This window comes from Streptomyces sp. NPDC088124, assembly GCF_040685895.1.
Lineage (GTDB): Bacteria > Actinomycetota > Actinomycetes > Streptomycetales > Streptomycetaceae > Streptomyces.
Genome location: NZ_JBFBJB010000018.1, coordinates 112,163 through 162,740, shown reverse-complemented (window position 1 = coordinate 162,740; position 50,578 = coordinate 112,163). Strand labels below are relative to the sequence as shown.

50 protein-coding genes and 5 pseudogenes (1 of these 55 only partly in view) are annotated in these 50,578 nt (G+C 70.1%); 30 read left to right on the top strand and 25 right to left on the bottom strand.

Annotated features, from left to right (window positions below; translation table 11 throughout):
- The 4 genes and pseudogenes from AB0P17_RS17380 to AB0P17_RS17365 all read right to left on the bottom strand — a co-directional run.
- Positions 1 to 106: pseudogene (locus tag AB0P17_RS17380) on the bottom strand (transposase); the annotation flags it as partial.
- A gap of 67 nt (positions 107 to 173) precedes the next feature.
- Positions 174 to 2,024, bottom strand: coding sequence for an FG-GAP-like repeat-containing protein (locus AB0P17_RS17375; RefSeq protein ID WP_365811785.1), 1,851 nt, complete (start codon positions 2,022 to 2,024; stop codon positions 174 to 176).
- A gap of 268 nt (positions 2,025 to 2,292) precedes the next feature.
- Positions 2,293 to 2,565: pseudogene (locus AB0P17_RS17370) on the bottom strand (esterase); the annotation flags it as partial.
- Positions 2,566 to 2,599: 34 nt separating this feature from the next.
- Complete coding sequence (locus AB0P17_RS17365) at positions 2,600 to 3,157, bottom strand: hypothetical protein (protein WP_365811783.1); 558 nt, start codon at positions 3,155 to 3,157, stop codon at positions 2,600 to 2,602.
- Between the two features lie 551 nt (positions 3,158 to 3,708).
- On the opposite strand from AB0P17_RS17365, the gene AB0P17_RS17360 reads away from it, so the two are divergent.
- From AB0P17_RS17360 to AB0P17_RS17350, 3 genes are all read left to right on the top strand, one after another.
- Positions 3,709 to 7,086: a hypothetical protein gene (locus AB0P17_RS17360; RefSeq protein WP_365811781.1), complete on the top strand. Its 3,378-nt coding sequence runs from the start codon at positions 3,709 to 3,711 to the stop codon at positions 7,084 to 7,086.
- An 89-nt stretch (positions 7,087 to 7,175) separates the two neighbouring features.
- Positions 7,176 to 7,559: a hypothetical protein gene (locus AB0P17_RS17355; protein ID WP_365811779.1), complete on the top strand. Its 384-nt coding sequence runs from the start codon at positions 7,176 to 7,178 to the stop codon at positions 7,557 to 7,559.
- 531 nt (positions 7,560 to 8,090) lie between these two features.
- Positions 8,091 to 8,672 carry a hypothetical protein gene (locus AB0P17_RS17350; protein ID WP_365811777.1) on the top strand — a complete coding sequence of 194 codons (582 nt, stop codon included), beginning with the start codon at positions 8,091 to 8,093 and terminating at the stop codon, positions 8,670 to 8,672.
- Positions 8,673 to 8,739: 67 nt separating this feature from the next.
- Here the strand turns inward: AB0P17_RS17350 and AB0P17_RS17345 are convergent, their stop codons facing one another.
- Positions 8,740 to 8,991: a hypothetical protein gene (locus AB0P17_RS17345; protein ID WP_365811775.1), complete on the bottom strand. Its 252-nt coding sequence runs from the start codon at positions 8,989 to 8,991 to the stop codon at positions 8,740 to 8,742.
- Positions 8,992 to 9,125: 134 nt separating this feature from the next.
- Here AB0P17_RS17345 and AB0P17_RS17340 point away from each other — a divergent pair.
- The 3 genes and pseudogenes from AB0P17_RS17340 to AB0P17_RS17330 form a co-directional block, all read left to right on the top strand.
- Positions 9,126 to 9,284: pseudogene (locus AB0P17_RS17340) on the top strand (MFS transporter); the annotation flags it as partial.
- Positions 9,285 to 9,333: 49 nt separating this feature from the next.
- Positions 9,334 to 9,831 carry an FBP domain-containing protein gene (locus AB0P17_RS17335; RefSeq protein WP_365811774.1) on the top strand — a complete coding sequence of 166 codons (498 nt, stop codon included), beginning with the start codon at positions 9,334 to 9,336 and terminating at the stop codon, positions 9,829 to 9,831.
- 61 nt (positions 9,832 to 9,892) lie between these two features.
- The gene (locus AB0P17_RS17330; RefSeq protein ID WP_365811772.1) at positions 9,893 to 10,018 is read left to right on the top strand and encodes a hypothetical protein; all 126 of its coding nucleotides are present in this window, start codon (positions 9,893 to 9,895) and stop codon (positions 10,016 to 10,018) included.
- 71 nt (positions 10,019 to 10,089) lie between these two features.
- Here AB0P17_RS17330 and AB0P17_RS17325 read toward each other — a convergent pair whose 3' ends face one another.
- Both AB0P17_RS17325 and AB0P17_RS17320 read right to left on the bottom strand, forming a co-directional pair.
- Complete coding sequence (locus AB0P17_RS17325) at positions 10,090 to 10,767, bottom strand: HAD-IA family hydrolase (RefSeq protein ID WP_365811771.1); 678 nt, start codon at positions 10,765 to 10,767, stop codon at positions 10,090 to 10,092.
- Between the two features lie 223 nt (positions 10,768 to 10,990).
- Entirely contained in the window at positions 10,991 to 11,698 is a 708-nt protein-coding gene (locus tag AB0P17_RS17320; protein WP_365811769.1) for an SDR family NAD(P)-dependent oxidoreductase, read from the bottom strand.
- A gap of 102 nt (positions 11,699 to 11,800) precedes the next feature.
- Between AB0P17_RS17320 and AB0P17_RS17315 the strand changes: the two genes are divergently transcribed.
- Positions 11,801 to 12,649 (top strand): helix-turn-helix transcriptional regulator, encoded by an 849-nt coding sequence (locus tag AB0P17_RS17315; RefSeq protein WP_365811767.1) that lies wholly within the window; start codon positions 11,801 to 11,803, stop codon positions 12,647 to 12,649.
- A gap of 173 nt (positions 12,650 to 12,822) precedes the next feature.
- Here AB0P17_RS17315 and AB0P17_RS17310 read toward each other — a convergent pair whose 3' ends face one another.
- Positions 12,823 to 13,401 (bottom strand): TetR/AcrR family transcriptional regulator, encoded by a 579-nt coding sequence (locus AB0P17_RS17310; protein WP_365811765.1) that lies wholly within the window; start codon positions 13,399 to 13,401, stop codon positions 12,823 to 12,825.
- Positions 13,402 to 13,491: 90 nt separating this feature from the next.
- Between AB0P17_RS17310 and AB0P17_RS17305 the strand changes: the two genes are divergently transcribed.
- From AB0P17_RS17305 to AB0P17_RS17275, 7 genes and pseudogenes are all read left to right on the top strand, one after another.
- On the top strand, positions 13,492 to 13,938 hold the full coding sequence (locus tag AB0P17_RS17305) for a DUF1772 domain-containing protein (RefSeq protein WP_365811763.1): 447 nt from the start codon (positions 13,492 to 13,494) through the stop codon (positions 13,936 to 13,938).
- 251 nt (positions 13,939 to 14,189) lie between these two features.
- On the top strand, positions 14,190 to 14,822 hold the full coding sequence (locus AB0P17_RS17300) for a hypothetical protein (protein ID WP_365811795.1): 633 nt from the start codon (positions 14,190 to 14,192) through the stop codon (positions 14,820 to 14,822).
- Positions 14,819 to 15,181, top strand: coding sequence for a nuclear transport factor 2 family protein (locus AB0P17_RS17295; RefSeq protein ID WP_365811761.1), 363 nt, complete (start codon positions 14,819 to 14,821; stop codon positions 15,179 to 15,181). Before AB0P17_RS17300 ends, AB0P17_RS17295 begins: the two co-directional genes overlap by 4 nt.
- Positions 15,181 to 15,459 (top strand): hypothetical protein, encoded by a 279-nt coding sequence (locus AB0P17_RS17290; RefSeq protein WP_365811759.1) that lies wholly within the window; start codon positions 15,181 to 15,183, stop codon positions 15,457 to 15,459. The genes AB0P17_RS17295 and AB0P17_RS17290 overlap by 1 nt, the downstream gene beginning before the upstream one ends.
- Before the next feature lie 116 nt (positions 15,460 to 15,575).
- Positions 15,576 to 16,244: a response regulator transcription factor gene (locus AB0P17_RS17285; RefSeq protein WP_365811757.1), complete on the top strand. Its 669-nt coding sequence runs from the start codon at positions 15,576 to 15,578 to the stop codon at positions 16,242 to 16,244.
- 125 nt (positions 16,245 to 16,369) lie between these two features.
- Positions 16,370 to 17,062, top strand: a pseudogene (locus AB0P17_RS17280) (alpha/beta fold hydrolase); the annotation flags it as partial.
- Complete coding sequence (locus AB0P17_RS17275) at positions 17,049 to 17,636, top strand: alpha/beta hydrolase (RefSeq protein ID WP_365811794.1); 588 nt, start codon at positions 17,049 to 17,051, stop codon at positions 17,634 to 17,636. The pseudogene AB0P17_RS17280 and the gene AB0P17_RS17275, both read left to right, overlap by 14 nt.
- 104 nt (positions 17,637 to 17,740) lie before the next feature.
- On the opposite strand, the gene AB0P17_RS17270 is transcribed toward AB0P17_RS17275, so the two are convergent.
- Positions 17,741 to 17,944, bottom strand: coding sequence for a hypothetical protein (locus AB0P17_RS17270; RefSeq protein ID WP_365811793.1), 204 nt, complete (start codon positions 17,942 to 17,944; stop codon positions 17,741 to 17,743).
- A gap of 240 nt (positions 17,945 to 18,184) precedes the next feature.
- Here AB0P17_RS17270 and AB0P17_RS17265 point away from each other — a divergent pair, with 240 nt between their 5' ends.
- Entirely contained in the window at positions 18,185 to 18,358 is a 174-nt protein-coding gene (locus AB0P17_RS17265) for a hypothetical protein (protein ID WP_365811792.1), read from the top strand.
- A 49-nt stretch (positions 18,359 to 18,407) separates the two neighbouring features.
- On the opposite strand, the gene AB0P17_RS17260 is transcribed toward AB0P17_RS17265, so the two are convergent.
- Entirely contained in the window at positions 18,408 to 19,094 is a 687-nt protein-coding gene (locus AB0P17_RS17260) for a response regulator transcription factor (protein ID WP_365811755.1), read from the bottom strand.
- Positions 19,091 to 20,377 carry a histidine kinase gene (locus AB0P17_RS17255; RefSeq protein ID WP_365811753.1) on the bottom strand — a complete coding sequence of 429 codons (1,287 nt, stop codon included), beginning with the start codon at positions 20,375 to 20,377 and terminating at the stop codon, positions 19,091 to 19,093. The genes AB0P17_RS17260 and AB0P17_RS17255 overlap by 4 nt, the downstream gene beginning before the upstream one ends.
- 132 nt (positions 20,378 to 20,509) lie before the next feature.
- Between AB0P17_RS17255 and AB0P17_RS17250 the strand changes: the two genes are divergently transcribed.
- From AB0P17_RS17250 to AB0P17_RS17240, 3 genes are all read left to right on the top strand, one after another.
- On the top strand, positions 20,510 to 21,076 hold the full coding sequence (locus AB0P17_RS17250; protein WP_365811751.1) for a methyltransferase domain-containing protein: 567 nt from the start codon (positions 20,510 to 20,512) through the stop codon (positions 21,074 to 21,076).
- A gap of 764 nt (positions 21,077 to 21,840) precedes the next feature.
- A complete protein-coding gene (locus AB0P17_RS17245) occupies positions 21,841 to 22,047 on the top strand; it encodes a hypothetical protein (protein WP_365811748.1) in 207 nt (68 codons plus the stop codon).
- On the top strand, positions 22,044 to 22,427 hold the full coding sequence (locus AB0P17_RS17240) for a hypothetical protein (RefSeq protein WP_365811746.1): 384 nt from the start codon (positions 22,044 to 22,046) through the stop codon (positions 22,425 to 22,427). The genes AB0P17_RS17245 and AB0P17_RS17240 overlap by 4 nt, the downstream gene beginning before the upstream one ends.
- Before the next feature lie 452 nt (positions 22,428 to 22,879).
- Here the strand turns inward: AB0P17_RS17240 and AB0P17_RS17235 are convergent.
- The 4 genes and pseudogenes from AB0P17_RS17235 to AB0P17_RS17220 form a co-directional block, all read right to left on the bottom strand.
- Positions 22,880 to 22,990 (bottom strand): annotated as a pseudogene (locus AB0P17_RS17235) (IS5/IS1182 family transposase); the annotation flags it as partial.
- Positions 22,991 to 23,211: 221 nt separating this feature from the next.
- Positions 23,212 to 23,544: a hypothetical protein gene (locus AB0P17_RS17230; protein ID WP_365811744.1), complete on the bottom strand. Its 333-nt coding sequence runs from the start codon at positions 23,542 to 23,544 to the stop codon at positions 23,212 to 23,214.
- Positions 23,541 to 23,732, bottom strand: coding sequence for a hypothetical protein (locus tag AB0P17_RS17225; protein WP_365811742.1), 192 nt, complete (start codon positions 23,730 to 23,732; stop codon positions 23,541 to 23,543). The genes AB0P17_RS17230 and AB0P17_RS17225 overlap by 4 nt, the downstream gene beginning before the upstream one ends.
- Before the next feature lie 301 nt (positions 23,733 to 24,033).
- Positions 24,034 to 24,528: a hypothetical protein gene (locus tag AB0P17_RS17220; RefSeq protein WP_365811740.1), complete on the bottom strand. Its 495-nt coding sequence runs from the start codon at positions 24,526 to 24,528 to the stop codon at positions 24,034 to 24,036.
- A gap of 155 nt (positions 24,529 to 24,683) precedes the next feature.
- Between AB0P17_RS17220 and AB0P17_RS17215 the strand changes: the two genes are divergently transcribed.
- Positions 24,684 to 24,911, top strand: a complete 228-nt coding sequence (locus tag AB0P17_RS17215; RefSeq protein ID WP_365811739.1) for a hypothetical protein — start codon at positions 24,684 to 24,686, stop codon at positions 24,909 to 24,911.
- Between the two features lie 163 nt (positions 24,912 to 25,074).
- Here the strand turns inward: AB0P17_RS17215 and AB0P17_RS17210 are convergent, their stop codons facing one another.
- From AB0P17_RS17210 to AB0P17_RS17195, 4 genes are read right to left on the bottom strand one after another with little or no spacing between them, the layout of a single operon-like run.
- Positions 25,075 to 25,911 carry an ABC transporter permease gene (locus tag AB0P17_RS17210; protein ID WP_365811738.1) on the bottom strand — a complete coding sequence of 279 codons (837 nt, stop codon included), beginning with the start codon at positions 25,909 to 25,911 and terminating at the stop codon, positions 25,075 to 25,077.
- Positions 25,908 to 26,729 carry an ABC transporter ATP-binding protein gene (locus AB0P17_RS17205; RefSeq protein ID WP_365811736.1) on the bottom strand — a complete coding sequence of 274 codons (822 nt, stop codon included), beginning with the start codon at positions 26,727 to 26,729 and terminating at the stop codon, positions 25,908 to 25,910. The genes AB0P17_RS17210 and AB0P17_RS17205 overlap by 4 nt, the downstream gene beginning before the upstream one ends.
- Before the next feature lie 32 nt (positions 26,730 to 26,761).
- Entirely contained in the window at positions 26,762 to 27,226 is a 465-nt protein-coding gene (locus tag AB0P17_RS17200; protein ID WP_365811734.1) for a Clp protease N-terminal domain-containing protein, read from the bottom strand.
- Positions 27,223 to 27,438 carry a hypothetical protein gene (locus AB0P17_RS17195; protein WP_365811733.1) on the bottom strand — a complete coding sequence of 72 codons (216 nt, stop codon included), beginning with the start codon at positions 27,436 to 27,438 and terminating at the stop codon, positions 27,223 to 27,225. The genes AB0P17_RS17200 and AB0P17_RS17195 overlap by 4 nt, the downstream gene beginning before the upstream one ends.
- A 287-nt stretch (positions 27,439 to 27,725) precedes the next feature.
- Here AB0P17_RS17195 and AB0P17_RS17190 point away from each other — a divergent pair, with 287 nt between their 5' ends.
- Entirely contained in the window at positions 27,726 to 29,039 is a 1,314-nt protein-coding gene (locus AB0P17_RS17190) for a DUF6348 family protein (RefSeq protein WP_365811731.1), read from the top strand.
- A gap of 65 nt (positions 29,040 to 29,104) precedes the next feature.
- On the opposite strand, the gene AB0P17_RS17185 is transcribed toward AB0P17_RS17190, so the two are convergent.
- Entirely contained in the window at positions 29,105 to 29,953 is an 849-nt protein-coding gene (locus tag AB0P17_RS17185; protein ID WP_365811729.1) for a methyltransferase domain-containing protein, read from the bottom strand.
- A 148-nt stretch (positions 29,954 to 30,101) separates the two neighbouring features.
- Here AB0P17_RS17185 and AB0P17_RS17180 point away from each other — a divergent pair, with 148 nt between their 5' ends.
- The 3 genes from AB0P17_RS17180 (at position 30,102) to AB0P17_RS17170 (ending at position 32,954) form a co-directional block, all read left to right on the top strand.
- Positions 30,102 to 30,686, top strand: coding sequence for a TetR/AcrR family transcriptional regulator (locus AB0P17_RS17180; protein ID WP_365811727.1), 585 nt, complete (start codon positions 30,102 to 30,104; stop codon positions 30,684 to 30,686).
- Between the two features lie 142 nt (positions 30,687 to 30,828).
- A complete protein-coding gene (locus AB0P17_RS17175) occupies positions 30,829 to 31,173 on the top strand; it encodes a VOC family protein (RefSeq protein ID WP_365811725.1) in 345 nt (114 codons plus the stop codon).
- A 470-nt stretch (positions 31,174 to 31,643) separates the two neighbouring features.
- Positions 31,644 to 32,954 carry a glycoside hydrolase family 30 beta sandwich domain-containing protein gene (locus tag AB0P17_RS17170; RefSeq protein ID WP_365811791.1) on the top strand — a complete coding sequence of 437 codons (1,311 nt, stop codon included), beginning with the start codon at positions 31,644 to 31,646 and terminating at the stop codon, positions 32,952 to 32,954.
- 208 nt (positions 32,955 to 33,162) lie between these two features.
- Here AB0P17_RS17170 and AB0P17_RS17165 read toward each other — a convergent pair whose 3' ends face one another.
- Together AB0P17_RS17165 and AB0P17_RS17160 are read right to left on the bottom strand one after the other, a co-directional pair.
- Entirely contained in the window at positions 33,163 to 35,517 is a 2,355-nt protein-coding gene (locus tag AB0P17_RS17165) for an FtsX-like permease family protein (protein WP_365811723.1), read from the bottom strand.
- The gene (locus tag AB0P17_RS17160) at positions 35,514 to 36,221 is read right to left on the bottom strand and encodes an ABC transporter ATP-binding protein (protein ID WP_365811722.1); all 708 of its coding nucleotides are present in this window, start codon (positions 36,219 to 36,221) and stop codon (positions 35,514 to 35,516) included. The genes AB0P17_RS17165 and AB0P17_RS17160 overlap by 4 nt, the downstream gene beginning before the upstream one ends.
- A gap of 229 nt (positions 36,222 to 36,450) precedes the next feature.
- On the opposite strand from AB0P17_RS17160, the gene AB0P17_RS17155 reads away from it, so the two are divergent.
- The 3 genes from AB0P17_RS17155 (at position 36,451) to AB0P17_RS17145 (ending at position 39,669) form a co-directional block, all read left to right on the top strand.
- Positions 36,451 to 37,740 carry a histidine kinase gene (locus AB0P17_RS17155; protein ID WP_365811789.1) on the top strand — a complete coding sequence of 430 codons (1,290 nt, stop codon included), beginning with the start codon at positions 36,451 to 36,453 and terminating at the stop codon, positions 37,738 to 37,740.
- Positions 37,737 to 38,435: a response regulator transcription factor gene (locus tag AB0P17_RS17150; RefSeq protein ID WP_365811720.1), complete on the top strand. Its 699-nt coding sequence runs from the start codon at positions 37,737 to 37,739 to the stop codon at positions 38,433 to 38,435. Before AB0P17_RS17155 ends, AB0P17_RS17150 begins: the two co-directional genes overlap by 4 nt.
- A 469-nt stretch (positions 38,436 to 38,904) precedes the next feature.
- A complete protein-coding gene (locus tag AB0P17_RS17145) occupies positions 38,905 to 39,669 on the top strand; it encodes a class I SAM-dependent methyltransferase (RefSeq protein ID WP_365811718.1) in 765 nt (254 codons plus the stop codon).
- A gap of 149 nt (positions 39,670 to 39,818) precedes the next feature.
- Here the strand turns inward: AB0P17_RS17145 and AB0P17_RS17140 are convergent, their stop codons facing one another.
- The gene (locus AB0P17_RS17140) at positions 39,819 to 42,692 is read right to left on the bottom strand and encodes a BTAD domain-containing putative transcriptional regulator (protein ID WP_365811717.1); all 2,874 of its coding nucleotides are present in this window, start codon (positions 42,690 to 42,692) and stop codon (positions 39,819 to 39,821) included.
- Between the two features lie 215 nt (positions 42,693 to 42,907).
- Between AB0P17_RS17140 and AB0P17_RS17135 the strand changes: the two genes are divergently transcribed.
- Positions 42,908 to 43,399 (top strand): ricin-type beta-trefoil lectin domain protein, encoded by a 492-nt coding sequence (locus AB0P17_RS17135; RefSeq protein ID WP_365811715.1) that lies wholly within the window; start codon positions 42,908 to 42,910, stop codon positions 43,397 to 43,399.
- 178 nt (positions 43,400 to 43,577) lie between these two features.
- On the opposite strand, the gene AB0P17_RS17130 is transcribed toward AB0P17_RS17135, so the two are convergent.
- Together AB0P17_RS17130 and AB0P17_RS17125 are read right to left on the bottom strand one after the other, a co-directional pair.
- Positions 43,578 to 47,735, bottom strand: a complete 4,158-nt coding sequence (locus tag AB0P17_RS17130) for a trypsin-like peptidase domain-containing protein (RefSeq protein ID WP_365811713.1) — start codon at positions 47,733 to 47,735, stop codon at positions 43,578 to 43,580.
- Complete coding sequence (locus tag AB0P17_RS17125; RefSeq protein ID WP_365811711.1) at positions 47,699 to 48,043, bottom strand: CU044_2847 family protein; 345 nt, start codon at positions 48,041 to 48,043, stop codon at positions 47,699 to 47,701. Before AB0P17_RS17125 ends, AB0P17_RS17130 begins: the two co-directional genes overlap by 37 nt.
- A 226-nt stretch (positions 48,044 to 48,269) precedes the next feature.
- On the opposite strand from AB0P17_RS17125, the gene AB0P17_RS17120 reads away from it, so the two are divergent.
- The 3 genes from AB0P17_RS17120 to AB0P17_RS17110 all read left to right on the top strand — a co-directional run.
- The gene (locus AB0P17_RS17120; protein WP_365811710.1) at positions 48,270 to 48,806 is read left to right on the top strand and encodes a hypothetical protein; all 537 of its coding nucleotides are present in this window, start codon (positions 48,270 to 48,272) and stop codon (positions 48,804 to 48,806) included.
- Positions 48,807 to 48,931: 125 nt separating this feature from the next.
- Positions 48,932 to 49,495 carry a dihydrofolate reductase family protein gene (locus AB0P17_RS17115; RefSeq protein WP_365811709.1) on the top strand — a complete coding sequence of 188 codons (564 nt, stop codon included), beginning with the start codon at positions 48,932 to 48,934 and terminating at the stop codon, positions 49,493 to 49,495.
- Between the two features lie 153 nt (positions 49,496 to 49,648).
- On the top strand, positions 49,649 to 50,578 hold the 5' portion of the coding sequence (locus AB0P17_RS17110) for a cytochrome P450 (RefSeq protein ID WP_365811707.1). 333 nt of this gene lie beyond the right edge of the window; the window shows 930 of its 1,263 coding nt (coding positions 1-930); the start codon lies at positions 49,649 to 49,651; its stop codon lies beyond the right edge, outside the window.

Here is a 50,578-nt window from a genome sequence, read left to right as displayed (position 1 = left end):
GCCGCAGGAGGGACCAGATCCCTTCGACGGGATTGAGGTCGGGTGCGTAGGGCGGCAGGTAGTAGATAGTCAGCCAGTCCCGGGATGCCGCGAACAGGACAGCTGCGATCACCGGTGGAGCTGCCGCCGGCGGCGAGGATCCAGGGGGTGTCGATGCGCACAGCTCCCGGAAGTCAGATGATGCTGCCGTTCCAGTGCCTGACGGGCGCTTGAACGCCGGTTCCCGTGCTCGTGAAGGTGAACAGGGAGTCGACGCGGCGGCCGTCGGTGGTCGTGCCGGCTCGGTAGAGGACGCCGATGTCCTTCCTGCCATCGTTGTTGAAGTCGCCGCTTACGGGTTGGCTTGCAGTCCAGTTGAAGGAGCCGGTACTGGTCCAGACCTCGCGGGGTGCGGCGAAGTCGGTGCCGTCACCGATGAAGGTGAAGAGTGCAGACTGGTGGACGCCCTCCGCCGTGGTGCCCCGGTTGTAGAGGATGCCGATGTCGCCCCTGCCATCTCCGTTGTAGTCGCCGGAGGTCAGTTTGGCGGCGCTCCAATTGAAGGACCCGCTGCTGGTCCAGGTCTTGCGCGGGTTGTTGAACGCGGCGCCGGTGCTGGTGAAGGTGTACAGCGAGGAGATGAACTTGCCGTCGGCGGACTTGCCTCCGTTGTAGAAGACCGCGACGTCGTCCTTGCCGTCCTTGTCGTAGTCGCCCGAGGTGATCTGGCCGGCGGACCAGGTGAAGCCACCGGTTGTGGTCCAGGTCTTGCGCGGGTTGTTGAAGGCGGTGCCGGTGCTGGTGAAGGTGTAGAGCGAGGAGATGGCGCCGCTGTCCGAGGATCCTCCGTCGTAGAAGACCGCGACATCGTCCTTGCCGTCACCGTCGTAGTCACCCGACGTCACCTTGCTCCGCTCCCAGGTGAAGCCACCAGGCGTGGTCCATGTCTTTCGGGGGTTGGCGAAGCCGGTGCCGGTGCTGGTGAAGGTGTAGAGCGAGGAGATGGCGCCGCTGTCCGAGGATCCTCCGTCGTAGAAGACCGCGACATCGTCCTTGCCGTCACCGTCGTAGTCACCCGACGTCACCTTGCTCCGCTCCCAGGTGAAGCCACCGGGCGTGCTCCATACTTTCTTGGGGGCGGTGAAGCCGGTGGCGGTGCTGTAGAAGACGAACAGCGACGACCGGTTCTTACCCTCGGGGGACGTGCCGTTGTCGTAGAAGGCGGCGACGTCTTCCCTGCCGTCGCCGTTGAAGTCACCGGAAGCGACCTGGGACTCACCGGGCAGGGCGCGGACCTGCGTGACCCACTCGGTGATGTCGTCGAGGCGGGTTTCCACAGCGCCGGCGCGCGTCTCGTCGGAGCCAAGGCAGCCAGCCTGCCAGGACGCGCTGTGCACGGCGACGAGTTCGGTCCTGCCGTTCGTCTCACGTAGTGCGGGCCCGCCGGCGTCGCCCTTGCAGATGGTGCCGCCGTCCCGGGTGAGGGTGACGGTGGTGGCGTCGGCCTCGCTCACGGTGAACGCGCCGGCATGCGGGCGGTTGGGCACCCAGGTGTCCGCGGTACGGCCGTAGCCCACGGCCCGCAGTGTCTCACCGGCGGCGGGCGCGGTGGTGGCGAGGACAACGGGGGCGATGTCGGTGACCGGATTGGCGAGTTTGGCCATCACGAGGTCCCGGTCGGCCCGGGGGACCAACTCGGTGATCTCGACGACCTTCCCACCGGTGCCCGTCAGGTCCGTACGCCCGATGGTCGCCGTGGCCTTCTCGGTCGGCGTGCCGGCGGCTATCGGGAACGCCGGCTGACCGGGGGCGGCGAAGCAGCTGCTGGCGGTGAGGACGTACTGGGCGTCGACGAGGGAGCCGGTGCACGCTCGGCTCGTGTCGCCGTCACCGATCTGGATGTGCGCGGTGAAGGTGTAGGTGTTGTCGGCGACCGTGTCACCGATGACAGCCTGGGCCGGGGCGGTGAGGGCGAGTGCCCCGCCTGCGGTCGCGGCTACCAGTAGCGCGACGAACCGTGCTCGGCGGGAAGGTCTGATGTGCACGATGCTCTTCAACTCCCTGATGGACAATTGGGAAAATTGGACTGTCGAGAGGGCGGGACGGCACCCGAGAGCGACTCGGCGGTGCACCGGAAATGCCTTGTTTCGGGGCGCCCGATGCCAGGACTCCTGGGTCCAGTCCACCCTGCCCCCGAGCCCCTTACGACCTCACCGTCGCCCGAAGCCACGGAATTGTGGATGCTCTCACCGTGGTGTTGATCTGCCGGGCGGACACCGCCTGCCTCAGCGCTGACGACTCCTGAAATCCCAGCGCGGGCGGCCCGGCTGGGATGTCGAGGCCGGCGTTCGGGTCCGCGGCGAAGCAGCCGGGCGCGGTGAGCAGCCATTCGGCGTCGACCAGAACGCCGGAACAGCCGCGGTCATGGTCGCCGACGATCAACTGGGCGGCGTACGCATGAGTGGTGTCGCCGGACGGGGACTCGGGCCCCGCCACGGCGGCGGAGGGCGTCGCGACACCGCGAACTCCCCCGGCCGCCGAGGCCGCGCCGAGCGCGGCGAGGCGAATGCCTCTGGTGGAGTGCATGAAGGCCGTGTCCTCTGTTCCTTCTGTCTGACGGCTACTTGGCGGAGCGGATTTCCACGAGCACGTGCTCACGGCCCTGTTCGTCACCGCTCTCACCGACCGCAGTCCAGGTGTTCTTGTCCAGGTCGAAAGACCTCTCCTCGGCACCCGCGGTCATGTCGACCTCGGTGGTGTAGTCGTTGCCCTTCATCGAGTAGACCGCAGGGATCTCCAGGGTCAGCCAGCCGGAGTTGCCCACAACCTCGAAGCACACCTTGCCGGAGTGCCGCCGCGCCAGGACCTCGATGAAGCCCGTGCCGCTGGCGCAGTCCACCAGCGTGATGTGCCCGTCACCGCGCTTGAGCACGATGTTCCGCTCGGCCAGGATCTTGTCCGCGTTGGGGTAATTGAAGTCCTCGACCGCGTAGCCGGGCGCGCCGTCGGCGACTGTCGACGTGGCAGGAGTCTGGGAGGAAGCGACGCCGGTGAGCGCGCCCGACAGGGCCGCCCACGCCAGGGCGCCGGCCGCCGTCGCGACGGCGAGGGTACGTACGAGGAATCTCTTCGTCTGCTTTGTATCCGTGAATTCCGAAGATTCAGCAGGGGCCTTCATCGTGCTCCAATTGTCGTCGGTTCCGTCTCCCGGCTGGAACACTTCATAAAAGTGGGGACGGTGCTGTGATGACACGTCAGACCGGAGGAAACCCGCGGCGACCAAACCGCGCGACGAGGGTCTCCATTTCGCCGTGACACGCAAAGGAAGGGCAGCTTTGAGCACTTTTACGAGCCGCTCACTGCTCCATGAAATCCGTCCCTCGATGACCTGTCCATACCCTCAACTACCTCAAACCGGACGCAAATTGCCCAAGGATTGTGACCCCCGTCACGCTTCCGGAAGGTTGTGTTGCCACATATGGAGAACCTGTATCGATTCACCGATCAGTTCGCATGATGCGAATGTCCACCTGATGGGGATCCGGGAGGAATTCAAGGGAAAGCTGAGCGTCGCCTCGGCAGGCGACCAAAGGGGGCTCCGGGTGCCCGTTTAACCTTCCTCTGTCCAGAACAATTGACGGTCCCCAAGAAATATGAATTGCTAGGCGATCGGGTCACGACTGATTTCCGTCGAATGCCACACGGCACTTACCTGGAGGAAGACTTCCTATGGAGACAGTGTTCTGGAGCCGGCGACGCCTGCTCGGCACCCTCGCCGCCGTCACAGCCGCCGCCGCCACGCCCATGGCTCTGGCCCCGCCGGCCCGCGCCACGACAGCGGCGACGGACGAACCGCCCAACCCCTTCGAACTGCCGGACACCGAACGGGCGAAGGTGGTCAAGGCATGGCTGACGGGCGGCAAGGCGACCAAGGCCGCCGCGGAGTACGCGCTGTACGGCACGGACACGGACATCCAGACGTTCCTCACCACGACGCTCCCGACGGTGACGGCCGAGGACAATCGCGTAGCGGTCGCCACCTATCTCGCCAGATCCGGTGTGGGACTGCGGCGTGAGGCGTCCGCAGCCCTGGACGGCGGGGACAGCACGGTGGCCGCCTTCCTCGACGGCGGCTTCAGACCCGCCCTGCTGGAAGACCTGCAGGTGGCCACGTCCACGGTCTCGGCCACCGGCGGCAAGGGGGTCAAGCGTGAGGCGTCCGCGGCCCTGGACGTCAGCACCGAACAGGCCCTCGCGGCCTTCCTGTCCGAGGGCCGGTTCTCCGCCCGCGAGGAGGACCAGCGGGTGGAGACCTCTGCCATGCTGATGTCCGCCGGCCCAGAGGTGCAGAAGTACGCGGACCGCGCACTCAACGGCGGTCGTCAAGAGGTGGAGTGGTTCCTCAGCACCGGGCAGCACATCGCGCGCGCCCGCGACCAGGAAGCCGCGACGATCGAGGAACTGGTCGCCGTCGTGGAGCACGAGGGCAAGCGCGCACAGGCAGAGACCGACCTCGCCGTCGAGGCCTCCGAGCGAGCCAAGACCGCCGCGGAGAAGGCGAAGAAGGCGGCCGAGAAGGCCGCGGCGGAGGCCGAGGCGGCCAAGGGCGACGTGGCGAAGTCCGGTGCGGCGGCCCGCAAGGCCGCGAGCGCCGCCCAGGGGGCCGCCAAGGCCGCCCGCAATGCCATAGGCGCCTCCCAGTCCGCGGTCGCGGCCTCGCGCCGCGCCTCGTTCGCCGCGACCGCCGCCTCGCAGGCAGCCGCCACCGCGGGCAACGCCGCGTCTCACGCCTACAACGCGGCGATCGCCGCCTCCAAGGACGCTTCCAAGGCCAACGCGGCGAAGAACGCCGCCGTCGCGGCGCGCAACGGCGCCGCGCGTGCCCGTACGGCGGCCAAGGCTGCGGACTACGCGGCCACCGCGGCCTCACAGGCGGCCGGTGCCGGTTCCGCCGCCGCGTCCGCCGCCCGCAACGCGGCCGCCGCCGCCAACGCCTCGGCGCAGGCGGCCACCGCGGCGGGCGTCGCCCAGTCCGAGGCCGCGGAGGCCCAGCGCCAGGCCGCGATCGCGAACAGCGCCGCGAACCGCGCCACCAACGCCGCCTCCACCGCACAAGCCCTCGCCAACCAGGCCGCGGCCGCCGCGCGCACCGCCCGCGACGCCGCCAACTCCGCAGCCGCGCATGCCGACAAGGCAGCCGACGCGGCCGAAGAAGCGGTCAAGTACGCGGGCCAGGCCATCGACTATGCCAACAAGTCCACCGCCCATGCGGCCGAGGCGATCAAGGCCGCCAACACCGCCACCCAGGCCGTCGAGGATGCCAGGGCAGTGGAGCAGGCGGCCCGGGACGCGGAGTCGGTGCGTCTGGAGGAGGACAGGCAGGACGGCTTGGCGGAAGCCAGGCTGCTCGCCCAGATGGAAGAGGAGGAGCGGGCCGCACTGGCGAACCTGCGCACGCAGGAGCAGCAGACCGCGCAAGCACTCAAGGACCAGATCGCGAGCGCCGAGAAGGCGCTGGCGGACGGTGACCTCGCGCTGGCCGCCACACTGGGCCGCAAAGCGGGCCTGGGCATGGCGGCCTCGAAGGGCTCCTGGGCGCGGGAGGCCGCCCAGTTCGCGCTGGCCGGCGCGGATGCGGACGTCCACGCCTGGATCGACACCGACCGGGCCCTCGCCGCGGACCAGGACGACCGGGAGACGGCCCTTCACATCGCGGAGGTGGCGTCCGCCAACGTCGGAAACGCCGTTCACGCGGCGCTGACAAGCGAGGCCGCCGGCGCCGTCAAAGCCTTCCTGACCGACGGGCTGATCGAGGCCGTGGCCGAGGACAACCGCGTCAGCATCGCCAGCATCCTCTCCACAAGTCCCGGCCCGGCCGTCACGGCCGCCGCCAACGCCGCGCTCGACGCGAACACCCCTCAGGCGCTGCGGGACTTCTTCGACCGCACCTACCCCGAGGCGGTACGAGACGACGACGGGGTCGCCACCGCCGCGCTGCTCAACTCCGTGGGCATCTACACCAAGGCGTACGCGGAAGTCGCCATGGAGGGCCCGACGTGGATGCGCCGGAACTTCATCAGCCTCGTGCAGTACAAGGCGGCTCAGCTCGACCACGACTCGGCCTCGCACATCGCCGCGATCCGTGGTGCGATCGCCGCGGCCGCGAAGATCGCCTACAAGGCGCAGGAGAACGCACAACTCGCGTCGAAGGCGGCCGCGGAGGCACGCAACGCGGCGGACCAGGCCAAGGAATGGGCGGACAAGGCGCTCGCCTCGGCGAAGCAGGCCGACACGTACGCCGCACAGGCCAGGCAGAACGCCGACGACGCGGATAAGTCCGCCCAGTCCGCCCAGGCATCTGCAAACCGGGCGAAGTCCGCGGCGGACACGGCCCGCAAGGCGAGTCGTGCGGCCAACTACTCGGCGAACCGGGCCATCGACTCCGCCCGCAGCGCCCTGCGCTCCTCCTACAGCGCCCAGGCCTCCGCGAACAGCGCGCGCCAGTCCGCAATCGCCGCGGGTCAGGACGCGAAGACGGCCGCAGCGGCAGCCACCGACGCCCGCCGTATCGTCTCGGAGAAGCGCAAGGCGGAGGCGGCGGACGCCGCACGCAAAGCCGCCGAGGCGGCGCGGCGGGCAAAGGAGGAGGGGAGGAACCCGGCCGACAGCCCGACGCACGACAAGACCAACTCGGGTGGCAGCGGGGGCGACAAGGACGAGTGGTGGAACGACGCCCAGTTCTACGCCGACGCGTTCAACTGGATCAGCATCGGCTCCGGATTCCTCGCCGCGGGACTTGCCTTCGCCGCCCCGTGGACCGGCCCGTTCGCACCGTTGGTCGCCGGCGCGGCGGGGATCTCCGGCTGGATCTCCGTGGGGTCGGCCGGGCTCAGCACACTGTTCACGGGCATTGAGCACGGCTTCGACAGCGCCGAGTTCGCGGGCTCCCTCGTCGGAACCAGCCTGGGGCTGCTCACGTTCGGCCAGTCCAAGTGGATCGGGGCCACACTGGACGGCGTGGTGTCGCCCGTCGCCAGGCGGGTCACGCAGCTCGGCAGCGACATCATCTCGCCCATCACCGGTACGCTGACTTCCCTTTTCGGATGATCAGCCAATGACCGCCGACCGTTAATCCAGCCGGCGGGGGGGACCGACACACGAGGCCGGTCCCCCCGTCCTGGCGCAGAGGGGTCCCGATGCTCACATCCCTGCCGATCGGATGGCTGTGGCTGCTGGCCGCAGCGTCCACTGCCCTGTCCAGCTGCCTCTTGGGCAGCTGGATTCCGCTCCGGAAGTTCCGTATCGCCTACCCGGTGACCATGGTCGTCTGCGGTGGGGCCCTGGTCGGCGTCTGCCGGTTGACCGGCATTGACCTGACCGGGGCACTCGTCATGTACTCGTGCGCCCACATCGGCCTGACACTTGGCCTGCTCCCTCAGCGGAAGCTGTTCAAAGAGGTGCTCGAGCGCTGGCGCAGAGGTGAGCCCACGGACAACATCAAGGTCCCGCGCCGGCACCAGGTCTTCTTCGCCGTCTGCGTGGTCGCCGTCTTGCTCGCCGGCTTCGCGCTGACCCGCTGAACCCCGTTCGGGCTGCGGGCGGGGATGGCTGCTCCGGGGTCGGCTTCGTCCTGATCGGGCTGCTCGCCGGACAGTCGCCCTCGCTTCGACTGGTCGCGTGGCTCTGGCGGGCTCGTTCTCTCCCTCGTTGCCCTGGTCCTGGTCAGCACCACGCGCTGGCGCTGGGAGCGTCCAAGGTCGGGCAAACCGCATAGGGACGAGGGCGGAACACCGCATGCGCACGGCCTGCCATATCGCGTCGATCAACCACGGGTCGTCCGCACCCCGCTCCCCCGGAGGAAGTCGACCGCGCTTTCGACTACCTCCTCGCTCTGCAGATGAGCGGCGGGAACTACGCCCCCGCCACTCCCGAGCCGGCCTTCCTCTTGCTGCGGCTCTCCGAGAACATCGCCTTCCCCGTCACGGAGGTCCTGGGCGACGGGGAGCCGCACGCGGACTCCTTCGCCCTGGACGAGGTCGGTTGCATCCTGCTGTCCGCCCTGCGGGACCAGCGCACACAGCACCACCGGCAGTTCAGCCACCCTGTCCGGCATGCTCGGAGGGATATCACTCACCTGCGTCCGTGGCATCGACGCGGACGAGTTCCTCATCGCGCTGGGAGCCGACCTCGACGAGCTCGCCGAGCGTACCTCCTGCAAGGACCTCGTCGCGCCGGCAAGACGACCGGGCGACCGGGCGCCTCATGTGAATCGCGCGATGTACGGGACATGCGGGGACTGGGTATACGTGCTGGAGGACTGGGGCATGGCGACGTGGGCCACCGGCTACCGAACGGTGGACTCGATGCGGCCCGCACCGGACGAGGAGATCGTCTGCGTAACGATGAACTCGTGGAGCCCGCCGCAGAGGATCATCCATGCGCCGGGGGACGGGGGCGCCTGGCAGGCCGAGTTCGGACAGGACACCGGGCAGGGCTCGGCCCTGGACGCGGCGCTCCGCGCGGCCGACGCGGTGTTGCCGTCCATCGGGGAGTTGGGTGAAGCCGCTGTGGTGACGTGCGACGAGGAACACGGCCCCGGCTGCCCGCTGCGGTGTTCACAGCCCTCGGGGATTACTGCGGCCTTTCCGTCGCCCAGGAGGCCGTCCAGGCCGGGGATCTTCCCGCCGTTCTGATTCCCCTGGTCTGACCGCCCCGGTAGGGGGCCGGCCCCCACCCGGGCTAGGGGTGGGGGCGGCACCGTTACGGGAAGGGCTGCCACTGGGCGGTCAGCTTGCAGAGGACGGGCTCGCCGTTGCCGGGCGTGCCGTACAGGCAGGTGTTCCCCGCGCTCATGCGGGTGTCCGGCCAGTACGCGTCCTGGTCCATGATCCGCATGTCGGGCATGAACGTCGCGAGGTGACTGCCCATGGACTCCTGGTTGTGCATGCCGGAGATCGCGGAACGGCCGCACACTTCCTTGAACGTCGGGTCGGTCCCGTTCAGGCTGAACAAGTGCACCGCGGTGCCGCACCGACTTGAGCAGGCCCTCGCCCTTGCGCTTCTTCTCCCGCTTGAACGAGGGCCGCAGCAGTTCGGCCCCACGCACGACCAGGTCATTCTCGAACTCCTTGGAGGCGAAGCCCGATCCGGCCCACGGCGGCACGACCCTCGACGAAGGCATGGTGCACGGCTTCTCCGTCGCCTACTGGTGCTCGGCGGGCGTCCTGCTGCTCGCCGCCCTGGTAGCGGGCCTCACCGTACGGCACAAGACGCCGAAGCACGCCGGAAACGACGCACCGGCCTAGCCGGGGCCGTGTCCCACCACCGTCCACCTCACCCCTCGAAGGGTCCTCCATGAAACCCCTGACCGAACACGACATCCGTACCTCGTTCGTCAACTGCTCGAAGGGCGAGGCCAAACGCCTCCCCCTGCCCAAGGACCTGACGGACCTCGACCACTGGGACGACCTGGACTTCCTGGGCTGGTTCGATCTGTCCGCGCCCGATCGCCGCTATCTCGTCGTCGAACGCGCCGAGGAACTCGTCGGCCTGTCCCTGCGCTCCGCTTCCGGCAACCGCGGCTTCCTGCGCCGCAGCCTGTGCTCGCTGTGCCTGACCACACATCCCGGCAGCGGCGCCTCCCTCATGACCGCCCCCAAGGCAGGCCCGGCCGGCCGAAAAGGCAACTCGGTGGGCACCTACATTTGCGCCGACCTGGACTGCTCGTTGTACGTACGGGGCAGGAAGAAGGCGGCACCGGGCGGGGGCATGGAGGAGTCCCTCACTGTCGAGCAGCAGATCGAGCGCCTGCGCGGCAACCTCGACGCGTTCGTGGAGCGAGTCTTCCACTGAGGCCGACAGGGGCTCGACGGCCATCGGCGCCGAGCCCCTGTCCACTCCTTGAACCGCCGTCATGGGCTGCCCACCGCAGTTGAGCGATGCCGAGCTGGTCACGCTCGCGGTCGCGCAGGCGCTGCAGTACCGGTCCCACGTCATCGACGGCTGCCTCACCGGCACCGGTCTGGACCTCTATGACTGACCCGGGGCCGGGGCTGCCCGCAACTCCGTCGTCGCGCTGCGGCCACGCCCAGGAAGTCGATGCCGAATGTGTCAGAAGAAATCCAGGAGTTCTGTCAGGGAAGTGATGGAGGGCACGTCCGAGACGGCCGCGTCCCGGCAAAGCGCACGTCCTGCATAGCCGAGTCGGATAGCCGCGGCGACCAGGTCCGGATCGTCATCAACGAACAGACACTGCGCAGGAGCGAGGTTCAGCGCGGCGCTGGCGTGGTGGTACATGCGCGGGTCCGGCTTGTTGCAGCCGAGGACGGCGGAGATTGCGTACGCCTCGAAGAACCGGCTGATCCCGAGTCCGGCGTGGAGGTCGGCCAAACCGGGCCAGGCATCCGACACCACGGCCATCCGCACCCCACGCCGGCTCAGCTCCTCCAGGGTCTCCTCGACGTCTGGGTACGTCTCCAGAAACACGGCCGGAGGAACTTCACGGCGCAAGTCAGCGAGGAGTTGCGAGGTCGGGTCCACACCGAGGTGGTGGAGCATCACCCGGTGGTAATCGTCGTAGTCGGGCGTCGATGACGAGGTCGCGAAGAAGTGGTCGCCCGCGCCGATAGCCGCCGCGAACTGTTCCGGCGTGATCGACCGCGCGTGGGCGAGGACGGTCTGCTCGAAGTCCGCTCGCGGGTTCCAACGGCCACCGATCGGCCGCATCAGCACTCCGCCTGAGTCGAACAGGACAGCACGGAGATGGTCGGGAGAGGCTGGTTGAGTCATCACCCGCCCAGTCTGGTGAGTAGATGCCCCGCTAGTGCTGCCGCTGCACCCCGTTCGAACTCGGCGCCCAGGACCTTGAGCTCCTCCGCCGCCGGCTCATCGTCGACCTGACCTCGCAGACTCACAGCAGACCGCCCTGCCGCAATGTGACTGAGCGCTCGGTTGGCGGATGCACAGCGTGAAGCGCTCAGTCACCCTGCTGTAATGGCCAGAGCTCAGGGGCTTACCAGGGCAAGGATCCCTGCGCGTCGACGTAGCCTCCAGTGGGGCCGTCGGGGTCTGTCTGCGCCATGCGGACGATGATCTCGGCGCCCCGTTCGACGGTCTGGATGCCGGTGTTCCCGTTGAGGTCCGTCTTGGTGTAACCGGGCTCCACCGCGTTGATGCGCATGTTCGGGAACGCCTTCGCGTACTGCACGGTGATCATGTTGAGTGCGGTCTTCGATGCCGGGTACGCGATGCCCGGGTAGGCGTGGGTCGGGGTGCCGACGGTGGTGACCCGGGTGAGGGAGGCCAGGCCGCTGCTGACGTTGACCACGACCGGGGAAGCGGACCGCTGCAACAGCGGCAGGAACGCATGGGTGACCCTCACCGTGCCGAAGACGTTGGTCTCGAACACCTGGCGCATCATGTCGGCGGTGACGTCCGCGGCGCCGATCACGTCGTTGTCCTCGTTTCTCCCCTCGATGCCGGCGTTGTTGACCAGCACGTCCAGTCCGCCGACGGCCTGGATGGTCTTGGCCGCAGCCGCGACGGAGGCGTCGTCGGTGACATCGAGCTGTACGGTCCGCGCGCCCAGTCGCTCGGCGGCCCGGCGGCCGCGATCGAGGTCCCGGCTGCCGATGTAGACGGTGTGGCCTGCGGCGATGAGGCGGCGGGCGGTCTCGAAGCCGAGGCCTTTGTTTGCTCCGGTGATCAGTGTTCTCGTCATGTCTCCACGGTGCTTCGGGACCGTTCGGTCAGCCAGTCGTCCGTTCTTCCTGGGACTCGCGGTACCAGGCGGCCGGTCGACGGGCAGTGCACACTGGCAGGCATGGCGACAACGGAATTCGGGCAGACGGTGCGTCGCTGGCGCGACCGGATCCCACCCGAGGCGGCCGGGCTGCCCGCCGGCGTGGCTCGGCGCACGGCCGGGCTGCGCCGCGAGGAGCTGGCCATGCTCGCCGGGATCTCCGTCGACTACGTCACCCGGCTGGAACAGGGCCGCGCCACCCATCCCTCGCCGCAAATCGTCGAGGCACTGGCCAGGGCGCTGCGGCTGTCGGGGGACGAGCGCGCCCACCTGTTCAGGCTGGCCGGGTTCGCGCCGCCGGGCCCGCAGACCGTGCCCGCGTTCATCACCCCGAGTGTCCACCGGCTGCTCGACAGACTGACGGGGACACCCGCGGCGGTCTATGACGCGTCCTGGACCCTCCTCATGGCCAACGCGCCGTACGCGGCCCTGATGGGCGATCCGTCCGGTTGGCGTGGCAACGAGCGCAACGCCGTGTGGCGCCACTTCCTCGGCCCGGGCACCCGGGCCCGCCACACGCCTCAGTCCCTGCGCGACTTCGAGGCCACGCTGGTCTCCGACCTGCGCGCGGCGGCCGGCCGTTACCCGGCCGACCGACAGCTTCAGCGGCTGATCGCGGAACTGCGCGCGAACCACGACCGATTCGCCGCGCTGTGGGACGCCGGCAGCGTCGGCCGCCACGAGGCCGCGCGCAAGACCATCGACCACCCACACGCCGGACCTCTGACGCTGGACTGCGACGTACTCACCGTGGCGGGCAGCGACCTTCGGATCATGATCTACACGGCCGAACCCGGCACCGAGGACGCTGAACGCCTCACCCTGCTGACCGTGCTCGGCACCCAGACGCTTGCCGGTCCCGCCAACTGACAGGCTCACCATCAGAGATCAAGATGCGCCGAGTGGTCGGCTCCCTGGTCACCGGGCAGGTCACTGCGCGACCCGTGTCCCACGGGCAGCCTGGGACGATGTGATCCGGTACGTGAGGTGAGCGGCCCGGGGACGAGCCCAGCCCCCATGTCCCCCCTGGCCCTGACGGCGTGTCAGACCATGGCGAGCCGGTCCACCAGCAGCTCCACCCTCCGCCCGGCGTCCCCCGGCGGCAGCCGTCCCGCCCGGGTCAGGGTGGCCAGCCCGTGCAGGGCCGCCCAGAACACCTCGGTGAACAGTGCCGGATGAACGCCGTCCCCGGCGACCTCACCGAGGCTCTCCAGCAGGGCGGCGAAGGCATCCTTCAGCGGCTCCGGAGTGTCCTCGTTCGCGAACGCCAGGCCGCCGTCGAGCTGGAACATGGCGTCGTAGACCGCCGGGTTGTGCTCGGCGAAGTCGAGGTAGGCGCGAGCGAGGGCGGTGACCCGGGCGCGAGGGCCGTCCGCGGCGGAGGCCGCAGCCCGCAGCGCCGCGGCCATCGCGGCGGCACCCTCAAGGGCGACGGCGCCGATGATCTCGCGCTTGCCGCGGAAATGGCTGTAGAGGACGGGCTGGCTGTATTCGATGCGCTCGGCGAGCCGACGGGTGGTGACCGCGTCCCAGCCCTGCTGCTCGGCGAGTTCGCGGGCCGTCGCCACGATGAGGCGTTCGCGGTCCGCCCGTTCGCGCTGCTTGCGTTCCTGTACCGACATGGCTCGACCCTAGCACCGCTAGACAATCGATCGGCAGCAGTACTAGCGTTGCCTCATTAGCTAGCGACACTAGATTCCAGGAGGATCGCCATGTTCAACGCACTCGAGGTCTTCACCACCGTGGTCGTCGGCCTGATGGTGGGGGTGGAGTTCTCCGTCGCCTTCGTCATCAACCCGATCCTCAACGGGCTCCCCGGCGACAACGGCCTGCGCGGCCGCGTCCACGGGGCCCGGATGCTCGGCGCCGTGATGCCGTTCTGGTACATCGGCTCGCTCGTTCTGAGCGCGGCCTGGGCCATCGCCGGACGGCATCACCACGGCGCCGGCCTCGTCGTCGCCGCCGCCGCGCTGCTGATCCTGAGCGTGATCATGTCGCTCCTGCTGCTCGTCCCGATCAACAACCGGGGTAAAACGTGGACCACCCAGAACCTGCCCGAGGACTGGAAGGAGCAGATGAACCACTGGGACCGCTTCCACTACATCCGCGTCGCCGTCATCATCGCCGCCTTCGCCCTGCTGGCCGCCGCCCTCGCCTGAGCCCACGCACCGGGTCCGCGCGGATCCAATCAGACCCGATGACGGCCGATGACAGGACGTGCTGGCAGCCAGTGCCGCATCAGAGACCCTTTGCCCGTGGTGACGTGACGCGCCGTTCGGACGCCGGTCTGGGCGGCGCGGTGTCGCCGGGCTGTCCGGGTGGCAGAACAAGCACCTGTCCGTGAGATCGATGAAGACGAGGGGCAGCGCCTGTTGCGGATCATCCGCAGAGGCACGAGGTCGGTGGTGACGTGGCAACCGACGAGGCCCGCGCCCTGTTCGTCCTGCTCTCGGGCCCCGCCCACACCGACCTTGACCTGGGCCAAGCTCTCGGCTCCGCCCTGCGCAAGGCCATGGCCGCCCTGCCCGCCCCGCACCGCCCCGACGCGGACCTGGCCGGCCGCCGCATCCTCATCGACCCCGTCCGCCGGCGCGGCACCCCGGGCCCCGACCGCCCCGCCACCGCCTTCCACCAGGCCGTCTTCACCGACCGCCGCCCGCGCCTGCGCTACCGCCACGGCCGCGACAACCAGAAGCCGCGTCGGCGTCCCGCAGTAAGCAGCCTGCAGGACGTCGTGGCGGCGCGGCTACCAGCAGCGCCGAACGAGGAAGGGCCGGTACAGCCGGCCCATCGGCATGTACGGGATCTCCCGATCAATTCGGCGGCGGTCACCACCGCTGCCCAGGGACGTCGGGCTTCCTCGGCCTGCCGAGGAGGCGACAACTACCGACGCAAGTGGACGCGTCCCAAGGCGATCGTCGTCCGGGATCGAAACCAGGCTCTTCAAGGTGCCCGCTTCCGACTGGCCCCAGCCGCCGCGATCCGAGCTCCGGTCTCGTCACCCCGCGTCGTACGAGGTGCTCGACGACCGGAAACGAGATGAGCACGATGAGTACACAGGATCCGGTCGAGCGCCTCGTAGACGCGATCAACTCACATGCCCCTCGGAAGGTCGCGGACTGCTTCACCACGGACTACCGAACCGAGGTGCCGCATCGCCCCTCGGACGGGTTCATCGGTAACGAGCAGATGCTCGCCAACTGGACCGCGATCTTCAGCCGCCTCACCGACATACAGGGCCGGGTGCTGCGCCGCGCCACCGCGGGCCCGGAACTCTGGGCAAAGTTCGAGTATGTGGGTACCGGACCGGACGGCGCGACCACTGTGCTGGGCGGGCCCGCTCCTGAGCCATCCTCAGCAACCCGGCCCTGGCCGTTTACGACAGCCCGCGCTCGTTCCTGATGTGCGTCCACAACCGTGACCGGGCCCTGTGTCACCGCCTCGACGCCGCCGACGCCCCGCGGTTGGAGCGCTGCGGGCCGTCCTGCGCGAACGCAGCCCGCGCCGCCCAACACGCCAACCACCTCCTCCAGCACGCTCAGCCCTTGGAGAAACAGGCCGCCTCCGAGGCGCTGCCCGGCCCGCTCGCCGACCGGCTTTCCCAGCGCGTCGGACAGCTGCGCGCGCCGGCCGACCGCCACGTCGACGACCGCATCAACGCCCAGGAGCCGACCGCATGAGCCCCGCCCCCGATGAACGCGACCGCATCCAGACCGCGATGGACCGCATTCTCAACGGCCGGCCGGAACACTCCAACGGAGCGCTGGCCATCGTCGCGCTCGCGGCGTAGGCACAGGTGCCCCGCAACGCGCCCACCCAGCGCCATCCGGATCTGAAAAATGCCTTCTACAACCAGGTCCGCACCCGGGTGCCGGACGCCGGACAGCGAGAAGCGGTTGCGCCGGCACGTCCGGAAGCCGACACGGCGGTCGAACTCGCGTTGTCGGCGCGGCCGGACGTCGCGCTGATGGATGTCCGCATGCCGGGGATCGGCGGGCTCGCGGCGACCGCCGCGATCACCGAACGCAGCCCCGCGACCCGTGTTCTGGTGCTCACCACCTTCGGTCTCGACGAGTACCTGTTCGCCGCGCTGCGCGGGGCCGCCGGTTTCCTGCTCAAGGACGCCGAGCCGGAGCGGGTGATCGACGCGGTACGGGTGGTCCACGGGGGCGCCGCGCTGCTCGATCCGGCGGTGACCCGCAGGCTGATCGACCGGTTCGCCGACGGGCCCGGTCCGCTCGATGCGGCCCGGCTCGACCTGCTCACCCCGCGCGAGACGGAGGTGCTGCGGCAGGTCGCGCGGGGTCTGTCCAACGCGGAGATCGCGGCGGTGCTGGGGGTGAGTCCGCCCACCGTGAAGGACCACGTCTCCGTCCTCCTCGGCAAGCTCGGCGTACGCGACCGGGTACAGACGACGATCGCCGCGTACGAGACGGGGCTGATCCGGCCCGGCAGCGGGCCGTGAGGTGAATCGATCGGCACCCCGCCGTGAGGTGGGGGGGACACCCCGCCGCAGGGCGGCCCTCGCACGCGGCGGAACCGTCCCTGAGCTGGACGGATCACCCGCGTCGGCTTCCCAGCCTCGAAGGCATGTCACGCATACTTCTCCACCGTGTCGCCGACGGTGTCCTGCTGTTCCTGGCGCTCTTGCTGACCCCTGTCGTGGCGGTGGCCGGTTTCCTCGCCGCGGCGTTCGTCACCGCGAGCGTGCCGGTCCCGGTCGTCGCCGGGCTCGTCTGCGGTGCCCTGGCCGGCGGGCTGCTGGGCCGGGCGGCGTTCGCCCTGTTCGGCCTCGGCCGGCGCCCGGCTCTGCGGGCGTCCGCGTTCCTCACGGTCGGCCTGGCCGCGGGCGTCGCCGTCCTCGCCGTCGTCACCGTCCTTGATCCGATGCCCACTACGACGGCCGCCCCCGCCCCGCCCGGCGTACGGTTCTGGGATCTGCCGACCGGTTCACGCATCGCCCACGTCCATGCCCCCGCCACCGGCAAGGCCCGACCGACCCCGGTGATCTTCCTGCACGGCGGTCCCGGCACCCCCGGCGAGGGCGTCCCCACCGGGGGCCGTGGACTCGCGGCCGACGGCTTCGACGTCTACTCCTACGACCAACTCGGCGCCGACCGCTCCACCCGGCTGCGGGACGTCACCGGATACACCGTCGCCCGCCAGGTCGCCGGCCTGGAAGCGATCCGGCGCACACTCGGCGCCGACCGGATCATCCTGGTCGGCCAGTCCTGGGGCGGATCACTCACCGCCCAGTACCTGGCCGCCCATGGCGAGCACGTCGTCAAAGCGGTCTTCACCTCGCCGGGCGCGCTGTGGGGCCCGTCAATACCCTGGCTCCAGGGCCGGGGAACCCTGGAACCGCCTCTCCCCCGCCCAGAAGGCCCGGCTCGACCGGCTGAACAGCGCACCCCGCATCATCGCGGCGAGCCTGCTCCTCCGGATCAACCCCGGCGCCGCGCACGCACTGGCCGGCGACCGCGAGGTCGAACACTGGATGCACGAAGTCGCCCTCCAGGGAAAAGACAGCACCTGGTGCGAGGACGCTCCGCCCACCACGGCGCACGACAACCCTCAGGGCTTCTTCAGCAACCAGATGACCGTCAGGGACTTCGAGCGGCTCCCCGACCCCCGGCCCCGTCTGCGCACCCTGCGCGTCCCCTCTCTGATCATGCGAGGGGAGTGCGACTTCATCAGGCCCGCCGTGACCGCCGAGCACCAACACACCCTCGCAGGCTCCGAGTTGGTGACCGTCAAGGGAGCCGGACACTCCATCTCGGGCGAACAGCCCGGCCGCTGCACCGCGCTGCTGCGGGCCTTCCTCCTGGACGAACCGCTGCCGACGGGCACCGGCTGAGTCCGGAACGGGCGGTCGAGTCGGGGGAGCTTCGTGCGAGTCGTCGGCGCCTCCGGTCTCCAGGACCTGCCGAGGTCCTGGAGACCGAAGCGGTCGTCCGGTGTTCAGCCGAGGACGATCTGGATTTCCCGGAAGCCGTGGATGACGAACGACGGCACGTGGTCGAAGGGCTGGTCCTCGACGAGGGGCAAGCGGGGGAAGCAGCCGAAGAGCGCGGGCAGGACCGTGAGCGCGTCCCCCTCCGAAACGAGGTAGCGGCTGGAAAAGGCGGAGCCGGTCTTCGTGGAGAACGCCCGCTCCGCCACCATGTCGTGACGGATGATGCGGGGGGGCAGGACGTCCGCGCGATGCTGCCGACCCGCTCCCGCCACGCCTCTGTCCGCTGCCCAGAACGGTATGCGCCGGCCCGGCGGCGCCCTCGTCGAACGCGATGCCGCCGCCCGTCGCCGCGGGTGCACCCGAACGCGTCACGGCCTCGGGCTCATCCCGTCGGCCCTCGGTACAGGTCTCGGGCACGCCCCGCTCAAGCTGCGGACGTGGATTGCCGCGTGCTTGAGGCGGATGTTCTCCGGCTGGTCGTCGGGGCCACCGAGGGTGGCGTTCGCGCCTTCGGCGAGGAGACGGTCACTCGTCCGGTGCGGCCGGAGCTGCTCCGCGGGGCGGCCGGCCGTCGGCTGCCGGACTCCGGCACAGCGCGGGAACGCGGGACCCACCGCAGGTAGTTCTGGGAACACGGCGATGCGGGCAGCCTGGCGCTGTGTCCGTCGCCGTTCAGTCGCCGGCCCGTATCAGCCCGCTTTCGTAGGCGAAGATCACCGCGTGGATACGGTCGCGGAGGCCGAGTTTGGTCAGGATGCGGCCGAGGTGGGTCTTGACGGTCGTCTCCCCGACGAAGAGGCGGCCGGCGATCTCGCCGTTGGCCAGCCCCCGGGCGACCAGCGCGAGGACTTCCCGTTCCCGCTCGGTGAGCGCGGCCAGGCGGCTGCGCTGGACGGGCACGGACGCGGGGGACTGCAGGACGAAGCGTTCGACCAGGCGCCGGGTGAGCGAGGGCGCCACCATGACCTCGCCCCGCAGCACCGCGCGGACGGTGACCAGGATCTCCTCGGCGGGGGCGTCCTTGACGAGGAAGCCGTTCGCGCCGGCCCGCAGGGCCGCGTAGGCGTACTCGTCGAGGTCGAAGGTGGTGACGACGAGGATCCGGGGCCCATGGGGCAGCGCGCAGAGGTGTTCGGTCGCGGCGAGCCCGCCCATGCCGGGCATGCGTACGTCCATCAGGACGAGGTCCGGATCCAGGGCGGCCACACCCGCGATCGCCGCGTCGCCGTCGGCGGCCTCGCCCACCACGGTGAGATCGGGCTGGCTGTCGATGACCATGCGCAGTCCCATCCGGATCAGTTCCTGGTCGTCACAGATCAGCACCCGCGACGATGACGCGGTGGGGGCCGGGCCGGTCATGGGGCCGCCGTGGTGGGCTCGGGCTCGGTGGGGCGCAGACAGGCGGTGACCCGGTAGCCCCCTTCTTGTGTGGGTCCGGCGTCGACGCTCCCGCCGTACAGGGCGGTGCGTTCGCGCATGCCGGTGAGTCCGTGCCCGCCGGCGAGCGGCCGGGCGGGGTGCTCCGGGACGGCTCCCGCTCCGGCTCCGGCCGAGTTCTCCACCCGGACGCTGACCAGCCGCCCCGGCCCCTCGGTACCCGTGTCGACCCGTACGTGGATCATGGCGTTCGGCGGCGCGTGCTTGACGACGTTGGTGAGCGCCTCCTGCACGATGCGGTACGTCTGCACGGTGAGATCCGCCGGAAGGCCGCCCGGCTCGCCGTGAAAGTCCAGCCGGGCGCGCGTGCCGGTCGTGTTGAGGCGCCCGACCAGCCGCCGCAGATCGGCCGAGAGGGACTCGCCGGCTCCAGCTCCACCGGGGCCGGGGCTGGGGGCGGGTCCGGGGTCGCCGGACGAGGCGTCCGCGTCGGAGGTGCGCAGCACCTCCAGCAGCCGGCGCAGTTCGTCCAGGGCGTCGCGGCCGGTCGCGCTGATGACGCCGAGGGTGCGGTCGACGACCGTGGGGTCGGTGTGCCGCATCAGCCTGCCGCCCTCGGCGTTCAGCACCATCACGCTCACGCTGTGTGCGAGGACGTCGTGGATCTCGCGGGCGATGCGAGCCCGCTCTTCGGAGACTGCGAACCGGGCCAGGGCGATGCGCTCCGACTCGGCGAGTGCGGCCCGTCGCTCGAACTCGGCGATATAGGCGCGCCGGGCACGGACGTACTCGCCGAACACCCAGGCCCCGGCCAGTAGGAGCCCCACGGCGAGCGGGGTGAGCCAGGCACCGCGGGCCCCCGGGCCCCCGTAGTCCCGCTGCCAGGCGGGGATCCACAGCAGTACGCAGCCGGCGGCACAGATCACCGTCGCCGCGGCGGCCCGGCGCAGGCCGCGCACCGTGAGGGTGGCCAGGACCGCGGCCAGGGCGACGGCGCCGCGTCCCGGTTCCTGTCCCCACACCTGTCCGAGGTACTGCGCCCAGAACGCGGCCGTCACCAGAGCCGCGACGAGCACCGGCCGGCGGCGGCGCCACAGCAGGGGCAGCACCAGGGCGGCGTACACGACCGCCTGTACCCAGACCGGTTGCCAGCCCGGCTGCGGGCGGATCACCGGGGGCACGGCAACCAGCACGACCAGCAGGACGTCCGTCAGCCACGGATGTCCGCGCCGCAGGCGGGGCAAGGTCTCGATCAGCCGATGCACCGCCTCACGCTACGGCCGGGACCCGCTCCCCCGCGTCGTCCTGGCGGGCGTCACAGGGTCCTCCCGCAGTCGTACGGACACCGGCCGGGGATACGACGTGCGGCCACCCCGGGCGCTTCCAGCATGGCCGCCATGTCGATCACCACCGAGTTCCTCAGACGGCCCCTCATGACCGGTGCCGTGGCGTCCAGTTCACGGCGACTGGCGTACGCGATGACCGAGGGCATCGGCCTGGAGCAGGCCCGGACCGTCGCCGAACTCGGCCCGGGAACCGGGGTGTTCACCGACGCGGTCCTCGCCAGGCTGGCCCCCGACGCACGGCTGGTCGCCGTCGAGCTCAACCCGGTGCTCGCCGCCCGGCTGTCGGCCACCCGGCGCGACCCACGGCTGACCGTGGTGCGGGGTTCGGCGGCCGAGCTGGCCGCCGCGGTCGGCGAACCGGTCGACGCGGTGGTCTCCGGGCTGCCGTGGACGGTCATGCCGCAGGACCGGCGCGGGTACATCCTGGATGCCGTGACCGAAGTCCTCGCGCCCGGCGGCCGGTTCACCACCTTCGCCTACCTGCACGCGGCCTGGACCCCGCCCGCCCGTCACTTCACCGCCGAACTGGCCTGCCGCTTCGACCGGCTGGAACGCTCGAAGACGGTCTGGGCGAACCTCCCGCCTGCCTTCGTACACCGAGCAACCCAGAGGCCATGACCGCGAGCAGACCCGCGAGAGCGAGGACCAGCGCCATGGTGAACGCGAAGAGTTGGTGCGCCTGGGCGGAGGCGGCCATACGTTCCCACATCCATAGGAGGCGGCCGGAGCCACGGCGGGGCGAGGGTACGCCGGCGGATGCGTTGGGCGAGGTCGAATGCGGAGCGGCGGGCTTCGTCGAGGATCCGGCCATGGAGCCGACCGGCGGGGAGGTCACCGGTCGCCTCTCGATCATTCCCGGCCCGGGCGGCGCGCGAGATCCGGCCGGTCAGCGCCGTCGTGCGGGCGAGGTCCACCTCGCCGGCCTCGGCCAGGACCCGGCGCAGCTGTTCCGCCTGGGGCGTGGCCCTCGGACTCGAGCAGTGCCCAGGCCCGCCCACGGATCTCGACGTCGTACCGGTAGTCGGGGGTCGCAGCGTCCACGGTGGCGCGGGCGGCCGAATCCAGCGCAGTGCCGCCGGGGCCCGGGGGGCCGCGGTGCGCACGGGGCGAGCGTTGTAAGCGGACGGGAAGCCGGCGCAGCCCCGCCCGATGGCCGGCTCGTGCCAGGCGTCCGCGGGGTCGCCGAGTAGGTCGCGGGCCGGTCAGCGGAGCGTGTGCCGCGCGCACGATCGCACCGAGCAGGTTCTCGCGCAGGGCGCCCAGGAAGGGGACCCGGTCCAGGGCGGCGAGCAGCACTGGACCGGGGCCGCTCCAGGGCAGCCCGGCCGATCAGATCAACATGGAGGTACCGTTGCAGGCACCTGTGCCGGTACCGTAGTCCCATGCCTGCACTCAATGTGGAATTCAGCGAAGACGAGATGACGCGGCTGCGTGCTCGGGCGACCCTGGCGGGCCGGAGCCTGAAGCAGCATGTGCATGACGTGACGGTGGAGGAAGCCGACCGGCTGGCGTTCGTGGAGGGGGCGGTCGCCGAAGCCGCCCGCGTCCTGCCCGGCGTGCAGGCCCGCTTCCCCGAGGGACAGCGGTGAGCCCGATCATCCGTGTCGACGTCGGCTGGGTCCTGCAGATCCAGTCGGCGATCTCCCCGCTCAACGTGCCCATCGCGGACTGGGGCGCCCTGGGGTTCATGGCCGACCGGCACCAGTTCGAGCGGGAGCGCGGCGTCCTGTACTACGAGGAGACCGCTTCTCGGGCCGCCACGTTCCTGCACACCGCACTACTGCTGCGCCCGTTCACCGACTACAACCTGGTCATCGGCTGGTCCTGTGCCAGCCAGTACATGCACGTCTCCGGCCAACCACTCGAGGCCAAGGACGACGACCTGTTCGAGCTCACCCAGTCAGTCCGCGCCCAGGAGGCCGATCTGCGCACCGTCGCGCAACGCCTGGAGTCCTGGCGCACCGCGTGACAGCGGAAAGCCGCTGTTTCCGGTGGGCGAGATACCCAAAAAGGACCTGCTCGTCGCGCGTCCGGGTGCGCGGTCTCACTATCACCCGAAGCGGATGGTGAGGGGGACGTGGGCCCGGCCGTCGTAGCCCACGTCGTTCACATGCCGCGAGGAGCGCGGCGCAGCGCCTGCCACCCCCGCAGCCAGGCGGGCCGGTCCCGTCATTTCAGGCCGTCACTCCTGCCCACGTCTCCCCCGTCCTGCCGCGTACCGCTGGGCGGGCGCACGCTGGCAGAAGGGCTCATTCGTTCCACCGCCCGTCGCACGAGGACTGCGGCAGTGTGTTCCTTCCGACTCCAAGTCAGCCCCACCAAGGCCATGGATAAGCTCATTGCTCTCGACCGCGGTCTGGAACACAGCCGCAGCGCCGGCCAGGGCGGTCCTACCGGCCCAAGGCTTGTCCCGCGACTTCCATCCGCGCCTTCGCGCCGCGGTGCCGTCACCAACTTCGCAAAGTGCCGCGGGCTCAACCCGGTGAAGGGGCCTGTCCAGGACGACTCCGACGCCGTGATCACACCAGCCACATCGAGATCATTCCACTGCTGCGGGATCTTCCTGCGAGAACGCGGTGCGGCACCGTCCCACCTGTTCGGCCACCTGCTCCCGGTCGCCGTCAGTGCGTGTACCGCTTCCGCCACGGCTGTCAACGTCGCGACTGTCATGAGCCACAGCCGTAGCCATAGCAGCCAATTCATCGCGGGAGGCCCTGGTCCCGCTTTCGCGGCGTCCCTTCCGGACATGGCTTTCATTCGCCGTCCGGGTCGGCCACCGCCAAGCGGCCGACAATCGCGTCAGCCATCAATCCTGCCTGCTCGCGGGAGGCACCCAGATCCAGAGCCTGGCGATGGACCACCTCACGGATCCGCCGCCGCTCCGCCGGTCCCAGCCGGATCGTCCGCAGAGGAAGCACGTCCTCCTCCGGCTCCGGCTCAGGCCCGTGGGACCTCCGCCACCGTCCGAAGAGGCGACGGAACCTCTCCTTCACCAGTTCTGAGATGTCCTCCCGCGCCGCTTCCCCCAACTGCGCCGCCAGAAAGGCCACGGCGGCCTGCGCCGCCCCCAGAGCGGCCACCGTCACGGTGGGCAGCGACTCGTCCAGGCCGAACCCAGCATGTCCTCCGTCCGCGACCTCCCGCCGCCGCGCCGAAGCCGCCGGAAGTACGCGCGGTGCGTCGCGTCCAGCAGCCACAACTCCTCAGGACACGCCTCCCGCAACGCCGTCCGGCTCAGCATGAGCACGGCCCGCTGCTCCCCCGAACGCCCCATGGCCCACCCTCCCTCCGGCATCATGCCCGCCACGGAGATCATCGCCTGCCTGTACGAAAGCCGGGCCGGCCCGGTGTCCGGACACACGTGCGGGACAGCTGGGCAGGGGGATATCGGCATCGCTCGGCCGCTCACCGCAGGCATCCCCGGTGCCCGCCCCTCGGCAAGGGCGTTCCAGCGGGCCGCGCGGGTGGTGGGACGTAACCGCGGGAGGCCCGGATGAAGATGCTGGGGACATACCGGCATTCCACCCCGAACACCCGGACCACCGCGGCGGTAAAACCGGTCAGTCTGTGCCGAGTCAGTGGCCGCCGCGGTGCTCGTAGACCGTAAGGGACAGTGCCTTCATCGCGGCGTGGGCCCGGTCGGCGTCGCGGCCCTGGTCGACGGCTTCCAGGGCTTCGGCCGCCGAAACCCGTACGGCCAGAGGCAGGCCGTCGTACGCGGCAGCCCGGTAGGCGACGGTTCGGCGGGCGTCCCGCTCTTCTTCGCTCACCCCGTCATGGGTGAGCGGGAAGACCGCGGCCTGGTACGTAGCGATGCTCATGAGCACGGCGTCGGCGATCCCTTCCGCGTACCTGTCGGCCTGGGCGGTCTCGGGCCGGAAGAAGCCAAGGACCTGGCGGCGGGCGAGGAACGAGCCGATCCCCGCGCCGAGACCGGCTGCGCCCGCGGTGACCAGGGCCGCGGCCCGGCCGCCGAAGAGGAGACCGATGCAGGCTCCGCCGACCGCCGCGCACGTCACCAGAACGAAAGTGACCAACAGGTGTATGCGGGCGGCGAGCGGGGACGTCATGCCCAGCAGTATGCACAGCCGTCCCCTCCGCCCTCACGGCACCCGGACACACCTCCTCCGCCGCGACGCGAGCCGCTCGTACGGGCAGGGCCGACCGGGCGGTCCCATCAGTGGGCGGCAGCGGCTCTTCGGAGTCGGAGCAGCTGCGTCGGCCGGTGACTGCGGCTTCGCCAGCAGAGGTCATCGGGGTCCGTGACCATGAAGGGCTCGCGGCCATGGCCTCCTGCGCGCGGCAGTACGTCCTCGCGGAAGGCGCCCTGCACGGCCGGCACGATGCGGACGGCGCCGGCGAGATCACCCAACAGGAATTCGAGTCGACAAGCCACCGCCCCGCGGCGCGGGCGGCGGGGCATGGCCGGTACGCCTCCTGCGACGCCGTCTGACGGTTTCCGGGCGGGTCCAGCCACAACTGCGGCTGGACCTGTGTCCTGCGTGACGCATTCCGCCAGGATCTGTGTTGCCTGACCGCCCGCGCTCCATCTGGCTCTTCGGAACCGCAGCGCCCGATGGCCGTACCCGCTCCGCTGGTTGCGGCGCACGCCGTCCTCATCCGACCTTCTGCAGGGCGCGTTCGCGGCGCGCGGCGATGCTGGAGCCGGACTCCCTGCGCGCCATCCGGCGCAGCACGACCGGTGCCACGAGCAGGCCGAACACCGCCCAGGCGCCCAGTACGCCGACCGTCTCCAGGTGCCGCCATGATTCCCCGATCTCGACGGTCTCGGCGTCGGACGGCAGCAGTGCGGAGCGCATACCCAGGCCGAGCCAGTAGACCGGGAATACCTGGGCGATCCACTGCAGCCACTCCGGCAGCGCGGTGACGGGGTAGAAGATGCCCGAGATTGCGATCATCCCGAGGACGGGCAGCTGGATCAACCCCTGCGAGCGCGCGCTGGTGAACACCGAGCCGAGTATGGCGCCGATCGGCAGGCTGGCCACCATGCCGATCACCACGACCCAGGCAAGCCCCAGCCACGCGTCCACACCGAGGTCGAGCCCGTCGATGAGGAACAGCCCGGGGATCAGGAAGATCATCAGGTCGGCCAGCAGCCCACCGGAGACCGAGAGGACCTTGCCGATGAGGTAGCCGACCATGCCGTGGGGGGTGGCCTTGGCGCGCAGGAGGGTGCCGTCCTCGCGCTCCGCAGTGAGCAGCTGGCTCATGCTGACCATGCCGAAAGAGGCGTTCATCCCCAGGATGCTCGGCAGCGCGAGGGTGCCGAGCAGCAGCCCTGTGCTCCCGAACTCCGCGTCGCGCATGAACCACAAGGCGCCCAGCATCAGCAGCGGCCAGAGCAGGTGGCTGGACAACTCCGCTCCGTTGGTGAAGGACTGGCGCATCTCGATCAGGCCGCGCGTCAGGCCGGCGCGTAACGCACAGGTCATCGTGGATTCTCCGCTTCGTGCACGAGCGCCAGATACGTCTGTTCCAGCGAGGCGCGCTGGACTTCGAGTTCGCTGATCTCTTCGCCGTGCTGCTGGAAGAGCTTGCGTACGAAGTCGGTCGATTGCGGCGTCGACCGGGTGAAGCGCTGCCCGGCGTGCCGCCATCGCACGCGGTCCTCGCCGGCGATCTGCCGGGACAGTTCGTGCGGCGTGCCGTCGGCGACGATCCGCCCGCGGTTGAGGATCACGATGCGGTCGGCGAGCTTCTCCGCCTCGTCCAGGTCGTGGGTGGTCAGCAGGACTGTGGTGTCCAAGCGGCGCACCAGCTCGTGGAACTCACGCCTGGCCTGAGGGTCGAAGCCGGTCGTGGGTTCGTCGAGGAACAGCACGTCGGGGCGGCCGACGATGCCCAGCGCCACGTCCATGCGGCGCCGCTGCCCGCCCGACAGGGTTCTGATCTTCTGGCCGGCTTGCGCGGTCAGGCCGACCGCGTCGACGAGTTCGTCCGGCTCCCATGGGGTGCGTGCGCAGCAGGCGTAGTAGGAGGCCTGGTGGGCGAGGAGTTCACGGACCCGCCACTTGCCGTGGTCGCGCCAGGATTGGAGCATGACGCCCACCCTGGCGCGCCATCGCTCGTCGGCGTGTGCCGGGTCGGTGCCGAGCACCCACACACGGCCGGCCGAGCGCATGCGGAAGCCCTCGAGGATCTCGATTGTGGTGGTCTTTCCGGCGCCGTTCGGCCCCAGTAATGCCACCACCTCGCCTGTCTGCACCCGGAACGTCACGTGGCGCAGGACGTCCGCGCTGCCATACCGCATGCGTAACCCCTCGACGCTCAGGGCGGCCTGCGTCACAGCTCGCCCCGTACCCGCTCGATGAGCTCGGCCCGGTCCACGCCCGCCAGGGTGAGCGCGCGCGGGACCGTACCGACCTCCGCCTGGAGGACGCCGAGCAGCAAGTGGCCGGAGCGCGAGTCCTTCTTGCGGTGCACGGTGGCCATCCGCTCCATGGCGAGCTTGGACGAGGCGCCCAGCCGGGGGTGGCGCGCGGGTTCCTGGGTCGCCCGCGGCAGGTCGAAGTCGTCGAGCGAGACTCCGGCTGCAGCCAGGCTGTGCGCGAACTCCCGGTGCAGGGCGTCCTTGAGCGTTTCGTAGCCGAGGCCGGCGGCGTGCAGCGCGCGCTGTGCGTCGGTGCCGTCCTGGGCGGCCACCGCCAGCAGCAGGTGGTGCGCGTCGATGGTCGCCGAGCTGTCTTCCTTGGCCTCGGCCTCGGCCCGGTCCATGACCGACTGGAGGTACGTGTCGAACTTGCTCATCCCCGCCTCCTCAATGTGACTCCTGCGGCGATGAGCCGCTTGGCGTGCTTCTTGTAGACCGCCTGGCGCGTGATGCCGAGTGCCTCGGCGACCTGCGGCCAGCCCCAGCCGGACCGCATCGCCTGTTCGACTGCGGCGTCTTCAAGCTGATCGGCCAGGCGGCGTAGGGCGGAGACGGCCGCAAGCGCGTCCGCGGGATCCTTGCTGGACATAGAAGCAACCGTAGTTGACTAACCGAATTGAAGCAACCAAGGTTGCTAAACTTGCTCGGGCGGCCCGTAGCCGGGACGCGGCTACGCCGGGACGCAGCGGCCCGGTGAGGTCGCCGGCCTGAAGGAGAGCCTGCGGCACACCGCCGACCCACGCGCACTGCGGCCAGGAAGGTGAAACAGGATCCGCGGCCGGGCAGCGAACACTTCGAGGTCCGGTCCAAGCGATCGGCACCCCCGGCCCCAAGCCCGAGCGCCGCCCGGCCGGCCGGGCTCAGTACCCTCCACGGGTGTCCTGGATACGACGTCGTACGCACAAAGAGGAACCGTCTGCGAACCGGCTGCCCGACCTGGAGTTCCTCGCACTGGTGAGGGTCGGGCTCGAAGAGTTCGCGCCCGGCGTGACGCAGGGCTCCCAGCTCAAGGGGAACTCGTTGATCAGCCCGGATGGATGGGCCGTGGCCGTAGCCCCGCCGCACCACGAGGGCGGCCACCACTACGATCTCGTCGCGCTACCGGACGTCGGTCTCCAGCCGGACGTGCCGTGCTTCATGGACTGCGTCGTGCCGATGTCCGCCGATCCACGGAACGCAGCGAACACGTGGGTGCAGACGGCAGGCGCCTGTCTGCTGGAACTCCTCGACCGCCGCGAGCACTTCGCGGACCACGCGGGCCCCGACGACGAGCGCGGCGTGCCCGGCCGGCACGTGATCACGTCGGGCGCGGTCGGCCTTGGACACGACGTCGACGAGAACCGGCGGCTTCAGGGCGCGCTGCTGGAAGCGAACGTGCTGCACCGGATAGCGGACTCGTTCACCGCGGACTTGGACTCGCCCTACTTCAACGGCGTCAAGGTCTTCTATGGCGGCAGCCCTGGCGCCATGCAGGCCGAGATCCGCGTCAACGGTGAGCGCCACGAGGCCGCATCGGCAGCCATGGCGGCGCTCGGACTGCCCGAGCCGACGACGTTCACGGCAGTACGGTTCTACGCGCTGCTGCTTCCGGTACCGGCGGGCGGCGGCAGGCCGAGCCACCAGACGGTCCGGGGCGATCTCGCGCCCGCCTCCATGCAAACAATCGCCCACAGCCACGGCACCGCCTGCGACTGCGACTGCGGGGGCAACCTCGACCCGGAGCACCCCGGCCTCGACCTCGCCCTGCCTCACCTGGTCGCCGAGCTCTCGGAGGAGGAGCGCAGGCGCCGCGTGAAGTCGGACACGGGCGCGATCATCATCGCGGAGGGCGTCGGCAACTTCCTGAAGGTCCGCCTCCCGATCCGTCTGGACGACGGACGCACGGTGGTCTACCTCGCCTGGGTCTACCTCCAGGCGGCCGTGATCGACGACTTCGTGCAGCGGGTCCACAACGACGACCTGGCCGGCCACCGCTTTGAGGGCCTGCTGTGCAATGCCATCGGCCCCTGGGGCGAGGACGTCCTGCGCGCCCCCGTCGTCCTCGGCGGTCAACGGATCAACGAGGACGGCTCGGTCCGCCGCAGCGAGGTTCTGGAGTCCGGCGACCCCCTGCTCAGCAAGGTCCTGAGCGAGACCTGGCCCGCCGCGTTCGTCCTCGGCGACCGCTTTCCCCGCTCGTCGTCAAGCTGAGGGGCCGGCAGAGGAAGCCGATCCGAGGGCAGGGAGCTCACTGCCGCGCTGGTCACGGTCCTCTCTCAGGCCGGGCGGTCCGCCGTGACCAGCCATGACGTGCTGCGCAGCCGGACCGCGCCGTCCGTTGCCTCGTGGGCGCGCACATGGTCCTCCAGGGTCCGGCGGGCGCGAAGCCGCGTCGCCGGGTCGACCTGCTCCATCAGGTGGCGACCAGGGCCCGTGCGCAGCAGGAACTCCGCCGCGTCCTCGGCTCCGCGCCCCCATGTCCCGTACGCCTGTGCCTGGTTGATGGTGATGGCTGCGAATCCGGCCGCCGCGAGGACTTGGCGGACTCGGTCCGGGAGGGCCAGCGAGAACATGCCGGGCAGCCCCGGCTGCCCGAAGTCGCCGACCGGCAGCAGGTCGCGCAGGGATTCCATCGCCCCAACCCAGCCGTTGAGCGCGGCATCGGCCGGGCAGACGAACGCCAGGCGCCCGCCGGGCCGCAGCGCCCGGCCGATGTTGCTGAACGCCGCGACAGGGTCGGCGAAGAACATCACTCCGTAGCGACTGAGCACGGTGTCGAACGCGCCTGTCCCGAAGGGATACGCCTGGGCGTCTCCCTGCTCGAAGACGGCATTGGGGATGCCCTCGCGCTCCGCGCGGATGCGTGCCTCGTCCAGCATCGGGCCGGACAGGTCGAGGCCCAGCGCACGCCCTCGGGGCACCCTGAGCGCGGCGAGTCGTGTCGTCTGCCCCGTACCGCAGCCGATGTCGAGGAGTTGATGGTCCCCGGCGATCCCGGAGGCGTCGAGCAGCGGCTCGTCAACACCTTCGTTCACGGCGTTCCAGCGGTCCTGGTTGCGGACCCAGTGGTTTCCTTCGGGGCCGTTCCACGCCTGCGCCTGCTCGGTGTTGACGACGTTCGGCACGGGTGCCTCCTGATGTGGCGACGGAGAATGGGCGCCTGCCCATACGGTATGGGCGTACGCCCAAACTCGCAATCCTCGCTAAGATGCGCTTGGTCACGGAGGGGGATGCGCCCACCGACAACGGCAGCAGTAGGTACGGGAGAGGCCCATGTCACCGCGCGGAGTGGCGACACCGGACGTACGCGAACGGCTGTTCGACGCTGCAGAGCGGGTCCTCACGAAGGACGGGCCCGGCGCGCTGACCAGCCGGGCGATCACCACCGAGGCGGGCTGCGCCAAGGGGCTGCTGCACACGCACTTCGCCGGGCTCGACGAGTTCGTGGCCGAACTCTGCCTCGACCGGTTCGCACGCACCACCGCGAAGGCACAAGAACTCATGGGGCTCGCCGGGCAGGGCTCGGTGGCGGCGAACCTGAACGCCGTCGTCCTCGCGCTGCTCAGCTCCGGCGGCCCGGCCGTCTCGGGCCTCGCCATGACCCGCCCCGGCGCCGCCCTGCGTATCCGCGAGGCCCTGAAAGCCGGAGCGCCCGGCTTCACCACCATCCAGGAGGCCATCACCTGCTACCTGGAAGCCGAGCGCCGACTCGGCCGACTGGCGGACACCGTAGCCCCGTCCACCGCGGCCCTCGCCATCGTCGGGACCGCTCACCATCTCCTGATGACCAGTTGGCCGGGCGCACCCGACCCGCGAACCCAGATGACGCGCCTTGTGGCCACCCTGGCGGGTAGCTAAAGCAATCGTCGTTGCCGTCCAGGCGACTTGACACACTCACTCACACCCACTGACCTTGACGGCAGGACCGGGCCGCGTCCTTCGATGAGTTCCGGTCCCGGGAGTGGTCCACCCTCCGAAACAACTATGAGGAGTGAACTGAGTGGACCTGTACAGCGTGATGTGCGTGAGTGACCGGATCAAGGCACTCAAGTGGTTCGAGGTGTTCTTCGGGCGACGAGCGGACGAGATCATCGGCGAGGAATATCTGTGGCAGGTCGGTGAGAACGCGTGGGTCGTCGTTGACGATCGGGACGTGCGCGCCGAGCGAGTAGGTAGAGCCATGATCACGCTTGGCGTGAACGACCTCGACGACATCCTGGCCCGACTCGCCGTACACGGCATCGGCCATGAGCCGGTCGAGACCTACAGCAACGGCGTACGCCACGTCGTCACAGTGGACCCGGACGGGAACAGCCTCTCACTCGCCGAGGCACCCACCCGGTGAGCCTCTTCCCACCTGCGCGGTGCACCGGATCCACTGCATCGGACCTGCCCAAAACGAGGCTGGACGGCCGGCGGGGACCCGCGCGCCGGGGCCGGCCCCGTCCGGCGCCATAGCGCCGGCGGGCTTCCCCGAGGAGACCGAGCCCGGTCCGGCAGTCCGCGTGATCCGCGACGACCTCCCCCGCCCGAAAGACGTCCGCGATCCGCACATGGCCGCATCAGGCCGAGCGCGCCGTGTCGGACGGCAAGGACCACGCAGAGGCTTGACGGCGCAAAGGGCTACTTCTACGTTCCTCGCACCGCCATAACCATCGGCCGGATTTTCCCCGGAATCCTTCGCCCAGGAGTCCGCGATAAAGAGGGATCTTTCTGTATGTGGCCCATCATGGGAGCGCTCCCACCTGGCCCTTCCTCATGCAGTTGCCGGGGCGCGCGGATCAACCACGACGTTCAGAAGAAGAAGAAGGAGGAATGACGTTACGCCGAGATGAATCCACGCCCGGTGGGCCGGCGTCTCCGAGTCGGAGGTCTGTTCTGGCCACGATGGGAGCCCTGCCGGTTCTTGTCAGCGCGACGTCGGCCGCGTCGGCCTCCGGGGTACCTTCCGCGGCGGCCGCCGATGTGGTCGTCGACCCGTCGGCCGTGCGGCAGACGATTCGCGGCTTCGGCGGAATGAACCACACGGTCTGGATCAGCGACTTGACGCCGGCCCAGAGGGACACGGCATTCGGCAACGGCGAGGGGCAGTTGGGCTTCTCCGTGCTGAGGATTCCCGTCCACGAGGACCGCGCGAACTGGAGCCGCGAGGTGGCGACGGCGAGGCGGGCTGCCGAGCTCGGTGCGACCGTCATCGCGTCGCCGTGGAATCCCCCCGCCCAGATGGTCGAGATCTTCGTCCGCGGCAGTCAGACCGACGCAAGGCGGCTCCGGTACGACATGTACGGCGCCTACGCGCAGCACCTGAACGACTTCGTCGGGTTCATGAGGAACAACGGGGTGAGCCTTTATGCCGTCTCGGTGCAGAATGAGCCCGACTACGCGCACGACTGGACATGGTGGACTCCTGCCGAGATGGTCCGCTTCCTGCGCGAGAACGCCGGCTCGATCAGCACCAGAGTCATCGCCCCGGAGTCCTTCCAGTACGTGAAGAGCTTCTCGGACCCGATCCTCAACAACCCCGAAGCACTCGCCAACCTGGACATTCTCGGGGCGCACCTCTACGGCACGCAGTACCAGAACTTCCCCTACCCCCTCTTCAAGCAACGGGGTGGAGGCAAGGAGCTCTGGATGACCGAGGTCTACCATCCCAACAGCAGCGACTCGGCCGACCTCTGGCCCCAGGCGCTCGACGTGGGTGAGCACATTCACCGCGCCCTGGTGGACGCGGAGTTCCAGGCATACGTGTGGTGGTACATCCGCCGAGGCTACGGCCCCATGCGGGAGGACGGTCGCATCAGCAAGCGTGGCGCCAACATGGCCCACTTCTCGAAGTTCGTCCGCCCAGGACATGTACGGATCGAGGCGACCTCGAATCCGCAGTCGAACGTCTACACCTCGGCGTACAGGGGTGGCGGCTCCCAGATCGTCATCGTCGCCATCAACAAGGGCGCGTCGCCTCTGAGTCAGCCGTTCACCCTGCGGAACAACAGCTCATCCGGCGTGTCGTCCTGGCTGACAGACGCAAGCAGCAACCTCGCTCCCCAGGACAGGATCAGCATCTCCGGCGGTTCCTTCACGGGCTGGCTTCCCGCTCACAGCGTGACCACCTTCGTGACCGGTTAGCACTCCCGTCGCGCTTCTCCACGTGTCCTGGTCACAGGGCATTCCGGGAGTCCAATGGACTGACGCTCCGTGAGGTTGGCGGGCGACCGTCGCGCGGCCGGGAGAGATCAGGAACTCCCGCGCCCCGCGCCGGTCGGAGGGAGCCGGCCAACCGCCCCCGCCGCTCCTCACGGCGGGCAGCGGAGGCACGAGCCGCGGGCGTGACCTCCTATTCGGTGCGCAGGGCCGTGGCGGTTCGGGCCCTCGCGGCCCAGCCGGCGGGCAGGAGCGCACCGAGGGTGGCGATGAGCAGGCCGCCGAGTACGAGCGGGAGGAGTTCGGCTCCGTGGTAGACGTCGATGACGGAACCGGGGAAGCGGAGCCCCACGCTCTCCCCCATCGCGGGGATGACCCGGCCGTGCAGGGCCACGCCGAGCGGCACGCCCAGGGCGCCCGCGGCCAGTCCGGTCATGACGACCGAGGTGATGACCATCACGACGGTCTGCCGGGGGGTCATGCCGAGCGCCTTGTGGACACCGATCTCCCGGACGCGCTCGCGGGTGTCGAGCAGCACGCCGTTGAGCACGCCGAGCGCGGCGACGGCGACGAGCATGAGTGTGAGGATCGCGGACAGCGCGTTGAGCGTGGCGACCACGCCGCTGCCGGCGTCGGGACCGCCGGCCAGGGCGGTGGCCCCCAGTGGGGCCAGACTCCGGTTCAGAGTGTCGACGTACCCGGTCACGTCGGTGCCCGACGCGACCGCGATGTGATGGCTCGTCTCCGTGAGATCGGGATGGGCGGCCGTGAGGTTCGAGGCGTCGGTGAAGACCTGCATGCCGTCGTAGCGCGGGTCGAGGACCTCTCCGACGATCCGGACCGTGACCGGCTCGGCCAGGCCGGTCAGGGTGATGGTGTCGCCGAGGCGAGTGCCGGTGGCGGCCAGGAAGGGGGTGGGGACCACGGCCTCGCCGGGCCTGTCGATCCAGCGGCCCGAGACCATCGTGTAGCCGCCCCAGGAGGCGTCGCCGGTGAAAGCGACGACGTCGACGGTGCCGGTCAGGCCGGACACGCTCGCCCGTACCCTCGCGGCGCTGTAGTGCTTTCCGGTTCCGGCGGTGGCCTCGACGGCCGCGGCGACCGCCGCGGGATCGGCCCTGGGCTGCTTCTCGGGGCCGGGGCCGGGGCCGTGGCGCCCGAAGTCCGGCGGGGGCGCGGGCACGACGACATCGGCCGCGTTGTGGGCCCTGGCCTTCACCACCTGGCCGAGCGAGGCGCCCATCCCCACGGTGAACGTGACGGCGATGGCGCCGAACAGGATCGCCGTGCCCATGGCCAGCGCGCGTGCGGGCCGCGCGAAGGGCCGGGCCAGGCCCAGGGCGACCGGCTGCGGCAACGGCAGCCGTCCGGCCAGCCGGGCCGCCCGTCGGCCGCGCCCCGCCGAAGCGGTACGCCCGACGGCGAGCGCATCGACCGTACGCAGCCGACCGGCCCGCCAGGCACTCGCCCACGCGGTCGCCGCCACCACGCCGAGCACCCCGGCGATCACCGTCAGGTCGACCCAGGGGGCGATGGCCAGGGGCGCGGTGTCGTAGACCTCCTCGGTCTCGGCCAGTACGGGGACGGCGAGCAGGTGGCCGGCGAGGACACCGAGGACCGTGCCGGCAGCGGCAGGGATCAACGCCTGGCCCACGTGGGCCCGTACGACCTGGGCCGGGGTGAAGCCGACGGCTTTGAGGATGCCGATGCGGCGCGTTCCCGTACCCACGGCCGACGCGACGACGTTGCCGACGATGAGCACCGACATGACCAGGCCCAGGACACCGAACGCGATGAGGAACGGGACGTACAGCGCGGTGTCGCGCTCGGCGCTCTTCTTGACGGTGAGCCATGACTGTTCGCCGACGGCCGCTCCCTGCGGCAGGGACTCCCGCACGGCCGTACCGCCCGCGGTGACCTGCGCGGCGGTGCCCGCGCCGGTGAAGCGGTAGAGCATCTGGTAGCCGCCGCTGCCGGGCGCGGTGAGCGCCGGCATCTGGGACGGAACCACCCAGGCGTCAGCGGTCCGCGTGACCGAGCGGGCCACACCGACAACCGTCAGTGCCGGAGCGGCGGGCAGGTCGGAGAAGGTGATCCTCATGCCCATGGCCGGGACGAGCGAGGAGTCGGCGGACAGCGCGATCTCGCCGGAGCGCGCGGGCCACCGCCCGTCGAGCAGTGCCACCTCGTCCACCTCCCGGCCGGGATCGCCGCGGCCGACCACGGTCACCGGCCACCCAGGGCCCGCCGCGTCCGACCTGGGGGTGACCGTCGCCGTACGGAACGGCCCGGCCGCGGCGCTCACCCCTTTCGCGTCCCCGGACTTCGACAGCTGCGCGGCACTCACCCTGCCCGCGTCGAACTGCACGGACAGATGCGCGCCGTGCTGCCCGGCGAAGGCGTCGCCGAAGGGCGCGCCCGACACCACGAGCAGGGATCCGCCGAGGACGGAGGCGGCCACCGCCATCAGCGTGGCGAGCCCGATCACCAGCGTCTGCACCCGGCGTCGTCCCGCTCCCGAGAGCATCACCTTGCCGAGCGCGCTCATCGGAGGACCTCCGGGGTGACCGCCCGCGACCGGACGTCCTCGGTGATCCGGCCGTCGGCGATCCGGACGGTACGGTCCGTGCAGGACCGCGCCAGAGCCAGGTCGTGGGTGACCACGACGAGGGTCTGACCCTCGGCGTTGAGAGCGGTGAGCAGCCTGCTGACGTCCTGTCCGGCGGCCGTGTCCAGGGCCCCGGTCGGCTCGTCGGCCAGGAGCAGCGCCGGCCGGTTCATCAACGCCCTTGCCACCGCGACGCGTTGCCGCTCGCCGCCGGACAGCCGCCCCGGGTAGGCGTGGGCGTGCCGGTCGATGCCCAGCAGTTCGAGGAGTTCCGCCGCCCGGCGGGCCGCCGCGCCACGTGTCACGCCCGCGAGGCGCGCGGGCAGGACGACGTTGTCGCTGACGGTCAGATCGTCGAGCAGGTTGAAGAACTGGAAGACCATGCCGATCCTCGACCGCCGGTAGAGCGCCGATCCGGTTTCGCCGAGTTGGTCCACCCGCACCCCGTCCACGGTGACGGTCCCCGTATCGGGCCGGTCCAGGCCCGCGATCAGATGGAGCAGCGTGGACTTGCCGCTGCCGGACGGGCCGAGGACCGCGACGGCCTCGCCGGGCCGCACGGTCAGCGACGCCTCGTGCAGGGCGGGCGGGCCGTCGTCGTACCGGCGGCTCACCTCGCACAGTTCGATCACCGGCATGGTCATGAAAGGCTCCTGGGATCTGGGCGGTTGGCTGCGTGAACGCTAGGAGCGGGCCCGGCCCGCCCGCGTCGTCCGCCAGGCCCCCTTGGGATACCGCGCTGGGCTGAGCCCCGGAAACGTCATCCCTGCGATGTAGTCGGGTGAGGTATCCGGTGCGGCGGGAATGACCACCGGGACGGACTCCGCGGGGCCGCGCGGCGGCGACAATGAACCGGTGACGGACGTACGTACGATGCTGGAGCGGCTGCGGGAAGCGGCCCGCCGGGCGGTGCGCGACGCCCGGCTTCCGAGCGGTCCACCGCTACGGCCCACCCGGCGCGCCTGGCAGTTCGACGCGCTGGTGGCACTGGCGCTCGGAATCGCCACCGTCTACTACGGCGTCGACAACGCCGATGTCGTCGTGGTGCGTGAGATCGCGCCCGGCGTGGAACACGTCATGCCGCGCCCGGCCGGTCCCGGCGGCCTGGCCTTCATGGTGACCCTCGCGGTCATCGCTTCAAGTGCCCTGGCGCTGCGCCGCCGCTACCCGCTCGCCATGCTGTGCGTCGTGACGGCCGCGACGCTGGCGACACCGCAGAGCGTCCTGCGACTGACCTTCTACGCGTTCGTGATCGCTGTCTACAGCGCCGCCGTGTACAGCCCGTACCGGGTGGCGACCTTGGCGGCGCTGCCGGTGTCGGTCGTCCTGGTCGGCACCTCGGGGAACTCGGTCACCCCGATCGTGCCCAACGAATACATCGCCCTGCTGATCCTGGCCCCGATGGCCGTGGCCGCCGTCGGCCTGCGTACCTGGAAACTCCGGACCGACGAGGGCCGCACTCGGCTCTCCGCCCTGGAACGCGAACAGGCCGAGGCGCTGCGCCGGGCGGTCGAGCATGAGCGGGCCAGGATCGCCCGCGAACTGCACGACGTCGTCACCCACAACGTGAGCGTGATGATCATCCAAGCGGGCGCCGCCCGCAAGATCATGAAAACCTCTCCCGTGGAGGCCCGCGAGGCGCTGCTCGCCGTCGAGGCGGGCGGGCGGGCCGCCATGACCGAGCTGCGCCACGTCATGGGGCTGCTCACCATGGCCGACGAGGGCGAGGGAACGGACGGAGGTACGGACCTGGCCGACACGGCGGCGGAGCTGGCCCCGCAACCCGGCCTGGAACAGCTGGAAACGCTGGTCGGACGAGTGCGGGACACCGGACTGCCCGTCGATTTGACCGTGACCGGCCCGCCCCGTCCCCTCCCGCCCGGCCTCGAACTCGCCGCCTACCGCGTGGTCCAGGAAGCCCTGACCAACACCGTGAAGCACGCGTCCGGCGCCACCGCCGCCGTGACCGTCGAATACGCTCCGGAACAGCTCCGAGTGCAAGTCACCGACACCGGTGGACATCCGGGCGCGCCCCCCGGAAGCGGCCGGGGCCTGATCGGCCTGCGCGAGCGCCTCGCCGTCTACGACGGAACCCTGAACAGCGGCCGGCGCCTGACCGGCGGTTACCGTGTGGAAGCCCTCATCCCCCTGGAGACACTGTGACCGAGCCGCCAAGGGTGCTCCTCGCGGACGACCAGACCCTGGTCCGCACCGGATTCCGGATGATCCTCGGTGCCGACGGCATCGACGTCGTCGCCGAGGCGACCAACGGGTCCGAAGCGGTCGAAGAGGTCCGCCGCACCCGGCCCGACGTGGTCCTGATGGATGTCCGGATGCCCGAGATGGACGGTCTGGAGGCCACCCGCCGCATCCTCGCCGACGCCCCCGACCACCCCCGCGTCATCATCCTGACCACCTTCGACCTCGACCGGTACGTCTATGCGGCGCTGTCCGCCGGCGCCAGCGGCTTCCTCCTCAAGGACGTCACCCCCGAGCAGCTGACCGCGGCCGTCCGCACGGTCCGTACCGGCGACGCCCTCCTCGCGCCCGCCATCACCCGCCGCCTCGTACAGCGGTTCACCCAACGCGGCGGCGACACCGCCGCCCGCCACCGCGACCTGGCCTCGCTCACCCCACGCGAACTGGAGGTCCTCGGCCTGCTGGCCCGAGGACTGAGCAACGCCGAACTGGCCACCCGGCTTCACCTGGCCGAGACGACCGTCAAGACACACGTCGCCCGCATCCTCGCCAAGCTCGGACTCCGTGACCGTGTCCAGGCCGTCATCGTCGCCTACGAGACAGGCCTGGTCAGCGTCGGCGCCGGCGAGGCCGCCCAGCAGTCCACCGGGCGGACGTAGACCGGGGCCCCGGCCTCTTCACACCGCCGCCCCTCGTCGCCGTTCCGCACCGGGTTTGCCACCGCGAGGGGTCCTCTCTGTGGTCCGGGTGCTGCGGCGAGAAGGAGAGAATGAAGCCATGGCGATATGCAAGAAGTGCGGTGCGCGGAAGCGTCGTTGGCCTCGATCCTGCCCCCGGTGCCGGCACGGGTCGGACCGGGCCGAGACGGCCGCGGACGCAGCCGAGTTCGCGGTGGAGACAGGACTCCTCGGGTGGATCGGACGAGGCACCATAGCGGCGGTGCGGCTGGTGCTGCGCGCGCTCAACTGACCGGCACCCACACGGGCGCGACGCGGCCGGGACGGGCCTGGCCGCGGATCCCCTCCCCTGTTGCCGCACCGGTATGTGCCCAGCTCAACGGCTTGCTCCGGAACGTGGTGAGACAGAAAGGGGTGGCCGCGCGGGCTCGGGCCACGTACGTTCGCCTCCATGGTTGACGCAACTTTCGGGCATCCGCGCCTCGCCGCCATCTACGACCCACTCGATCCGGACCGCGGCGATCTCGACGCGTATCTCGCGATGGCGGAGGAGTTCGGCGCACGGTCCGTGCTGGACATCGGGTGCGGTACGGGCGTGTTCGCGCTGCTGCTCGCCGAGCGCGGGATCACGGTCACCGGAATCGATCCCGCGCGGGCGTCCGTCGACGTCGCGCGTGGCAAGCCGGGCGCGGAGCGGGTGCACTGGCTCGACGGCGACGCGGGGGACCTGCCGCCCCTGCAGATCGACCTGGTCACGATGACCGGGAACGTCGCCCAGGCGATCGCCGATCCGCAGGCGTGGCGTACGACGCTGCGCGGCGCGTACGAGGCGCTGCGCCCCGGCGGGCGGCTTGTCTTCGAGACGCGCGATCCGGCGCGGCGCGTGTGGGAGGAGTGGGCGGAGTGGACGCGCGAGACCACGTACCGCATGACGGACATCCCGGGCGTCGGCCGCGTCGAGACCTGGGCCGAGCTGACGGACGTGAGCCTGCCGCTGGTGAGCTTCCGGGGTACGCATGTGTTCGCCGCGGAGGGGGACGTACTGACCTCGGAATCGACCCTTCGCTTCCGGGAACGTACGGAGATCGAGCGGGACTTGCACGAGCACGGCTTCGTTGTCGAGGACGTACGCGACGCCCCCGACCGGCCGGGCAGGGAGTTCGTGTTCGTGGCGCGGCGCGGTACCGCGGGGTCTGTCCCTCCTGGAAGGCCGTAGTGGCCCCAGCGCCCCCGTTGCCGGGCCCTCGACGCCCGCGCCCCGTCGAGGCCGGAGGGACCGCCCATACGGAGCGTCGGTGTTTTCGCCATGCGCCGGAGGACAGCCGGCCTGCCGCCTGATCCCAGGGCTGAGGCTCGACCAGTCGGTCAGCGGATGAGGCTTCGGTCCGCGACGCGGCCGGCCGGATGCGTCCCGGGCGGCAGGTGGTGTGCCGTTCGGATGTGGTGGTGCATCGTGGCGGCGTCGGCGTCCAGTCCTCGGTCGGTGTAGATCGCGGCGGCTTCCTGCCAGCAGGCGATGGCCTCGTCCACGTGCCCGAGGTGGTTCAGCGATGTGGCGAGGACGGCGAGGGGCCAGGCGAGTGTCTCGTCGTGGCTGCCGAGGGACGCGCGGCCCAGTGTGATCGCGCGCCGGCAGTGAATGATCGCCGTTTCGTGGTCGCCGATGCCCTGCCGGCCCCTGGCGATGGCCGAGAGTGCGCATGCCTCGCCGTCGGTATCGCCGAGCTGGTGGCGCAGTTGCGCGCTGCGTGTGCCGTGGTCGATGGCTTGCCGGTAGTTGCCGAGATCGGCGTGGAGTGCGGCGATGTTGCCTTCCGCGACTGCTTCCCACCGTCCGGTGTCGAATCCCCGGCTGAGTGTGCACACCTCGTCGAAGTGGTGCAGTGCTTCGGCGAACCGGGTCTGTCTGCGCAGTAGCTGACCGAGTTCGGTGCGGGCGGCGATCTGGATGTGGACGTTGCCGGCGTCCTGGGCGAGTGCGGAGGCGTGGGTGAGGTCTGGCTCCGCGTCGGGATGCTGCAGGTGGGCCAGTGCTTCTCCGCGGGCGAGCAGGACGTTGGCTTCGTGTTCGGCCTCGCCGGAGCGCCGCGCCGCGTGCAGGCCCGCGGTGGCGGTGTCGATGCGTTCCTCCCAGCCGCCCATGAGCACAAGGAAGCCGAGAGCGTCGACGAGGTGCAGGGCGTAGCGGTCCATGGTGCGGTCGACGGCGTGGTGCAGGGCGAAAACCAGGTTGGCCCGTTCGGCGGTGAACCATGCCCAGGCGCGGTCACGGTCGGGGATGGGGTGAGGGTGGGCGGGTTCGGCGGGGTCTGTCACCAGGCGGGTGCAGGTGGGGTAGAGCCGGCGATCGGCGGTGTGAGCGGTGTGGCTGTACCACGTGAGCAACGCGTCGAGGGCATGGCTGCGCTCCTCCTCGGTGTCGTATTTCCAGGCCAGCTCGTCGGCGTAGGCGCGCAGCAGATCGTGGAAGCGGTATCGGTCGTGCGCGGACGGTTCGATGAGGTGTGCGTCGGCCAGCGTGTTGAGCAGCTGACGTGCTTCGCGGGGCGAAAGGCGCGCGAGGGCCGCCGCGGCGGGTGTCGAGATGTCCGGTCCCGGGTGCAGGCCCAGGCACCGGAACAGGTGTGCCTGCGGCGCGGTCAGTTGTTCGTAGGACCATTCGAGTACGTTGCGGACCGCGGCGTAAGGGTCTTGGCCCCAGCTCAGTGCGTCGAGTCTGGAGGCCTCGTCGGCGAGTTCGGTCACGATGTCGGCGACGCAGGCGTGCTCGTGGGCGGCCGCGCGTCCGGCGGCGATCCGCAGCGCCAGCGGCAGCCGCGCGCACAGCCGGATGAGGTTCTCCACCGCGGCTGATTCTGTTCGGGCCCGGGTGGGTCCGATGATGCCCACGACCAGGGTCAGCGCCTCGGCCGGGGAGAGCACGTCGAGGGTGAGCCGGTGGGCGGCTTCGGTGACGACCAGGCCGGTCAGGCTGTCGCGGCTGGTCACCAGCACCATGCACCCGGGTGCTCCCGGCAGCAGCGGCCGGACCTGTTCGGCGCTGTTGGCGTTGTCCAGCACGATCAGCATGCGCCGTCCTGCCGCGAGCGTGCGGAACAGTCCCGAGCGGGCTCCGGTCCCGGCGGGCACCGCTGCCGGATGTACGCCGAGCGCGACCAGGAAGTCGTCGAGCACCTCGTCCGGGCTCGCGGGCTTGCCGGGACCGTAACCGCGCAAATTGGTGTGCAGTGTGCCGTCGGGGAAGCGGTCCTGGACGCGGTGGGCCCAGTGCACCGCGAGCGTCGTTTTGCCTACTCCGCCTGAGCCGTCGAGTGCGGAGATCACCACGGCCCGGTCGGCGGCCGGAGGCAACAGGGCGTCGAGCGCGGCCAGGTGATCGGCGCGGCCGGTGAAGTCTCGGATGGTCTGCGGCAGTTGCCGGGGCACCGGTGAGGCGACGGCCCGGGACGGCCTCGGGGCGGGCAGGGCGCTGACGGCACGGGTGCGGTGGGTACGGCGGGGCTGTGGGGCGCCGCGCAGGATCTGCTCGTGCAGCCGCTGTACATCGGCTCCGGGATCGACTCCGAGTTCTTCGGCGAGGCGGGTTCTGAGGCGGTGGAAGACATGCAGCGCGTCCGCGCGTCGGCCGCACTGGTCCAGCGCCGTCATCAGCTGCGCGTGCAGCCCTTCGCGCAGTGGATGATCGTGCACGAGATCGGCGAGATCATCGACGACCTCGTGGTGCTCGCCGATCTCCAGCCGCCACCTGGCACAGAGCTCCAGCGCGCTGAGCCGCTGCTCGTCCAGCCGGGCGGCGGATCTGGCCAGCGCCGCCGAGCCCAGCCCGTCGAGCGCGGGACCACGCCAGAGGCTCAGCGCGGACCGGATCGCCCCAACTGCCCTGTCCGGACTCCCCTCAGCGGCGTGGCGGCGACTGTCGGCGAGAGCGGCGGCGAACCGGAGGGAGTCGAGATCCTCCTCACCGACGCAGATCCGGTAGCCGGGTTCCTCGGTGCGGATGAGCCGCTGGCCGATGTCGCCCAGGCATCCGCGCAGTGCCGAGACAGAGTTCTGCAGCTGCTTGACGGCGGTGGCGGGTGGCTCGTCGTCCCAGGTCGTCTCGGCGAGCCTGGACAGCGGCACCACCGAGTTCGGTGCCAGCAACAACGCGGCCAGCACCCGTTGACGACGTGCTCCGGGCACAAGCACCCGCTCGGAGCCCGTCCAGACCTCAAGCGCGCCGAGTACGCGAAAGTCCATCCCCCGAACTTCCCTCTCACTGAACGTAACCGGTCCACAGCATAGCGTTCGCGACAGTGCTTGCCCAACGGCGATGGTGACGCGGTGATGACGCCGTGAGGACAGCGCACGAGACGGTGGCCTTCGTCCTCACCCATCCGCGCGAGCCGGTCGCCGAAGGCGCCCGCGCAGCGGCGGACACGGGGGCGATCCGTAGTCAATCGAGGAGATCAAGCATGGGACTCAAGGGGACCTTCACCCGGTTCGCGGGTGCGGGCGCGGCGCTCGCATTCGGCTCGACGCTGCTGGCCGGCGCCGCAACCTCGGCGCAGGCAGCACAGACGGCACAGGCGCCGCAGGCGGCGAACTTCCAGGTGATCAACGGCAACAGCAGCAACTCCTGCCTTCAGGTGGTGAACATCTCGGCAGGCAAGGGAAACGTCACCCTTGGCAAGTGTGACCGCAGCGCGAAGCAGGTGTGGCAGATCAGCGGCGGCTTTTTCAAGAACCCGGCATCAGGCCACTGCCTCGACGGAAACGGCGCGGACGTCTACACGTTCAAGTGCAACAAGGGCAAATATCAGAAGTGGACCACCACGTCCGGCAGCCCGAAGCAGATCAAGCACGACTGGAGCGGCAAGTACCTGCACGGGAACGGCAAGGTCGGGAGCGAGGTCGTCTTCAAGCCGGCCGGGCAGTCGTCCCGCTGGGTAATCGGCCAGGTGTGAACCGGCGAACCCCGTGAACACGGTGGGCCGTCCTCTCGGCGGCCCACCGTACCGGCTACGGCCCGGAGCGTGCCTCGCCCGAGCATCGGCGCTGATGGCGTCGAGGAGTGCGTGCAGGGACTCGATCTGGGATACGTCGCGGCATCGAGAAGGTCGGCCCTCAACCGAGCCCGTACGGTCACCGCGTTCCGGGGCAGACAGGTTTCTTGCCGGATTCGGGTGCGTAGTTACGTCGTTCGGCAGCCGTCAGGTCGCGGGCCACAGCAAGGCAGATGGTGTCGATCGCCTCATCGGGTGCGGAGAGCGCTACGTTCCAGAGGCGTACGGTCCGGTCCTCGGTCCCTGCCGCCAGGAGCCGTCCGTCGGGGCTGAGCGCCACCGCGGTGACCGTGCCACCGGGCAGGGTGAACGTGGTGCGGGTCCGCTGGGTCGACAGGTCCCACAGCCGCACGGTGCCGTCGTAACTGCTGCTCGCCAGCGTCGTACCGTCGGTGGAGAAAGCGGTGGTGGTGACGTAGTCGGTATGACCGGTGAGCGTCGCTCGGAGGCTGCCGTCAGTGGTGTCCCAGACGCGGATGTCACCCTCGCTCTCACCGATCGCAAGGCTTCGTCCGTCGGGTGAGAACATCAGTTTCCCACTGCCCGCGACGGTGGCCAGCGCCGTGCCCTTGACGGTGTCCCACAACCGGGTCCGCTGCCCCTGGCTGACGGCCAGAACACTCCCGTCCGATGACAGGGCCAGCTCGGCCTGCCCTCTCTCCTGGTCAGGCATGGTTATCCGGGCGGATTCCTTGCCGGTACGGGTGCTCACCAGCCGGACTCCCTTGTTGTCACCGTACTCGGCGACGGCGAACATCTCGCTGTCCCCGCTGAGGGCCACCGCGCTCACATAACCGCTGTCAAGGCGCCCCCGTGCGGCGACAGTCCGGCCGGTGGCGACATCCCACAACGCGATCCTGTCCTCCCCGTTCCATCCCACTGCCAGCGCACGCCCGTGTGCGTCGAATGCCGTGGCCAACAGGACGTGGTCGGAGAGCTCGTCCTGTGGCCTGCCCGTGTCGGTGTCCCACAGCTGTACGGTGTCGCCGTGCGTCAGCAGTGTGCGGGAATCGGGGCCGAAGACCAGGGCGGACGGGTCCCCGGCGTGCGCCGCCGCGTCGGCGTCCAGGGTCAGCCGCGGCAGGACCGTGCCGAGTCCCCACACCCGCGCGCCGTCCTGTCCACCGGTGAGGAGCGAGCGGCCGTCGGGGGTGAACACCGCGGGCTGGGCCACACGGTTGTAGACGGTCAGGGTCTTACGGGCGGCGACATCCCAGAGAGTTGCGGTGCCGTCGTCGTTGATCGAGGCGAGGGTGTTGCCGTCCGGTCCGAAAGCCACGTCCCGGACCATGATGTTGTCCCGCCCCTGAAGGGTCGTGGTGGCCCGCTCACTTCCGGTGACCTCCCACAGGTCCGTCGAGCCGTTCTCATGTCCGACCGCGAGGAGTGAGCCGTCGGCGCTGAAGTCCAGTGCGCCGACTGGCTGCGCGCCCTGGGCGGACAACGCCTCCTCGCGCTTACCGCCTGCCACGTCCCACAGTTCGAGCGTGCCGTTGGGGCTTCCGATGGCCACGGTGCGCCCGTCCGGGGAGAAGGCGAAGGACGACACCGCCCTCATGGCGGTGTAGCCGGTGAACCGGCTCTCGGGACGACGTACGGTCACGTTCCACACCGTGATCTCGGCGTCGGTGTTGCCGCTGAGCAGGCGACGGCCGTCCGGAGTGAAACGCAGTGCTGCGACGGGCCGCTCACCCGAGTCCAGGGTCTCGCCGCGTTGCCGGTCGGACCGTACGTCCCACAGGCGGATGCCGCCGTCGTCGGTACCCACCGCGAGCGTCCTTCCCGTCGGATCGAAGACGATCTCCCGCAGGTCCACGGCGGGAAGTCGTAGCGTGCGCGCCGTCCCGTCGGACAGCGACCAGATCCGTACGTGCCGCTCGTCGTCGACGGAGGCGAGGTTCCGCCCGTCGGGGCTGAGCGCCATGGCCGTTCCCGTCACGTCCGGGAGGCGGAGTTTCAGGGGGAGGCCGGCCGCGGCGTACACGGCGGCTCTGGCCTCCTCAGTGGGTTTCGTCCGGTAGGCCTGTACGGCGAGCAGCGACGCCAGGTCGGGCGAGGAGTCGATCAGGACCGCGGACTGGGCGGCGAGCTGCCTCGACCGGGCGTTCTCCTCGGCCTCGACGGCGGCCTGCCGCTGCCATACCGCGATTCCGGCCGCGAGGAGCACCGTGGCGAGGGCGGCGGCCAGGAAGCTGTTCAGACGGCGCAGTCTCCTGTGCCGGGCCTGCTGGTGGTCCCGGCTCGCCCGGAGGAACGTGGCCGTCTCGCGCGGCAGCCGGCGGACGTCCGCGTGCTCCAGCCCTTCGCTCAACACCGACCCGGTGAGGAGTTCCTCCGGGGACCGCTGGTGCTCCGTCCAGCGGGCACACTGTTCCTCGGCCCGGCGTAACCAGTCCTGGAACCGGTGGTCCTCACGGACCCATTCCCGCAACTCGCCCCAGTCACGGATCAGCGCTTCGTGAATGAGTTCGGCGACCGGTGTCCCGGGACCGTCAGGAAGGTTTCGGGTGATGATGATGCGGGTGCGGATGAGTGCGTCGAGCACCTCCCCCACGTCCGGACCGCTCCCGGCGCCGCGGGCGATGTCCCGCAACGTGCTCAGCGGAAGTTGCTGGCGTACGGCGGGAATGCGGCGGGCCTCGTCGGCGGGGCGCACGAGCGCGGTGAGCAGTCGTTGCGCGATCGGCTGCTGGTCCGGGGGCAGCCGGTGCAGCGCCGTGTTGCACCAGACGGCGAGGGAGCCGCTGATGCTGCCCAGTTGCTGGTAGGCGTCGTGGGTGAGGCGACCGTCGGTCCGTCTGCGCCAGAGCTCGCTGAGAGCGAGTTCCAGCGCCGGCAGCATGGTGGAGCGGGCACGCCGGGCACCGGCCCGCGCGGGTTCGGCGTTCAGGACATCGGTCACGATGCGCTGCGGCAGACCGTCGGCGAAGCGCAGCCCGATCGCTTCCGCGGGCAGCGTGACGATCTCGTGCAGTTCCTGCGTGCCGAGCGTCGCGGGCACATCCACCAGCCCGGCCTTCAGCGCTTTCCGGAGGTCGGGGGCAACAGCGAGTCGGGGGTAGAAGTCGTCCCGCGTGACGAGGACCGTACGGGCCGGCACGTCCGAGGCGGCCAGGGCTTCCAACTGGTCGAGTGCCGCACGGCAGGCGGGCGGTGGCTCCCCGCCCGTGCCGCCGGTCTCCTCGCGGAGCAGTTCCTCGAACGGGTCCACGACCAGCAGCAGTTGGTCGTGCCGGGGATCGGCGTCGAGCCGGGCGGCCACCGCTGCTTCCAGCCCTTCAGCGGCCCCTGGCAGGCCGGACCGCTCCAGCTCCGCGAGCAGGTCCTCGCCCGGGCGGACCAGCACCGGCAGCCAGCGGTCGCTGCCCGGCAGCCGGCCTTGCGCGAGTGCCGGCAGCACACCGGCCTGCATCAGCGAGGACTTGCCCGAGCCCGAGGGACCCAGCAGCAGGACTGCTCGCTGCGGACCGGCCAACGCTTCCAGAACCTGATCGACGGCAGCTGCGCGTCCATGGAACCAGTTGGCCTGCTCGGCGGTGAAGGTGTCGAGCCCGAGGTAGGGGCACACTTCTTCTTCGATCAGGCCGGGCCATGCCTCCCGGACCGCCTGGACGGAAGTGGCGTAGGCAATCCCCAGGCCCTTGAGGTGGTTGTCCAGCGGGCCGATGGCGGTGATCATGCCGATGACGAGCCCGGTCGTCTCGTCGACCACGGGGCTCCCGCTGAAACCGGTGGCCAGGTCGTTGCTGTCGGTGAGTTGGAGAAGCCCACCGGGCGTGCCGTCGACCGGAAGGAGGTGGCCCGCCTGCCCGTAGCCGAAATGCCCCTCGGACGGGGCCCGGGCGGGAAAGCCGTAACTCCATATCCGGTGACCGCGGCCATCCGCCGACGAGCCCAGCCGCATCACCCCGACGCCCGGCGGTGTGGTGTCGAGCCGGATGAATGCGAGGTCCTGCTCTCCCGGGTCGCGCCAGCCCTCGGCAAGCAGGATCCCGGTGCCGCGTGCGGCAGGGCCCGCGTGCGGGAAGTCGACGGAGACCCTCTCACCTGCGGACACCCTGGCATTCCGCACGACATGTGCGCAGGTGATCAGCAGGTCTTCATGGACCAGGAACCCGGCACCGGCCGTTCTGCCGTCCGCGGCGAAGACACGGGCGACTGACGCCTCGGGCGCCGTTCCTGCCACCTCGCCGCCCGCCTTCAGCCTGTCGCCGGCGGTTGCCAGGACTTGTTCCACTGCAAGCGCACCTTGAGATGGCAGGATGCCTCGGTGCTGGTGATGACGGCTCCGGCCCGACCGGCAAGGTTGACCCCGAACTCGACTTCCAGTTCGTCCGGCTGAACCTGCCTCAGCTCTTCGAGGATGGTCCGGGAGGCGGTTGTCACCGGCTGGAGCAGGGCACGGAGGCCGACGGGGAGTTCGTCGACGAGATCGCCGAGCCGGCCGGCCTTGACCGGTCCGTCCGCCCCGTCCACCCCATCACCGAGAATCTCCAGGAGCACCGTGTCCCCGTCGTCCAGCGGTATGCGTACAACGCTGCCCACCGGTCCTCCTGTCCCCGTGTACGCGGTCAATGCTGCCCGGCGTCGAGCCGGCCGCCGACCTCGCTACAGGCACAGATTTACCATCCGCACACCACGGCCGCAGCAATAACACGGAAATGGCCAGATTGTGCGTGCGGTGAACACAGGAGCTGAGCCGCAGGGTGCAGTTGCCGTGCGAGCATGAGTGGCCATTGATCAAAATACAGAGAGTATCCGAGGAGCCAGCGTGCGGAACAGCATCGGATCGGCAGTACTCCTGGGGACTCTGGCGCTGCTGACCGGGTGCGGGATTTTCGCGGGAGACACCCGTTCCTGCACCCTGATGGACGCGCCCGCCGGGATCCGGATCGATGTGCACCCGGAACTTTCGAACAGGGTGGCCGACGCGACCCTCGCCGTGTGCTGGGACGGCACATGCCAAAAGCGCACGCTGGAAGTGCGTAAGACCTCGCCGGAAGAACCGGCAGCCCCAGGCAACCCCGTGATGACCACGGAATCCGCCACCACTGCGGAAGGCCCGGCACCCACGAGCGCCCAAACTCCCGAACTCTCCTTCTGGCCCGGCTTCGTGAACATACGTGACCTGCCAGGAGAACCGGTAGACGTCACGCTGGAATTCAAGGACCAGCGCGGCGCCACCGTGCTCGACCGACAGATCGACACCACCCCGCAGCCCACCTATCCCAACGGCCGCGCCTGCTCGCCGGGCGGCCACCAGGCGCGACTGACGGTCACGGAAAAGGGCTCGCTGATCCCACGCTGACCGTGCAATCCACCGCCGCTGCTGCCGGTGCCGGCCTGGCCTCATGGTCGCGTTCCGCGATCCGCGATGAGTTCCGCGGCGTCCGACGGTCGTACTGTTCAACCCGTTACCGAGGAGGACTCCTGATGCGCAGCGTGACCTATTCGATGAACGTCTCACTGGACGGCTACATCGCCGGGCCGGACGGCGACTTCAGCTGGACGCCGCCCGACGAGGAGGTTTTCCGCTCCTGGATCGACGAGATTCGACAAGTCGGCGTCCACCTGTTGGGACGGCGGTTGTACGAGACGATGCTGTACTGGGAGACCACCGACCAGGATCCACCGCTCGACGACTCACAGCTCGAGTGGGCCGCGCTCTGGAAGCCGCTCCCGAAGGTGGTGTTCTCCACCACGCTGTCGGCGGTGCAGGGCCATGCACGCCTGGCCTCCGGCGGCCTCGCGGAGGAGATCGAGCGGTTGCGAGCCGAGCCAGGGGCGGGCGACATCGCGATCGGCGGCGCGCGGCTCGCCACCCAGGCTGCCGCGTTGGATCTGATCGACGAGTACCGGGTCAGGGTCTACCCGGTGCTGGTCGGCGGTGGCATCTCGTTCTTTCCCCAACACGAGCGCCGGGTGGATCTCGAACTCGTCGAGACCCGCACCTTCAACTCGGGAGTGGCCTACCACCGCTACCGCGTGGCGCGCTGAGTCAGGAGGATCTCGAAAATCGGAGCCACCTGGCGTGATCTACGCGCCGGTGCAGCGCAGGAGGGGCGTAGTCCTTCTCCACCCCACCGTCCTGGCGTCAGCGCGGTGTCCTCGCCCATGAGATCACCTTCGAGCTGACGAGGAATCGCTCCTATGCCCGACGCCCTGTCCCCGGTGCTCCTCGACGAGTCCTTCCAGGCCGATCCCCACGCCTCGTACGCTGCCCTGCGCGGTACGACTGCAGCCCTGCGGGCTCTTGCCCCGGACGGAGCACCGGTGTGGCTGGTCACCAGCTACCACGACGTACGCGCTTCGGCAGCGGACCCGAGGCTCTCGCTCAACAAGGTCCACGCGGGGACCGCCGGCCACCACGGTGATTCCATGCCGCCCGAGTTGGACGCGCATCTGCTCAACACCGATCCCCCGACCCACACGCGGCTCCGCCGTCTGGTCAACAGCGCGTTTACCAGACAACGAATCGAGCAGTTCAGGCAGTCCATTCAGAAGGTCACTGATCAACTCCTGGATCAACTGGCCGCACGCGGCGGCCACGCGGACGTCGTGGCCGACCTGGCCCTACCCCTGTCACTCACTGTGATCAGCAACCTGCTCGGCATCCCGGAGAACGACCGCCCGGATTTCCGGAGCTGGACAGACACCCTGCTCAGTCCGGCGCCCGACGCCGCTGTGCGGTCGCGTGAGGCCATGAGGGAGATGCACCATTTCCTCGCCGAGCTCATCGAGCGCAGAATCGAGGGCAATCGGGATGCTCCCGGTGACGACCTGCTGTCCGCGCTCGTCGACGAACACACTCACCCGGACGGCCCCGGCCTGAGCAGGGCAGAGCTGGTCTCCATGGCCTTCCTTCTCCTCTTCGGCGGTTATCACAACTCCGCCGGCCTGATCTCCACCACTGTGCTGGCTCTCCTCTCCCACCCGGTTCACCTCGCTGCTCTGCGCAGCGGAGAACTGGCCATGGACCAGGTCACAGAAGAGGCGCTGCGCTGGAACTCCCCTGCGATGCTGGCCGTCCGGCGGTTCGCCACCCAGGACATACGGATCGGCGAGGCGGCCGTCTGCAAG

Bases quoted from the DNA above. Each gene is read 5' to 3' on its own strand.
- AB0P17_RS17365 (WP_365811783.1), bottom strand. From the start codon at position 3,157: ATGAAGGCCCCTGCTGAATCTTCGGAATTCACGGATACAAAGCAGACG.
- AB0P17_RS17360 (WP_365811781.1), top strand. From the start codon at position 3,709: ATGGAGACAGTGTTCTGGAGCCGGCGACGCCTGCTCGGCACCCTCGCC.
- AB0P17_RS17355 (WP_365811779.1), top strand. From the start codon at position 7,176: ATGCTCACATCCCTGCCGATCGGATGGCTGTGGCTGCTGGCCGCAGCG.
- AB0P17_RS17350 (WP_365811777.1), top strand. From the start codon at position 8,091: ATGCTCGGAGGGATATCACTCACCTGCGTCCGTGGCATCGACGCGGAC.
- AB0P17_RS17335 (WP_365811774.1), top strand. From the start codon at position 9,334: ATGAAACCCCTGACCGAACACGACATCCGTACCTCGTTCGTCAACTGC.
- AB0P17_RS17330 (WP_365811772.1), top strand. From the start codon at position 9,893: ATGGGCTGCCCACCGCAGTTGAGCGATGCCGAGCTGGTCACGCTCGCG.
- AB0P17_RS17325 (WP_365811771.1), bottom strand. From the start codon at position 10,767: ATGACTCAACCAGCCTCTCCCGACCATCTCCGTGCTGTCCTGTTCGAC.
- AB0P17_RS17320 (WP_365811769.1), bottom strand. From the start codon at position 11,698: ATGACGAGAACACTGATCACCGGAGCAAACAAAGGCCTCGGCTTCGAG.
- AB0P17_RS17315 (WP_365811767.1), top strand. From the start codon at position 11,801: ATGGCGACAACGGAATTCGGGCAGACGGTGCGTCGCTGGCGCGACCGG.
- AB0P17_RS17310 (WP_365811765.1), bottom strand. From the start codon at position 13,401: ATGTCGGTACAGGAACGCAAGCAGCGCGAACGGGCGGACCGCGAACGC.
- AB0P17_RS17305 (WP_365811763.1), top strand. From the start codon at position 13,492: ATGTTCAACGCACTCGAGGTCTTCACCACCGTGGTCGTCGGCCTGATG.
- AB0P17_RS17295 (WP_365811761.1), top strand. From the start codon at position 14,819: ATGAGCACGATGAGTACACAGGATCCGGTCGAGCGCCTCGTAGACGCG.
- AB0P17_RS17290 (WP_365811759.1), top strand. From the start codon at position 15,181: ATGTGCGTCCACAACCGTGACCGGGCCCTGTGTCACCGCCTCGACGCC.
- AB0P17_RS17275 (WP_365811794.1), top strand. From the start codon at position 17,049: ATGGCGAGCACGTCGTCAAAGCGGTCTTCACCTCGCCGGGCGCGCTGT.
- AB0P17_RS17270 (WP_365811793.1), bottom strand. From the start codon at position 17,944: ATGGTGGCGGAGCGGGCGTTCTCCACGAAGACCGGCTCCGCCTTTTCC.
- AB0P17_RS17260 (WP_365811755.1), bottom strand. From the start codon at position 19,094: ATGACCGGCCCGGCCCCCACCGCGTCATCGTCGCGGGTGCTGATCTGT.
- AB0P17_RS17250 (WP_365811751.1), top strand. From the start codon at position 20,510: ATGTCGATCACCACCGAGTTCCTCAGACGGCCCCTCATGACCGGTGCC.
- AB0P17_RS17245 (WP_365811748.1), top strand. From the start codon at position 21,841: ATGCCTGCACTCAATGTGGAATTCAGCGAAGACGAGATGACGCGGCTG.
- AB0P17_RS17225 (WP_365811742.1), bottom strand. From the start codon at position 23,732: ATGGGGCGTTCGGGGGAGCAGCGGGCCGTGCTCATGCTGAGCCGGACG.
- AB0P17_RS17220 (WP_365811740.1), bottom strand. From the start codon at position 24,528: ATGACGTCCCCGCTCGCCGCCCGCATACACCTGTTGGTCACTTTCGTT.
- AB0P17_RS17210 (WP_365811738.1), bottom strand. From the start codon at position 25,911: ATGACCTGTGCGTTACGCGCCGGCCTGACGCGCGGCCTGATCGAGATG.
- AB0P17_RS17205 (WP_365811736.1), bottom strand. From the start codon at position 26,729: ATGCGGTATGGCAGCGCGGACGTCCTGCGCCACGTGACGTTCCGGGTG.
- AB0P17_RS17200 (WP_365811734.1), bottom strand. From the start codon at position 27,226: ATGAGCAAGTTCGACACGTACCTCCAGTCGGTCATGGACCGGGCCGAG.
- AB0P17_RS17195 (WP_365811733.1), bottom strand. From the start codon at position 27,438: ATGTCCAGCAAGGATCCCGCGGACGCGCTTGCGGCCGTCTCCGCCCTA.
- AB0P17_RS17180 (WP_365811727.1), top strand. From the start codon at position 30,102: ATGTCACCGCGCGGAGTGGCGACACCGGACGTACGCGAACGGCTGTTC.
- AB0P17_RS17170 (WP_365811791.1), top strand. From the start codon at position 31,644: ATGACGTTACGCCGAGATGAATCCACGCCCGGTGGGCCGGCGTCTCCG.
- AB0P17_RS17165 (WP_365811723.1), bottom strand. From the start codon at position 35,517: ATGAGCGCGCTCGGCAAGGTGATGCTCTCGGGAGCGGGACGACGCCGG.
- AB0P17_RS17160 (WP_365811722.1), bottom strand. From the start codon at position 36,221: ATGACCATGCCGGTGATCGAACTGTGCGAGGTGAGCCGCCGGTACGAC.
- AB0P17_RS17155 (WP_365811789.1), top strand. From the start codon at position 36,451: ATGCTGGAGCGGCTGCGGGAAGCGGCCCGCCGGGCGGTGCGCGACGCC.
- AB0P17_RS17145 (WP_365811718.1), top strand. From the start codon at position 38,905: ATGGTTGACGCAACTTTCGGGCATCCGCGCCTCGCCGCCATCTACGAC.
- AB0P17_RS17140 (WP_365811717.1), bottom strand. From the start codon at position 42,692: ATGGACTTTCGCGTACTCGGCGCGCTTGAGGTCTGGACGGGCTCCGAG.
- AB0P17_RS17135 (WP_365811715.1), top strand. From the start codon at position 42,908: ATGGGACTCAAGGGGACCTTCACCCGGTTCGCGGGTGCGGGCGCGGCG.
- AB0P17_RS17115 (WP_365811709.1), top strand. From the start codon at position 48,932: ATGCGCAGCGTGACCTATTCGATGAACGTCTCACTGGACGGCTACATC.